The sequence below is a fragment of the Streptomyces sp. B6B3 genome (genome assembly GCF_039871525.1).
In the GTDB taxonomy this organism is placed as follows: domain Bacteria; phylum Actinomycetota; class Actinomycetes; order Streptomycetales; family Streptomycetaceae; genus Streptomyces.
In genome coordinates, this window is record NZ_JBDPLU010000004.1 from 339,208 (window position 1) to 395,749 (window position 56,542).

The window sequence follows — 56,542 nt, forward strand, 5'->3', positions numbered from 1 at the left end:
CGCCGACGTTCACGGCCAGCCCGTCGGGCAGTCCCTCGGCGACCCGCTCGCGGACGTCGGCGACCGCGGCCAGGCGCTCCTCCTGGTCGGCCAGTCCGCCGATCACGACCGGGTACATCAGGGTGCCGCCGTCCGCGGACGGTATGCCCTCGGGCGTGCCGTCGCCGGTCAGCGAGTAGCGCTCGGCGATGTCGGCGACCTGCTCGTCGGCGGCGGCCCGGTCGGCCGCGGTGAGGTCGGCGTCGCGCTGGTAGACCAGGATCAGCTCGGTGGCCTCGCCCCCCGGCAGCCGCTCCTCCAGCTCCACCACCTGCGTGGAGTCGGCGCTCGCCGGCAGGTAGTCGACGGTCTCGTCCTCCTGGACGCTCTCCAGCTTGCCGGCCAGCGGGCCGGCCAGCGCCAGCACCGCCACCCACAGCGCGATGACCGCCCACGGGACGAGGCGACGCCGGCCGGACGGGCGCGGCGGTTCGCCGGGCGGCGAATGCTCGCCGGCGTGTGTGTCTACGACTGCGGCCCCCATCGGCGGGCCCCCTTCGTTCTGCGATCGTTCCTGCTGCGATCGGTACGGAAGTGCTCTCGGTGCCTCCAGCCTTCCGGCCGCCGGCCGCCGTTTCCTCGGCCGGCGGAGCGAGGTCGGCGCTACTGCCCGCGGCGACCCGGCGGGCGCGGTACTCCCGGGGGAGTACACCCAGGGGTGCGCGCGAAGGGGCGCGTGAGCGGGCGCGACGGGGCACGTCAGCGGGGCAGCCGTGTCTCGCATGCTGATATGGGGAGCCCGGGTCGCGCCGGGCCCGGGGTACGCTGTGCGGGCGATGCGTTTCGTGAGCCTCCTCCTTAGCCGCCGCGGCGAGGGTCTGTAACCACCAGCAGGCCGACCCCCTCCCCGCGGTGTTCGGCGCTGCCGTCGGCCCTTCGCAGACGATCGCCCCCCAGGAGAATCCGGCATCATGAGTTCCGTCACTCCCCCGCGCACGACCTCCCCCACGCCGCTGACCGCCGCCAGCGTCCGGCAGCGCCCCTCGGGCATGCCGACGCACCGCTACCGGCCGTACGAGGCGGTCGACGTCCCGGACCGCGGCTGGCCGAACAACCGCATCACCGCGGCCCCCCGCTGGCTCTCCACCGACCTGCGGGACGGCAACCAGGCGCTGATCGACCCGATGTCGCCGACCCGCAAACGCGCCATGTTCGACCTGCTGGTACGCATGGGCTACAAGGAGATCGAGGTCGGCTTCCCCGCCTCCGGACAGACCGACTTCGACTTCGTGCGCTCCATCATCGAGGAGGGCGCGATCCCCGAGGACGTCACCATCTCGGTGCTGACCCAGGCCCGCGAGGAGCTGATCGAGCGGACCGTGGAGGCGCTGGTCGGCGCGCCCCGGGCGACGCTGCACCTGTACAACGCGACCGCCCCGACGTTCCGCCGGGTGGTGTTCCGCGGCGGCCGGGACGAGGTCAGGCAGATCGCGGTGGACGGCACCCGGCACGTGCTGAAGTGCGCCGAGAAGCTGCTGGACGACCGGACCGTCTTCGGCTACCAGTACAGCCCGGAGATCTTCACCGACACGGAGCTGGACTTCGCGCTGGAGGTCTGCGAGGGCGTGATGGACGTCTGGCAGCCGGCCGCGGACCGCGAGATCATCCTCAACCTGCCGGCCACGGTCGAGCGGTCCACGCCCTCGACGTACGCCGACCGGTTCGAGTGGATGGGCCGCCAGCTGAGCCGCCGCGAGTTCGTCTGCCTGTCGGTGCACCCGCACAACGACCGGGGCACCGCGGTCGCCGCGGCCGAGCTGGCGCTGATGGCCGGCGCCGACCGGGTGGAGGGCTGCCTGTTCGGCCAGGGCGAGCGCACCGGCAACGTGGACCTGGTGACGCTGGGCATGAACCTCTTCTCGCAGGGCGTCGACCCGCAGATCGACTTCTCCGACATCGACGGGATCCGCCGCACCTGGGAGTACTGCAACCAGATGGAGGTGCACCCGCGCCACCCGTACGTGGGTGACCTGGTCTACACGTCCTTCTCCGGCTCCCACCAGGACGCCATCAAGAAGGGCTTCGACGCGATGGCGGACGAGGCCACCGAGCGCGGCGTGCCGGTCGAGCGGCTGCCGTGGGACGTGCCGTACCTGCCGATCGACCCGAAGGACGTGGGCCGCAGCTACGAGGCGGTGATCCGGGTCAACTCGCAGTCCGGCAAGGGCGGCGTCGCGTACGTGCTGAAGACCGACCACCAGCTGGACCTGCCGCGCCGGATGCAGGTGGAGTTCTCCCGGATCATCCAGGAGAAGACGGACGCGGAGGGCGGCGAGGTCACGCCCGCGCAGATCTGGGAGGTCTTCGCCGACGAGTACCTGCCGACGGCCGCGCCCGGCGACGGCTGGGGCCGGATCGCGCTGCGCGAGGCGCAGACCTCGACCCGGGTGGACGGCCGCGACGAGCTCACGATCGACGCCGTCGTGGACGGCGCCGACACCGTGCTGACCGGCTCCGGGAACGGGCCGCTGGCCGCGTTCTTCGACGCGCTGGAGTCGGCCGGGGTGGTCGGCGAGGAGGTCCGGCTGCTGGACTACGTCGAGCACACGATGAGTGAGGGCGCCACCTCGCAGGCGGCCGCCTACATCGAGTGCGCGATCGGCGAACGCGTGTGGTGGGGCGTCGGCATCGACGCGAACATCGTCCGCGCCTCGCTCAAGGCCGTCGTCTCCGCCGTCAACCGGGCGGGGCGTGCGGGTCGCGCGGGTCGCGCCGCTCGCGGCTGACCGCGCGGGGCTGACCGTACGGGGCGTCCCGGCTCCTGGGGACTCCTGGGGAAGTGCCCGATTCGTGCTTCCGCACTACTGACGCCATCGGTGGAGTGTGGTTAACATCACGCCCACGGCAGTGTGGCCAGTGGATGACGGAGGTACGGCGTGGTGCGCTCCAGGGGTCGGGGCGGCTTCAGGCCGAGGATTCTTTACCGGATGGCGGGCGTGCGCACGGCATGGCGTGCCATCGACGACGGCGAGTTCTTCTGCACCGGGTGCGGAGGCGACCGCAGCTACCAACTGCTGGCCGGCCGCCGCCGGCTGACGGTGCTGGGCGTGCCGGTGCTGCCCAGGGGTCCGGCGGATCCCGTGGTGGCGTGCGCCTCGTGCCACGGCCACTTCCCGGTCGTGGACCTGGAACAGCCCACCACGACGCGGCTGTCCGCGCTGTTGCGGGACGCGGTGCACACGATCGCCCTCGCGCTGCTGGCGGGCGGCGGCGGCGACCGCATCGTGGCGCGCCGGGCGGCCGTGGCGTCGGTGCGGGAGACCGGCTTCGCCGACTGCACGGAGGAGCGGCTGCTGACGCTTCAGGCGGCGCTGTGGGCCGGCGGGCGGCCTGCGTTGGACCGCGAGGCCCGGGAGGTGCTCGTCGCCCTCGCACCGCATCTCGCCCTGCCGGGCCGGCACAGCCTGCTGCTGCACGGCGCGCGGATCGCCCTGGCGGACGGCGCGTACCGCCCGTCGGAGCGCGAGATCCTCGGCGCGATCGGCGTCTCGCTCCGCCTCCAACCCGCGGAGACCGACCGCCTCCTCACCGAGGCGGCGGCGGCCAGCGGCGCATAGCCCTTCCCGGGCGGCACCCCGACGACGCCGCGTAGCCCTTCCCGGGCGGCACCCGGACGAGGGCGCTAGCCCTTCCCGGGGCAACACCCGCTTCGGCGCGGCACGCGTCCGCCAGCGGGCGCGCGGCACCGCCGGGCCAGCGGCCCGGCGGCCACCGGGTGTCGGCGCTCGTGGCGCCCCCGCCGCGCCGGAGGCGCGGAACGACGCTGGGCGGCGGAGCCGCCGGCAGGCGCGCCGGTCAAAAACCGAGGCGGCGGAGCTGTTTGGGGTCGCGTTGCCAGTCCTTGGCGACCTTGACGTGCAGGTCGAGGAAGACGGGCGTGCCCAGCAGGGCCTCGATCTGGTGCCGGGCCTTGGTACCGACGTCCTTGAGGCGCTGGCCCTTGGGCCCGATCACGATGCCCTTCTGGCTGGTGCGCTCGATGAAGAGGTTGGCGTGGATGTCGAGCAGCGGCCGGTCCGCGGGGCGGTCCTCGCGGGGCAGCATCTCCTCGACCACCACGGCGATGGAGTGCGGGAGTTCGTCCCGCACGCCCTCCAGCGCGGCCTCCCGGATCAGCTCCGCGATCATGACCTGCTCGGGCTCGTCGGTCAGCTCGCCCTCGGGGTACAGCGGCGGCCCCTCGGGCATCTGCGGCACCAGGAGGTCGGCGAGCAGCTCCACCTGACGGCCCGTCACGGCGGAGACCGGCACGATCTCCGCCCACTCCAGGCCGACCTCCTTGCCCAGCCGGTCCACGTCGATCAGCCGCTCGGCCAGCAGCTGGCTGTCCACCACGTCCGTCTTGGTGACCACCGCGATCTTCGGGGTGCGGCTGATGCGGGCCAACTCCTTGGCGATGAACCGGTCGCCGGGCCCGATCTTCTCGTTCGCCGGCAGGCAGAAGCCGATCACGTCGACCTCGGCCCAGGTCGCCCTGACCACGTCGTTGAGCCGCTGCCCGAGCAGCGTGCGCGGCTTGTGCAGCCCGGGGGTGTCCACCAACACCAGCTGGGCGTCGGGACGGTGCACGATGCCGCGCACCGAGTGCCGGGTGGTCTGCGGCCGGTTCGAGGTGATCGCGACCTTGGTACCGACGAGCGCGTTGGTGAGGGTCGACTTGCCCGCGTTGGGGCGGCCGACGAAACAGGCGAAGCCCGAGCGGTGCTCGGCAGAGGTGCTCATGACCCCGCGATCGTCGCACGAAGCTGGCCGTCCGGGCCAGCCAGCAGTACGGGGACGCCGAGGCCGCCCAGCTCCCGCACGGCGGCGAGGTCGTGGTCCGGCACCACCTCGGCCTCGGAGACCAGGGCCGCCGCCTCCAGCGTGACGGCACCGCTGGCCACGGCCATCGACACCGCGGCCTGGAGCGCGGTCAGCTGGATCGAGTCCAACTGCACGGTGGTCGCGACGTAGGTGCGCCCCGTCTCGTCCCGCACCGCCGCGCCTTCGGCGGCGCCCTCGCGCCGGGCGCGGGCCGCGCGCGCGAGCGTGATGATCTTGCGGTCCTCGGGGTCGAGGTCGCCGTTGGCGCCGTTGCCGCCGCCCGTCGTGTCGGTCATGGGAGGAGCCTATGCGGTCCGTTGGACCGCTCACAGCTCGGTGGTGCCGGGCTGGTCCGGGTCGGGCGTCGGCGTCTGGCCCGCGCAGACCTCCTGGAGCTTGTCCACCGCGCGGGCCGCTATCTCCGCCACGCTGCCGGTGCCGGCGTCGTCGCGCCCGGCCTGGGTGACCCGGACGGTGTGCGTGCCGACCCGGACGATCATCACGTCGGCGATGACGGCCGTGCCGCCGACCTCCGCCGCGCCCTCCGGCGCCTTCCGGTGGTAGCGGAGCGCGGCGCTGTCCGCGTCGGCCTCGCCGAGCCGCTCCAGCTCGGTCTCCAGCGCGTCGGGCTCGCCCAGCCGGTAGGCCACGGTGAGCGGATCCGCGGCCGGGCCCTCGCTGTCGTGGAAGGTGTCGCAGTCCTCGGCCACCGTCTCGCGGAACGCGGCCACCGCCCGGGCGGCGTCCGCCGGGCTCTCGTGCACGGCGGCGACCGTGGTGACGAAGGGGCCGCTCTGGGTGCGCGCGAAGCCGGCCCGCGCCGTGATCTCCTCGCCGCTCTCGAAGAGCTCGCCGCAGGCCGCCTCCTGCGGCCGCGGCACCCCGATGCCGCGCTGTTCCGCGGCCTTCCGGCTGTCGCTGGCCCAGCCGGCGGGGAAGTCCATCGGGTCGAGCAGCGCGCCGCGCAGCCCCTGCTCGTCCAGGGCGTGGGTGCCGACCGGGTCGGCCGCCTCGGCCGGGTCGGTGCCACCGGAGCTGACGACGAGGGGTGCCAGCAGGCCGAGGGCGACGAGGCCGCCCAGCAGGGCCAGCCACAGGGCCCGGCGCCGGGAGAGCCGCGCACGCCGGGGACGGAGCGTACGGCGGTCGAGGCGACGCACGAGCCGGTCGGGGCGGGGAGAGCGCCTGAGGTACATGCGTTCCATGGCGCCACCGGGGCCGGCGGACGGCCACCGACCGCCGGCCGTTCGGGTGAACGGGCCGGCCCGCCACGGCCCGGCAGGGCAGCGGCACCGCGCGCCGTCCACCGGCGCGGGCACCGGCCCTCGCGGCCCCGGCCACACCGGCCAGGCAGGACCGGCAAGGTCTACGCGTCGTCCGCCGCCTCGTGCACGGGCTCCACCCGGACCCACTCGATGCGGTTGCGCCGCCCACTGGGCGCCTCCGCGGTCAGGCGCAGCCCGGTCAACGGCAGGCCGTGCTGCTCCCTGGGCAGGTCGAGAACGGCCTCGGCGCCCGCGATCGGCACCCGGCCCAGTGCCTTGGTGAGCAGCCCGCCGACCGTCTCCACGTCCTCGTCGTCCAGCTTCAGCCCGTACAACTCGCCGAGGTGGCCGAGGTCGAGACGGGCGGTCACCCGGTACGCGCCCACGCCGTCCAGCGACTCGACCGGCGGCGCCTCCGTGTCGTACTCGTCGGTGATCTCGCCGACGATCTCCTCCAGGATGTCCTCGATGGTGACGATGCCGGCCGTGCCGCCGTACTCGTCGATGACCACCGCGACGTGGATCCGGTCCCGCTGCATCTCGCGTAGCAGGTCGCCGGCGTTCTTCGTGTCCGGCACGAACGTGGCGGGCCGCATCAGCGACTCGGCCGACTCGGCCTCGGCCTCCCGGTTGATGTGCACGGCCCGGGCCACGTCCTTGAGGTAGACGATGCCGACGATGTCGTCGTCGCTCTCGCCGGTGACAGGGATCCGGGAAAAGCCGGAGCGCAGCGCCAGGCTCAGCGCCTGCCGGAGGTTCTTGTGCCGGTCGATGGAGACGATGTCGGTGCGCGGCACCATCACCTCGCGGACCAGGGTGTCGCCCAGCTCGAAGACGGAGTGCACCATGCGGCGCTCGGCGTCCTCGATCAGCGACTCGCGCTCGGCCAGGTCGACCATGGCGCGCAACTCGGCCTCGGAGGCGAACGGGCCCCGGCGGAAGCCCTTGCCGGGGGTCACCGCGTTGCCCAGCAGGATCAGCGCGGCCGGCAGCGGGCCGAGCACACGGGCCAGCGGCACCAGCACGTAGGCGGCCGCGATGGTGGTGATCACCGGATGCTGCCGGCCGATGGTGCGCGGCGAGACGCCGACCGCGACGAAGGACAGCAGCACCATCACGCCGAACGCGGCGGTCAGCGCCTGCCACACCTCGGGGAACTCCCGCAGGCAGGCGTGCGTGACCAGCACCGCGGCGCCCATCTCGCTGGCGATCCGCAGCAGCAGCGCCAGATTCAGGTACCGGGTGGGGTCGGACACCACCCGGGCCAGCCGACGGGCGCCGCGCCGGCCCTCGCGGACCGCCTCCTCGGCGCCCGTGCTGGTGACGACGGCCAGCCCGGCCTCGGCGCAGGACGCCAGCCAGGCGGCGGAGAGCAGCGCAAGCACCGAGACGAGGAGCGCGCCAGTCATGTCATGCCTCCCCAGGCCCGGGGCGGGGGCCCAGCGCAGGCCCCGGGCCCTGGGCCTCGGATGGTCGGTCGGTCGTGTCGGTCACGTGATCGTCGGGGCCGGGGAAGGTCCTGGCAGGCCCTGCTCCGCCCGCCAGCCGTCGACGATGGCCTTCTGCAGGCCGAACATCTCGGCCCGGGCGGCCGGCTCCTCGTGGTCGTACCCGAGGAGATGCAGCACGCCGTGCACGGTGAGCAGTTGCAGCTCGTCGTCCATGGAGTGCCGGGTCGGGGCCTGCTCGCCCTGCCTCCTGGCCACCTCGGGGCAGAGCACCACGTCGCCGAGCAGGCCCTGGGCCGGCTCCTCGTCGTCCCTGGCGGGCGGGCGCAGCTCGTCCATCGGAAACGACATCACGTCGGTGGGCCCGGGCAGCTCCATCCACTGGAGGTGCAGCTGCTCCATGGCCGCGGTGTCGACCGCGATCACGGAGAGCTCGGACAGCGGGTGGATCCGCATCCTGGCCAGCGCGTACCGGGAGATGTCGAGCAGGGCTCGCTCGTCGATCTCCACGCCCGACTCGTTGTTGACCTCGATCGCCATGGTCCGCGGTGGCTACTTTCCGTGCTTCCCTGACTGGTCGTCCTGGCGGCGCCGGTCGTTCAGGTCGTCGAAGCGCTCGTACGCGTCGACGATGCGGCCGACCAGCTTGTGCCGGACCACGTCCTGGCTGGTGAGCCGCGAGAAGTGGACGTCGTCGACGCCGTGCAGGATGTCCTGGACCTGGCGCAGGCCGCTCTTGGTGCCGCCCGGCAGGTCCACCTGGGTGACGTCGCCGGTGATCACGATCTTCGAGTCGAAGCCGAGCCGGGTGAGGAACATCTTCATCTGCTCGGGGTTCGTGTTCTGCGCCTCGTCCAGGATGATGAACGCGTCGTTCAGCGTCCGGCCGCGCATGTACGCCAGCGGCGCGACCTCGATCGTGCCCGCGCTGAGCAGCCGCGGGATGGAGTCGGGGTCGAGCATGTCGTGCAGCGCGTCGTAGAGCGGGCGCAGGTACGGGTCGATCTTCTCGTAGAGCGTGCCGGGCAGGAAGCCGAGCCGCTCGCCCGCCTCGACCGCCGGCCGGGTCAGGATGATGCGGGTGACCTGCTTGGACTGGAGGGCCTGCACCGCCTTGGCCATGGCCAGGTACGTCTTGCCGGTGCCCGCCGGGCCGATGCCGAAGACGATCGTGTGGTGGTCGATGGCGTCGACGTACCGCTTCTGGTTCAGCGTCTTGGGCCGGATGGTCTTGCCGCGGTTGGACAGGATGTTCTGCGTCAGGACCTGGGCGGGGCTGGTGGCGGAGCCGCCGGTGCCGTCGCGCAGCATCGCGATGGACCGCTCCACCGCGTCCTCCGTGAGCGGCTGGCCGGTGCGCAGCACGAGCATCATCTCGTCGAAGAGCCGCTGCACGAGGGCGACCTCGTCCGGCTCCCCGGTGGCTCTGATCTCGTTCCCCCGGACGTGGATGTCGGTCTCGGGGAAGCCCTTCTCGATGACGCGCAGCAGCGCGTCTCCGGAGCCCAGCACCGTGACCATGGGGTGCTTCGCCGGCACGGTGAACCTGGCGGTCGCCGCGTCGGCCGGGGTGGTGGCCTGGGGTGCCTGGTGTGTCGGTGTTTGCGTCATGGGCGGCCGTCGCGGGCCTGCTCATCCCTCTCTGTGCTGGACTGCCGTCACGCCATGGCGGTGGCGTGCCGATCGCTTCCAGGGTACGACGGGGATCCGACACTCCCGTAGGCAATTACCGCCTGGACTAGCCGCGGAAGCCGAGTGTCGGCACGGCGCGGCGCTGTGGCCAGGGCCGGGTCACCCCGGCCAGGGGCTCGTCCAGGAAGGCGTACCGCTCCAGGGTGGCCGCGAGCGCGCTCTCGGACACCAGTGCGGGGCGCGCGCCGGCGCGGCCGGAGGCGCGGATCCGCTGCCACCAGGCCGCGATGTCGCCCCATCCCGGCGCGGCCAGCGAACCGCCGAACTCCTGGACCGACAGCGCGGCGGTCAGCCCAGCCAGGGCCAGCCGGTCCGCCAGCGGCCAGCCCGCCAACGTGCCGGTCAGGAAGCCGGCCATGAAGACGTCGCCCGCGCCCGTGGTGTCCAGCGGCTCCACCACGATGGCCGGCACCTCCGCGGCCTCCCCGGTGCGCCCGTCCACCGCGCAGGCGCCCTCGGCGCCCATCGTGACCACGGACAGCGGCACCGTCTCGGCCAGCGCCCTGGCGGCGGCCTGGGGGGAGTCGGCGCGGGTGTACCTGACGGCCTCGACGGCGTTCAGCAGGAAGCCCTCGCAGTGGGCGAGGTCGGGCAGCTCGGCCAGCTCCCAGGCGCCGGTCTCGTCCCAGCCGGTGCTGGCGAAGATCACGCTGCCGGCGTGCGCGGCCTTGGCGATCCACTCCTGCGGCTGGCCCGGACGCAGGGACGCCACGCAGGACCGGGCGGGCGGCGGCCCCGGCGTCCCCGCGATGCCGGGCGGCCTCCCGGACGTGGGCGCGTCGTGCCCGTGCGAGATCATCGTGCGCTCGCCGTCGTACGCCATGGAGACGGTGACCGGCGAGTGCCAACCGGGGACGGTGCGGGACAGCGACAGGTCGATGCCCTCGCCGCGCTCCAGGGTCTCCCAGCAGTACTCGCCGTACTTGTCGTCGCCGAACGCGGCGGCCAGGCAGGTGCGCAGGCCGAGCCGGGCCAGCGCGGTGGCCATGTTCGCCACCCCGCCCGGGCTCGACCCCATGCCCCGGGCCCACGTCTCGGTGCCGCGGACGGGCGCCGAGTCCAGCCCGGTGAAGATGATGTCCAGGAAGACCGTCCCGGTCAGGTACACGTCGCACGCCGGGTCCGCGGCCGTGCGGACCCCGGCGAGCGGGTCGATCAGGCACGCCCGACTCATTCACACCTCCGCCCACCGGCCATTTAGGACGCACTCTACAAAAGGTGACTGACATCGATCGGCGCGCGCGGGCCAGGGCCTCGGCGCAGCGGGTACCTTCCTCGCCATGAGGCTCACCATCATCGGCGGCGGCGGTTTCCGGGTGCCGCTCGTGTACCGGGCGCTGCACGCCGCGGGCGGCGTGTGGTCGACGGCGACCGTGACGCTGCACGACGCGGACCCGGCGCGGGCCCGGGTGATCGGCTCCGTGCTGGCCGGACTGGCCGCCGCCGGGGACGCCGGGGACGGGCCGTGGCCCGAGGTGCGGCAGGCCGACGACCTCGACGAGGCGCTGCGCGGCGCGGACTTCGTGTTCTGCGCCATCCGGGTGGGCGGGGTGGCCGGCCGGGTGCGGGACGAGCGGGTGCCGCTGGCGGCCGGCGTGCTGGGCCAGGAGACCACGGGTGCCGGCGGCGTGCTGTACGGGCTGCGGACGGTGCCGGTGGCGCTGCGGATCGCGGAGCGGGTGCGGGCGGTCGCGCCCGGCGCCTGGGTGGTGAACTTCAGCAATCCCGCGGGCATGGTCACCGAGGCGATGTCCTCGGTGCTCGGCCACCGGGTGATCGGCATCTGCGACTCGCCGCTCGGCCTGGTCCGGCGCGCGTCCCGGGCCGCCGGGGTGGACCCGGCCCGGGTGCGGTTCAGCTATCTCGGCCTCAACCATCTGGGCTGGCTCACCTCGCTGACCCACGAGGGCCGGGACCTGCTGCCCGAGTTGCTGGCGGACGACGCGGCGTTGGCGTCGTTCGAGGAGGGCCGGCTGTTCGGCGGCGAGTGGCTGCGGGTGCTGGGCGCGCTGCCCAACGAGTACCTGCATCACTACTACTTCCGCCGGGAGTCGCTGCGCGCGGCCACGGAGGCCACCCAGACGCGCGGGGAGCTGCTCGCGGCGCAGCAGTCCGCGTTCTACGAGGCGGCCGCCGCCGCGCCGGAGCGCGCGCCGGCGCTGTGGGAGAACGCCCGCCTGGCGCGCGAGGAGAGTTACCTGGCCGAGGGCCGGGCGGCCAGCGGCGGTTGGCAGCGGGACGCCGCCGACCTGGAGGGCGGCGGCTACGAGGGCGTCGCGCTCGCCGTGATGCGGGCGATCGCCGAGGACACCCACACCCGGCTGATCCTCAACGTGCGCAACGGCGGGGCCGTCCCGGAACTGCCGCCGTCGGCGGTGATCGAGACGGTGTGCGAGACGAGCGCCGAGGGCGCGCACCCGGTCCCTTGCACCACCCCGGGGCTGGCCGAGCTGGGCCTGATGCTCCAGGTCAAGGCGTCGGAGCGGGCCACCATCGAGGCGGCCGCCACCGGCTCCGCCACGGCGGCGCTGCGCGCCCTGGCGCTGCACCCCCTGGTGGACTCCCCCAGCACCGCCGCCCAGATCCTCCACGCCGCCCACCAGCCGGCCTGAGCCACGGCCCAGGCCGGGCCCGTGCCGCCCGGGGGACGGCGTACGCCCGCGGTGGGCGCCGGACGCGCCCCGACCGCCGGCACGTGGGGCGTCGGCGCACCGAGCGATGGCGACCTCAGCACGGTGAGCTCGCCGCCCGAGAGGACGCGGCGCGCGTGCGCACGATGGCGGGCGAGACCGCCCGCGCCCACGGGCGGGCCGGGTCCGTCACCGGCCGCCGGCCGCCAGCGTCGAGGATTCCGGCCGCGGCTAGCGGCCCGTTCGGCGGGAGCGGCTGAGGAGCAGGCGGCTGATCAGGAAGGCCAGCAGCAGCGCCAGGGTGGGGCCGGCGACGAGCGCGCCGAGGAAACCCGGATTCGTCCACGGGACGGCCAGCAGGCAGACCGCGCCGAGCAGCACGAGCAGCACCCCGGCCGCCATCACCTGGACCGGGCGGCTGCGCCGGGCGTGCCGCAGCAGCGGCCGGCGCAGCCGGGGTGGGATCCCCCGCACCTCGCGCCAGCCCCACAGGCCGCAGACCGCGCCGAGCACGGCCAGCGCGACCAGCCGGGGCCCCAGCTCCCCGGGGCGTGGCGGCTCACCCGTGCCGGCGCCCGCGACGGCGGCGCCGACCATGCCGATCAGCAGGCACAGGACGCCCAGCCAGCGGGCCCGGACGGCCAGCACCCAGAGCAGGACGCCGAGGTTGGCGTGCGCCGCCCGGTGCCCCGGGTCGAGCGTCATGGCGTCCGCGTACCCGGTGAGGGCCTCGCCGAGCCGCCGGCCGCGCCGCTCCCCCGGTCGGCCGCCCAGGGGGCGCCGCCAGCCCCGACGCCGGGTGAAGAGCACGGTGGTGAGGTTGACCCGGGCGTCGCTGTGCTCCGGGTCGAGACGCAGCACGGTGCGGAACGACTCCTCGGCCAGCTCGGCGTGCCCGCCACGGCTGGCCATCCGGCCCAACACGAAGTGCGCCTCCGGCTGTTCGGGCCCCAGCCGGACCGCGTGCCGGGCCGCCGCGAGGGCGCCCGGCTGGTCGCCGGCGTGCTCCAGGGCGAGGGCCCGCATCTGGTGGCCGCGCCAGGACTCGGGCGCCCCGCGCACCGCCTCGTCGGCCGCCTGGACGGCCTCGGCCGACCGCTCCAGGCGCACCAGCACGGCGCACCGCACCAGCCAGGCGTAACCGGAGCGGGGGTCGACGGCGAGCGCATGGTCCGTGGCGTCCAGCGCGCCCTCGGGATCGCCCAGCGTCAGCCGGCAACTGCCGAGCCGGGCCCAGCCGTTCACCAGGTCGGGCTGGCGCGCCAGACACCGGGCGAGCTCGCCGGCGGCCTCCCGGTGACGGCCCACCGCCATGAGGGCCCTGGCCCGCTCCAGCTCCGCCGGCCGCGACCGCGACCGCGACGGCTGCTTCGGTCGCGGCGGCTGGAGGCTCATCCGGGCCTCACAGCCGCTTGGTGCGCTTGAGGTAGTCGAGCAGCTCCCGGTAGGCGCCGCCGCTCTCCCGGAACGTCGCCACGGTGCGGGCGGTGGTGAACCACTCCTCGGTCGAGGGCCGCACCTCGGCCGCGGCGTCCAGCAGGTCCCGCATGAGGATCATCCGGGGCTCGCCGCTGCGCACCGAGTCGAGCAGCGCCCGCTCGGCGGCCGTCTCGCACAGGTGCGCCAGATCGGCGCCCGAGTACCCGTCGGTGCGGCGGACCAGCGGGCCCAGCTCGATCCCGGCCACCGGACGGTCCCGCAGGTGGTACCGGAGGATCGCCTCGCGGGCCGGCGCGTCGGGCAGCGCCACCAGCACCATGCGGTCCAGTCGTCCCGGGCGGAGCAGCGCGTTGTCCACGTCCCAGGGATGATTGGTCGCGGCGAGCACGAACACGCCCTCGTTGGCCGCCGCGCCGGCCACCCCGTCGAGCTCGGTGAGCAGCTGGTTCACCGTGTTGCGCATGCCGGAGTGCCGCATGTGGCTGCGCTTGCCGCCGAGCGCGTCGAGCTCGTCGAAGAACAGCACGCACGGCGCGTGCCGGCGTGCGCTGGTGAAGATCTCGCTGATGTTCCGCTCGGAGGCGCCGATCCACATGTCGAGCACGTCGCTGATGCTGACGGACAGGAACCGCGCCCCCAGCTCGCCGGCCACGGCCCGGGCCAGGAACGTCTTCCCGCATCCGGGCGGCCCGTAGAGCAGCAGCCCGCCGCGCAGGCTCTTGGCGAACAGCCGGCGCAGCTTCGGGTTGCGCAGCGGGGCGAGGAAGGCCGCCTCCAGGCGCTCCTTGACCTCCCGCATCCCGCCGACGTCGGCCAGCCGCAGGCCGCCGACGGACTCGACGTCCCAGGCGTCCTCCGGCGGACCGTCGGCCGGGGCCTCGGCCTCGGCCTCGGGCTCCGCCGCCACGAACCGCGGCGGCACCGCGCCCGCGATGTCGCGCTCCGCGCTGTGCCAGTCGAACTCCGGCGGGCCCGCCGGCTCTTGGGCGGTCCGGGCCCGCTCGGCCGGCTCCCCGGGCGACGCCGGCCCGGCCTCCCTGCCGCCCACCGCACCGCCGCCCACCGCACCGCCGTCCGCCGCGGCCGGCGGCGCCGCGGGAGCCACCGCCTCGGCCATCAGCGTCCGCGCCTCGGCGCTTCCCGGGTCCCGGTGCAGGGCCACCCCCAGATGCGCGATCGCCTCGCTGGTCCGCCCGCCGTCGAGCAGCAGCCGCGCGAGGTGCAGGCGCAGGGGTATGTCCTCGGGGGCCGCCTCGACGGCCGCGCCCAGGCTGCGCAGCAGCGGACTCTCCTCACCCATACCGACCATCCTAGGCAGCGGCACTGACAGCCGGGGCCCGCCGCGGACCGGCCGTGCCACCCTCAGGACGTGTCTGTGGCACGGGTGTTGCAGACGCTCCCGGCCGACGCCCGGTCAGGCGCGCGGGGGCACCGGGACCCGCACCAGGTCCTCCGCGACGGTCAGGCTGCCGGCGAAGCCCGCCGCGCGCGCCTCGGTGGCGAAGGCCGCCGAATCGCCGTAACGCTGGGAGAAGTGCGTGAGCACCAGATGGCGGACGCCCGCCTCGGCGGCCACCCGGCCCGCCTGTCCCGCGGTGAGGTGGCCGTACTCGTGGGCCAGCGCGACGTCCGCGTCGAGGAAGGTGGACTCGATGACGAGCAGGTCGCACTCCTCGGCGAGGGCGAACGCGGCGTCGCACAGCCGGGTGTCCATCACGAACGCGAAGCGCTGCCCGGGCCGCGGCTCACTCACCTCGTCGAGCCGGACGCCGCGCAGCGACCCGCGGCGCTGCAGCAGGCTCACGTCGGGCCCGTGGATGCCGCGCGCGGCGAGGCGCTCCGGCAGCATCCGCCGGCCGTCGGGCTCGACGAGGCGGTAGCCGAAGGCGTCCACCGGATGGGACAGCCGGCGGGCGCTGAGCGTGAACGACCGGGTCTCCGCGACCGGTCCGTCCTCGGCCACCGGCGCGGGCACGATGGCCGCCGTCTCATGGTGGGCCGTGGCGTACCTGAGTCGCTCGAAGTACTCCTGCCCCGACGCCGGGTAGTGCGCGGTGACGGGGTGCGGGACCCGGTCCAGGTGCACCCGCTGCAGCACGCCTGGCAGGCCCAGGGCGTGGTCGCCGTGGAAGTGGGTGACGCAGACGCGGGTCAGGGCGTGCGCGCTCACGCCGGCCAGCAGCATCTGCCGCTGGGTGCCCTCACCGGGGTCGAAGAGCAGGCCCTCGCCGTCCCAGCGCAGCAGGTAGCCGTTGTGGCTGCGGCGCCGGGTGGGCACCTGGCTGGCGGTGCCGAGGACGATCAGCTCGCGGGCCGTGGACACCGTCAGCCGGGGGGCCACTCGAGGCCGCGCCCGCCGAGCACGTGGGCGTGCGCGTGGAAGACGGTCTGGCCGGCGCCGACGCCGGTGTTGAAGACCACCCGGTACCCGGTGCCGTCCACCCGGTCGCCGGCGGCGACCGCGGCGGCCTCCCGCAGCACGTCGGCGGCGATGCCCGGCTCGGCGGCGGCCAGGGTGCCGGCGTCCGCGTAGTGGACGCGCGGGATGACCAGCACATGGGTGGGAGCCTGCGGGTTGATGTCGCGGAACGCGACGGTGGTGTCGGACTCCCGGACGATGGTGGCCGGGATCTCCCGGGACACGATCTTGCAGAACAGGCAGTCGGCCTGCGGTTCTCCCGCCATCGGCTCTGGACTCTCCCCTGGGCTCGGACTGGGACAGGACTGGGCTCGGTACGGCTCGGTGCTACGCCGGGGATGCTACCGCCGGGCCCCGCGCCGTGCCGTTCCCGCGCCCCCCGCTCCCCGGCTTGCGATGCGCGCTGAGCCTGGTAACGTCCGCCGGGTTGTATACGGAAGGTGATCCCCACAACGGAAGCCTTGGGACATAAGGGACTCCGAATATGTCCAGTTCGCACACACAGGAACCAACCAGGGAGCAGTGGGGAACCCGCCTCGGCTTCCTGATGGCGGCCATCGGCTCGGCCATCGGCCTCGGCAACATCTGGCGCTTCCCCGCCGTCGCGTACGAGAACGGCGGCGGCGCGTTCATCCTGCCGTACCTGGCGGCGCTGCTCACGGCGGGCATCCCGCTGCTGATCCTCGAGTACACCATCGGCCGCCGGTACCGCTCCTCGCCGCCCGGCGCCCTGCGGCTGCTGTCCCGCCCGACCGAGGTGATCGGCTGGTGGCAGGTGACGATCTGCGTCGTCATCGCCGTCTACTACGCCGCCGTGTTGGCCTGGGCGGTGCGGTACATGGGCTTCTCGCTCGACCAGGCGTGGGAGGACCACGCCGGCGGCCCGGAGGGCTTCTTCTTCGAGGACTTCCTGCAGGCCGCCGAGACGCCCGGCGACGTCTCCACCTTCGTGCCGGGCGTCGCCTGGCCGTTGCTCGGCATCTGGGTGGTCGTGTTGCTGATCCTCATCGCCGGGGTTCGCCGCGGCATCGAGCGAGCCAACAAGTTCTTCATCCCGCTGCTGGTGGCGTTCTTCGTGGTGCTCGCGGTCCGGGCGCTCACCCTGAACGGCGCGGCCGAGGGCCTGGACGCGCTCTTCCGGCCCGACTGGGGCGCGCTGGGCGAGGGCAGCGTGTGGGTGGCCGCCTACGGTCAGATCTTCTTCTCGCTGTCGGTCGGCTTCGGCATCATGATCACCTACGCCTCCTATCTGCACCGGCGTTCCGACCTCAGCGGTTCCGCGATGGTCGCGGGCTTCGCCAACAGCTCCTTCGAGATCCTCGCGGGCATCGCGGTCTTCGCCACGCTGGGCTTCATGGCGGGCCAGGCCGGGGTCGAGGTGGGCGAGGTCACCGACAGCGGCGTCGGGCTGGCGTTCGTGGCGTTCCCGCAGATCATCTCGGAGATGCCGGCCGGCGCGCTGTTCGGCGTGCTGTTCTTCGCCTCGCTGGTGATCGCCGGGCTGACCTCGCTGATCAGCATCGTGCAGGTGGTGGTCTCGGCGGTGGAGGACCGCACCGGGCTGAGCCGGAACGCGGCGGTGCTCGGCGTCGGCGGCGCGATCGCCGTGGTCTCCACCCTGCTGTACTCGACCGACAGCGGCGTGTACTTCCTGGACGTCTCCGACCACTTCATCAACCAGTACGGCATCGTGCTCGCCGCCCTGGTCCTGGTGATCACCGTGAGCTGGGTGCTGAGGAGGCTTCCGATGCTCCAGCGCGAGGCGGACTCCACCTCCGCGATCGGCCTGGGCGTGTGGTGGCGGATCTGCCTCGGCATCGTCACCCCGTTGGTGCTGGGCTGGATGATGGTGGACAGCCTGATCGACGAGTTCGACCAGAACTACGAGGGCTACGACACGTCCTTCCTGCTCTGGTCCGGCTGGGCCGTGGCCGGCGCCGCGCTGGCCGGCGGCGTGCTGCTGAGCCTGGTCCGGTGGCGCAGGACCCCCACGGCCACCAACCACGAGGAACCCGAGGGCGCGCCGGAGAGGAGCCTGTGATGTCCGCATCGGCCATCGTGATGATGATCATCGCCATCGGCATCGTCTGGGGCGGCCTGATGGTGGCGATCCTGCGGCTCACCCGGCACACGGAGGAGCCGCCGCCGGGCCCGGGCAGCCCGCCGGCCGGCTGACTCCGGCGGCCGGTGCGGCGGGGCCCCGTCGCACCGGCCCGAAGTCGGCCAGGCGCGGCCCGGTACCAGAAGGGCACGGGCGGGGCGGGTCTGCCGGTCGGGGGGCTAGTTCCAGCGGCCGGTGCGGGAAAGGATCACCGCGGCGGCGGCCGTGCCGGCGGTGGAGGTGCGGAGCACGGTGGGGCCGAGCCGGAACGGGCGGGCCCCGGCCTCGGTGAACGCCGCCAGCTCCTCGTCGGTGACGCCGCCCTCCGGGCCGACGATCAGGGTGATCCCGCCCTCCGCCGGCAGCGGCGCGGTGGCCAGCGGCTCCGTGGCCGCCTCGTGCAGCACGAAGGCCTTGCCGGCCGGACCGGGGGAGGCGACCGCCGTCTCGGCGCGGCTGGACGCGGCGTCCCCGGTTCCGGGGCGGGCGGATGCGGCATCCGCCGTCCCGGGGCGGCCGGGCGTGGCATCCGCTGACGCGGCCGGGCGCTCCGGCGAGGTGTGCGGTGCGAACGCCGGGGCGTCCGTGACGGTGGGGCCGCGGTCGGGCCACGCGGCGCCGAAGGGCGGTGTCGGTGCCGTCAGGGCCCGGACCAGCTGTGCGGTGGTGTGGGCGTCCGTGACGCGCGGGAAGCGCACGCGGCGCGCCTGTTTGCCCGCCTCGCGGGCGGTCGCGCGCCACCGGCCGAGCGCCCTGGCGCCGCGCTCGCCGCGCCACTGGGTGACGCAGCGGGCCGCCGACCAGGGCACGATCGCGTCCACCCCGGTCTCGGTCATCGTCTCCACGGCCAGCTCGCCGCGGTCGCCCTTGGGCAGCGCCTGCACCACGGTGAGCCACGGCCGGGGCGGCGGCTCGTGCCAGACCCGGTCCACCGCGACCGACAGCCGGTCCCGGTCCTCGATCGCCGCCACCGTGCCGGCGACGCCGGTGCCCGCGCCGTCCGTGAGCACGATCCCCTCGCCGGCCCGCAGCCGCCGCACGGCGACCGCGTGCCGGCCCTCAGGTCCGTCCAGGCCGAACGCGCCGCCGGCGCGCGCGCCGTTCAGCGAGTCGACAACGAAGACAGGCGCCGTCGCCACGGATGTGTCTCTCCCGCTTCCCCGACGGCCTAGCGGCCGTTGAAGGCGTCCTTGAGCCGGGAGAACAGCCCCTGCTGCCCGGGCTGGAACTGGCCGGTGGGCCGCTCCTCGCCGCGCAGCTTCGCCAGCCGGCGCAGCAGCTCCTCCTGCTCCGGGTCGAGCTTGCCCGGCGTCTGCACCTCCACGTGCACCACCAGGTCGCCCCGCCCGTTGCTCCTGAGGTGCGTGACGCCGCGGCCGTGCAGCGGGATGGACTGGCCCGACTGGGTGCCCGGCCTGATGTCCACCTCCTCCATGCCGTCCAGCGTCTCCAGCGGCACCTTGGTGCCCAGCGAGGCGGCCGTCATGGGGATGGTGACCGTGCAGTGCAGGTCGTCGCCGCGGCGCTGGAAGACCGGATGCGGGGTCTCCCTGATCTCCACGTAGAGATCGCCCGCGGGTCCGCCGCCCGGGCCGACCTCGCCCTCGCCGGCGAGCTGGATGCGCGTGCCGTTGTCCACACCGGCCGGGATCTTCACCGTCAGCGTGCGCCGGGTCCGCACCCGGCCGTCGCCCGCGCACTCCGGGCACGGGTTGGGCACCACGGTGCCGAAGCCCTGGCACTGGGGGCACGGCCGGGAGGTCATGACCTGGCCCAGGAACGAGCGGGTCACCTGGGAGACCTCGCCGCGACCGCGGCACATGTCGCAGGTCTGCGCCGAGGTGCCGGGCGCCGCGCCCTCACCGTTGCACGTGTTGCACACGGTGGCGGTGTCGACCTGGATCTCCTTGGTGCTGCCGAACGTCGCCTCGTTGAGGTCGATCTCCAGCCGGATCATGGCGTCCTGGCCACGCCGGGTGCGCGACTTGGGTCCGCGCTGCGCCGCCGTGCCGAAGAAGGCGTCCATGATGTCCGAGAAGTTCCCGAAGCCGGCGCCGAATCCGGGGCCGGGTCCGCCGGCCGCGCCCATGGGGTCGCCGCCGAGGTCGTACATCTGCTTCTTCTGGGGATCGGACAGCACCTCGTAGGCGGTGTTGATCTCCTTGAAGCGCTCCTGCGTCTTCGGGTCCGGGTTGACGTCCGGGTGCAGCTCGCGCGCGAGCCTCCGGAATGCCTTCTTGATCTCGTCCTGTGAGGCGTCGCGCTGCACACCCAGGACCGCGTAGTAGTCCGTCGCCACCTAGTTCTCCGCGAGGATCTGTCCGACGTACCGTGCCACTGCGCGCACCGCTCCCATCGTTCCCGGGTAGTCCATGCGGGTCGGTCCGACCACGCCCAGCTTCGCGACCGCCTCTTCTCCCGAACCGTAGCCGACGGAGACGACCGACGTGGAAGTCAGTCCCTCGTGCGGGTTCTCGTGCCCGATGCGGACCGTCATGCCCCTGTCCGTCGCCTCCCCCAGCAGCTTCAGGAGCACCACGTGCTCCTCCAGTGCCTCCAGCACCGGTCGGATGGTGAGCGGGAAGTCCTGCCCGAATCGCGTCAGGTTGGCCGTGCCGCCAATCATCAGCCGCTCCTCGGTCTCCTCCACCAGAGTCTCCAGCAAGGTGGACAACACCGTCGAGACCGTCGCCCGCTCCTCGGGCTCGAACGAGTCCGGCAGGTCCTGCACCAGGCGCGGCACGTCGGTGAACCGCTCACCGGCGATCCGGCTGTTCAGCCGGGCCCGGAGCTCGGCCACCGAGATCTCGCCGATCGGCGCCGGGCAGTCGATGACGCGCTGCTCCACCCGGCCCGTGTCGGTGATCAGCACCAGCATCAGCCGGGCCGGGGCGAGCGACAGCAGCTCGGCGTGCCGCACCGTGGAACGGGTCAGCGACGGGTACTGCACGACGGCGACCTGCCGGGTCAGCTGCGCGAGCAGCCGGACCGTGCGGCCCACCACGTCGTCGAGGTCCAGGGCGCCGGCCAGGAAGTTCTGGATGGCGCGGCGCTCGGCGGTGGACAGCGGCTTGACGTCCGCCAGCTTGTCCACGAAGAGCCGGTACCCCTTGTCGGTCGGCACCCGCCCGGCGCTCGTGTGCGGCTGGGCGATGTACCCCTCCTCCTCCAGGGCGGCCATGTCGTTGCGCACCGTGGCCGGGGAGACGCGCAGGTTGTGCCGCTCGGTCAACGCCTTGGAGCCGACCGGCTCCTCCGTGCCGACGTAGTCCTGGACGATGGCCCGCAGAACCTCGAGCCTGCGTTCACTGAGCATGCGCGCACCTCCCGTCCGGCCGTGAGCTCTTCCGCCTGCCGTCCTGGCACTCATTCGCGCGGAGTGCCAATCCCTGCCCCAGTGTACGGCTGGGTAGCACGGCCAGGGAAAGTGTGACGCAATGACGGTACCGCGACCGGGCCGGACACAGCAGGGCGCGAGCGCACCTGACGTAACCTCGTGTCATGCGAGGCGACATGCGCGACGAGGGGCCCGAGGAGGCGTCCGCCGACGGGGTCGCCGGCGCCGGCTCGGAAACCCGGGCGGAGACCCCGGAGCAGACCTGGGAAGAGGTCGCTCCCGCGGTGTGGCGCTGTCGGCTGCCGGGCTGGGACGAGACGGTGGGCGCGGTGGCCGGCGCCCGGGAGGCGCTGCTGGTCGACGCGGGTCCGTCCCGCCGGGCCGGGGCCGCGGTCGCCGCCCGGCTGCGCGATCTGCTGGGCCCGCCGGTGCGCCGGGTGGTGCTCACCCACCCGCATTTCGACCACGTGCTGGGCGTCGCGGCGTTCCCCGGCGCCGAGGTGTACGGGTCGGCCGGGCTCGGTCGGTACCTGGCGGACGCGCCGGTCGTGGACGAGGCGCTGGCGCACGGCCTGGATCCGCGGGACGCGAAGCCGGACGCGCTCGCCGGGCTCCGGGTCACCGACGTGACCGGCGAGACGGCGCTCGACCTGGGCGGCGGGCGCCGGGCGGTGCTGGTCCCGCTCGGTGCCGCGCACTCGCCGCACGATCTGGCGGTGCTGGTGCCGGGCACGCCGCCCGTGGTGTTCTGCGGCGACCTGGTCGAGGAGTCGGGCGAGCCGCAGGCCGGACCCGACGCCAGGCCCGAGGCCTGGCCGGCGGCCCTGGACCGGCTGCTGGCGCTCGGCGGCCCGGCGGCGCGCTACGTGCCGGGGCACGGCGCCGTGGTGGACGCGGCCTTCGTGCGCGCGCAGCGGCGGGAGCTCGCCGAGCGGTTCGGCGTGGGTTGACCGATCAGGACCGTCAGCTGATCGAATAGGCCCATGCGGAGCAGACAGTACGACCCCGACCTGACGCCGCCGTGGAAGCGGTCTCGGCCCGTTCCCGAGGTCGCGGCGGATCCGGGGCTGGTGGTCGAGGAGGTCACCAGCGGCTACTGCGGGGCGGTGATCCGCTGCGAGAAGACGGCGGAGGGCCCGACCGTGACCCTGGAGGACCGCTTCGGCCGGCACCGGGTGTTCCCGCTGGTGCCGCGCGGCTTCCTGCTGGAGGGCAGGCCGGTCACCCTGGTCCGGCCGCGGCCCCAGGGCGGCGACGGGGGGCGGACGCGGACCGCCTCGGGGTCGCTGGCGGTGCCGGGCGCCCGCGCCCGCGTGGCGCGCGCCGGGCGCATCTACGTCGAGGGCCGCCACGACGCCGAGTTGGTCGAACGGGTGTGGGGCGACGACCTGCGGGTCGAGGGCGTGGTCGTGGAGTACCTGGAGGGCGTCGACGATCTCCCGGCGATCGTGCGGGAGTTCGGCCCCAGCCCGGAGGCGCGACTGGGCGTGCTGGTGGACCATCTGGTGACCGGCTCCAAGGAGTCGCGGATCGCCGCGCAGGTCACGGACGAGAACGTGCTGGTGGTGGGGCACCCGTTCGTCGACATCTGGGCGGCGGTCAAACCGGCCTCGGTGGGCATCCCCGCCTGGCCCACCGTGCCACGCGGCCAGGACTGGAAGACCGGCGTCTGCCGGGCCCTGGGCTGGCCGGAGAACACGGCGGCCGCCTGGCGACGCATCCTGGGCCGGGTCCGCGACTACCGGGACCTGGAGCCCGCGCTGCTCGGCCCCGTGGAGCACCTCATCGACCACGTGACGGTCGGCGGCCCCGCGGGCCCGGCCTAGGCCCTGTTCGGCGGGACGAGGCTCTGCTCACACAAGGCTCTGCTCACACAAGGAAAAGATCCTCGTCGAAGACCGTGACCACGGCCACCACCATCAGGCCGTGCCCGATCAGGTACTCGATGAGGATGCCGGGCGCGACCTGCGCCTTTCGGTTGTCCTCGTGCGTCCCGACCGGCGCGCTGGCCTTGTGGTACGGGTCCCTGGCCAGGTTCGCCAGGCCGCGGTCGAGCAGCTCGCGGCGGTGCGGGGCCATCCGGTCCGCCGACTCGGCCGCCTCCACCGTGAAGGAGACGCGGAAGTCGGGGAAGTCGGGGCTCGCGGAATGGTCGGGCACTGCTCCTCCCCCGGCCTGTCGGTGGTGTGCGGGCCGCGGCCGTCATGAGGCCTCGGCGGCGTGTCGGACAATGAGGAGTATGCCCAGCGTTCAGCCCGATGGCGAGCCCGTGCCCGAGGACGGCGCGCTGCCGGCGCATGCGCTGGCCGGTGCGGCGGACCGCCCGCTCGCCTTCTACCTGCACGTCCCGTACTGCGCCGCCCGCTGCGGGTACTGCGACTTCAACACCTACACGACGAGCGAGCTGCGCGGCTCCGGCGGCGTGCTGGCCTCCCGGGAGAACTACGCGGAGGTGCTGGCCGAGGAGATCAGGCTGGCCCGCAAGGTGCTCGGGGACGACCCGCGCCCGGCCGCCACCGTCTTCGTCGGCGGCGGCACCCCGACGCTGCTGCCGCCGGCCGATCTGGGGCGGATGCTGGCGGCGATCCGCGCGGAGTTCGGGCTGGCGGCGGACGCCGAGGTCACCGTCGAGGCCAACCCCGACTCCGTCACCCCGGCCGCGCTGGCCGCGCTGCGGGAGACCGGGTTCAACCGGATCTCGTTCGGCATGCAGAGCGCCCGCCAGCACGTGCTGAACGTGCTGGAACGCACCCACACCCCGGGCCGGCCCGAGGCATGCGTGGCCGAGGCGCGGGCCGCCGGCTTCGCCCACGTGAACCTGGACCTGATCTACGGCACCCCGGGCGAGACCGACGCGGACTGGCACGCCTCGCTGGACGCGGCGCTCGGCGCCGGCCCCGACCACGTCTCGGCGTACTCGCTGATCGTCGAGGACGGCACCCGGCTCGCCCAGCGGGTGCGGCGCGGCGAGGTGCCGGCGACCGACGACGACGTGCACGCCGACCGCTACCTGATCGCCGAGCGGCGGCTGTCCGAGGCGGGCCTGACCTGGTACGAGATCTCCAACTGGGCCGCCTCCCCGGCCGCCCGCTGCCGGCACAACGAGCTGTACTGGACCGGCGCGGACTGGTGGGGCGCGGGTCCCGGCGCGCACAGTCACGTCGGCGGCGTCCGCTGGTGGAACGCGAAGCACCCGGGCCGTTACGCGGCGGCGCTGGCCGCCGGCCGCTCCCCCGGCGCCGGCCGCGAGGTGCTGTCGGCGGACGACCGGCGGGTGGAGCGGGTGCTGCTGGAGCTGCGGCTGGCCGAGGGCTGCCCGCTGACGCTGCTGCGCCCGGCCGGACGGGCGGCGGCCGAGCGGGCGCTGTCCGACGGCCTGCTCCGCCCCGACGCGTACGCCGACGGCCGCGCGGCCCTCACCCTCCGCGGCCGCCTCCTCGCCGACGCCCTCACCCGCGACCTGGTCGACTGACCGCGCTTCTTCCCGCCACCCGCCCGTCCCTTTCCCGGTGGGCTCCGCCCCCGCCCCCCTCGAACCCTCCGCCCGCCCGCGGAGCGACCCGGGGGAAGCCCCGGACACACGCCGAACGGCCGCCGGTCCGGGCCGCGCACCAGGCACCCGGGCGCCGGCGCGGGGCGCGGCCCTGCGCGCGACGGCGCGAGACCCGGCGCAGCCGCAGCAGGCCCGGGGCCGAGCCCCGGGAGACGCACGACGCACGGGCCGGGGCCCTCAGCCGGCCGGCCGGGCCAGGGGTGCCGGGCGGCGCTGCCCGGCACGGGCCCCGCGGCAGCGCGACTGCCGCAGGTGGCGGCCGGACCCGGAGCCGGGGCCCGGGGCGCAGCCCCGGCCGTGGGCGCCACGGGCTCCGGAGAACCCGCGGCAAGCGGTCACGCGGGCTCGTACATCTCGTCGATCAGCGTGCTGTACTCCGCCTCCACCACCGGGCGCTTGAGCTTGAGGCTCGGGGTCAGCTCGCCGTGTTCGACGTCCAGGTCGCGCGGCAGCAGCCGGTACTTCTTGATCGTCTGCCAGCGCTGCAGCCCGGCGTTGAGCTCCGCCACGTACCCGTCGATCAGCTGGCGGGTGCGCTCGTGGGCCATCAGCTCGGCGTAGTCCAGGCCGCCCAGGCCGTTCTCGTCCGCCCAGCCCGTGATCGCCTGCTCGTCGAGCGCGATCAGCGCGGAGCAGAAGTGCCGGCCGGCGCCGATCACCACCATGGTCGAGACGTACGGGCAGACCGCCTTGAACTGGCCCTCCACCTCGCTGGGCGCCACGTACTTGCCGCCCGAGGTCTTGAAAAGGTCCTTCTTCCGGTCGGTGATGCGCAGGTAGCCGTCGTCGGACAGCTCGCCGATGTCGCCGGTGTGGAACCAGCCGTCCGACTCCAGCACATCCGCCGTCTGCTCGGGCAGGCCGTGGTAGCCGTCCATGATCCCCGGGCCGCGCAGCATGATCTCGCCGTCGTCCGCGATCCGCACCTCGCAGCCGGGCAGCGCCTTGCCGACCGTGCCGGTGCGGTAGGACTCCTTGCGGTTGACGAAGCTCGCGGCGGCCGACTCGGTCAGGCCGTAGCCCTCCAGGATGGGAATGCCGGCGCCGGAGAAGAAGTAGCCGATGTCCGGGGTGAGCGCGGCCGAGCCGGAGACGCAGCCCTCCATCCGGCCGCCGAACGCCGCCCGCAGCTTGGCGTACACCAGCCGGTCGGCGACCGCGTGCTTCGCGCGGAGGCCGAACGGCACCGAGGGGGTGCCGGTGCGCCGGTGGTTCTCCTGGGCGGTCCTGGCGTACTCCTGGGCCACCCCGGCGGCCCAGGTGAAGATCCGGAACTTGGCCGCGCCGCCGGCCTTCGCCTTCATGGCGACGCCGTTGTAGACCTTCTCGAAGATCCGCGGCACACCGCACATCCGGGTGGGCCTCACCACCGGCAGGTTCTCGATGATCCGGTCGATCCGGCCGTCCACGGCCATCACGTGTCCGACCTTGATGTGCGAGGAGAGCAGCACCTTGCCGAAGACGTGCGCCAGCGGCAGCCACAGGTACTGCACGTCGTCGGTGTGCACCAGGTCGATCTGCTCGATCGCGTACCCCATGTACGACCAGGTGTCCTGCCGCAGCCGGACGCCCTTGGGGCGTCCCGTGGTGCCCGAGGTGTAGATCAACGTGGCCAGCTGCTCGGGGCGCAGCGCGGCCACGGTGTCCGTGACGCAGTCCGGGTTCTTCTCCAGGTAGGCGGTGCCGCGCTCCGCGAGGTCGCCCAGCGAGAGCACCCAGCCCTCGGGGTCGTCCGCGGTCGCCGCGGCGTCGCCGGCGTCGATCACCACGACGTGCCGCAGGCCGGGCAGCTCGGCCCGGTGGGAGCGGACCTTGGCGAGCTGGGCGGCGTTCTCCGCGATCAGCACCTTGCTCTCGGAGTCGGCGAGGATGAACGCCGTCTCCTCGCCGTTGGTCGTCGGGTAGACGGTGGTGACGGCGGCGCCGGCGCACATCACGCCGAGGTCGGCGAGGATCCAGTCGACGCGGGTGCTGGACGCGATGGCGACCCGCTCCTCGGGAAGCACGCCGAGGTCCATCAGCCCGGCGGCGATCGCGGACACCCGCTGGGCCGCCTCGGCCCAGGTGTAGCTGTGCCAGTCGTCGGGACCGTCACCCGCCGTGCTCACCGGGTAGCGGAACGCCTCCCGGTCAGGCGTGGCCGCGACCCGCTCCTGGAACAGGTGCGCCACGGACGGCGGTCGGGATTCGATCGACTGATGTGTCACGCTCACGACTTCCTCCGGGTGCCGCGCTGCAACGGAGCGACTGACGAGTAACTCTTGGGTGGCGATCAGGGTAAGGGTGATGGCCCTCGCATGTAAGAGGCTATTTCTGGTTCTTACCCGCGTCCTTGCCGGAGGACTTCCCCGATCCCTGGTCCGAGTCGGAGGAGAGCGCGGCGATGAACGCCTCCTGCGGCACCTCGACCCGCCCCACCATCTTCATCCGCTTCTTGCCCTCCTTCTGCTTCTCCAGCAGCTTCCGCTTCCGCGAGATGTCGCCGCCGTAGCACTTGGACAGCACGTCCTTGCGCATCGCGCGCACCGTCTCCCTGGCGATCACCCGGGAGCCGATCGCCGCCTGGATGGGCACCTCGAACTGCTGCCGCGGGATGAGCTCGCGCAGCTTGGCGGCCATCTTGACGCCGTAGGCGTACGCCTTGTCCTTGTGCACGATCGCGGAGAACGCGTCCACCTTGTCGCCGTGCAGCAGGATGTCCACCTTGACCAGGGCGGCGGACTGGTCGCCGATCGGCTCGTAGTCGAGCGAGGCGTAGCCGCGGGTCTTGGACTTCAGCGCGTCGAAGAAGTCGAAGACGATCTCGGCCAGCGGCAGCGTGTAGCGCAGCTCGACCCGGTCCTCCGAGAGGTAGTCCATGCCCTGCATCGCGCCGCGGCGGCTCTGGCACAGCTCCATGATCGCGCCGACGTACTCGCTGGGGGCGATGAGCGTGGCCCGCACCACCGGCTCCCGGACCTCGGCGATCTTGCCGGTGGGGTACTCGCTGGGGTTGGTGACCGTGTGCTCGGTGCGGTCCTCCATCTGCACCTGGTACACCACGTTCGGCGCGGTGGCGATCAGGTCGAGGCCGAACTCGCGCTCCAGCCGCTCGCGGATCACCTCCAGGTGCAGCAGGCCGAGGAAGCCGACGCGGAAGCCGAAGCCGAGGGCGGCGGAGGTCTCCGGCTCGTAGACCAGGGCCGCGTCGTTGAGCTGGAGCTTCTCCAGGGCGTCGCGGAGTCCCGGATAGTCGGAGCCGTCGATCGGATAGATGCCGGAGAAGACCATCGGCTTGGGGTCCTTGTAGCCCCCGAGCGGCTCCGTGGCGCCGCCCCGCTGGATGGTGACGGTGTCACCGACCCGGGACTGGCGCACGTCCTTCACGCCGGTGATCAGGTAGCCGACCTCGCCGACGGACAGCCCGTCCGCCGGGGTCATCTCGGGCGAGTTGACGCCGATCTCCAGCAGCTCGTGGGTGGCGCCGGTGGACATCATCTGGATGCGCTCGCGCCGGCCGAGCCGGCCGTCCACCATCTTCACGTAGGTGACCACGCCGCGGTAGGCGTCGTAGACCGAGTCGAAGATCATGGCGCGGGCCGGGGCGTCAGCCGCGCCGACCGGCGCCGGCACCTGGCGGACCACCTCGTCGAGCAGCGCTTCCACGCCCTCGCCGGTCTTGGCGGAGACCCGCAGCACGTCGCCGGGGTCGCAGCCGATGAGGTGGGCCAGTTCGGCGGCGAACTTCTCCGGCTGGGCGGCCGGCAGGTCGATCTTGTTCAGCACGGGGATGATCGTGAGGTCGTTCTCCATCGCCAGGTAGAGGTTGGCGAGGGTCTGCGCCTCGATGCCCTGGGCGGCGTCCACCAGCAGCAGGCAGCCCTCGCAGGCGGCCAGCGAGCGGGAGACCTCGTAGGTGAAGTCGACGTGGCCCGGCGTGTCGATCATGTTCAACACGTGCGCGGCGTCGCCGGTCGCCCAGGGCATGCGCACGGCCTGGGACTTGATCGTGATGCCCCGCTCGCGCTCGATGTCCATGCGGTCGAGGTACTGGGCGCGCATCTGGCGTTGCTCGACGACCCCGGTCAGCTGGAGCATCCGGTCGGCGAGCGTCGACTTGCCGTGGTCGATGTGCGCGATGATGCAGAAGTTGCGGATCAGGGCCGGGTCGGTGCGGCTCGGCTCCGGCGCGTTCGAGGGGGTCGCGGGCACGCGGCGTCCTGTCGGGTCATGGTCGGTGAGTCACTCCCCATCGTCCCACGGGGCGGGGCCGGCGCCGGATTGGGAGGCCGCCGGGTGCCGCTGGTAAGCTGGCCGACTGCGTCTGGTGCTGGGCGCACCAGAACCCGATCTTCTTGTCTCTCTACACCTACGTAAGGCTCATTCGTGGCGAACATCAAGTCCCAGATCAAGCGGATCCAGACCAACGAGAAGGCCCGGCTGCGCAACCAGTCGGTCAGGTCCGAGGTCAAGACCGCCGTCCGGCGGGCCCGCGAGGCCGTGGCCACGGGCGACTACGAGCAGGCCGAGGCCGCGCGCCGGGTGGCGGCCCGCAAGCTCGACAAGGCCGTGAGCAAGGGCGTGCTGCACCGGAACAACGCGGCCAACAAGAAGTCCGCCCTGGCCGCACAGGTCAACGCGCTGCAGAGCTGACGCCGCGGGCGGCCCCGCCGCTCCTCGGCACCCCCCGACCGTAGCGTTCGCCACTACGCCACGTACCGGTACCGGCAGACCCCGGGCCTCCCCGTCCCCACGGGTGGTCTGGGGTCTTCGGCGATGAGGCGGTAGGTTACGCGGCATGTCGATACCGGGGGGCAATCCCAACCCCTACATGCAGCCATCGGGCTCGCCTCAGCCCGCCCCCAACAATCCCTACGCGCAACCGGCGCAGCCGGCGCAACCCGCCTCCTCGGGGCCGCCGCCGCCAGGACCGCCGCCCGGCGCGAACCACGGATACCCCCAGCAGCAGGCCGCCGCGCCCTCGGCGAGCGGCTACGGCCCGATGGTCACGCCCAATCCGCCCGTCTCGTCCCGTTCCGGACGGGGGCTGCCGAGCTGGCTGTGGGCGGTCGGCGGCGTGGTCGTCGCCTCGGCGGTGTGGGGCGGCGTACTGGTCGCCACCGGCGGGCCCTCGGAGGCGGAGCCCCAGGAGCCCAGCCAGCCCCAGCCCAACCTGGCGGGGTACGAGTACAACGGCCAGATGTGCGACACGGCCGACACGACGTCCTTCGACAGGGACTACCAGGCCGACGGGTACAACGAGCCGAGCTCGCTGGCCGCCGAGCACGACCGGGTGGACCAGAGCGCCTGCACCTTCTATCTGGCGCCGGTCCAGGGCGACGGCTACAGCAGCCTCTACCTCACCTACCAGGCGGTCTGGCACAAGGGGACGGACCCGAAGCAGGAGTTCGAGGCGAGCTACCGCTCGCAGGAGCAGTACGAGGACGTCAACTACGACTACCAGGTCGAGCCCGTGGACGGGCTGGGCGACGAGGCGTACATCATCTACCAGACCAACTCCGTGGACGCCCGGCTGTCCCGGGTGACGCTCGGCGTCAGGGACGGATGGTTCGAGTACACGCTGATCTGGGACGCCTACATCGACACGACGTCCGACGCCTCGCTCGACTATCTGATGGAGCAGGACTACGTCACCGAGGCGATGCGGGAGTCCAGCATGGCCACCCTGGCGGCGTTGCAGGGCTCGGAGCAGGGCGGCGGCTCGGGGGGCACGGGCGACACCGGCGAGCTGGAAGGCGACGTCCCCCCGGACGCCTGACGCGGGACGCGCCCAACGCGGAGCTCGGCGGGCGCGGCTGCCCGGGCGGCCACAGGATCCGGCGGCGCGGGACCCGGCGGGTGCGCGCCCTCGGGCGGCGACGGAACCCCGGCAGGTACGCGACCCGGCGGGCACGGAACCCCGGCGGACGCGAGACCCGGTTGGCTCCCTGGTTCGGCGGGCGGGCCGGGCGGCGCCCGGGGTGCTCAGCGGCGCGGCGAACGCGCGGCGCCGGCGACGGTGATCACGGCGCGCTCCAGCGCGTACTCGGGATCGGAGCCCGCACCCTTGACCGCGGCGTCCGCCTCGGCGACGGCGCGCAACGCGGCCGCCACGCCGTCCGCGGACCAGCCACGCATCTGCTGGCGCACCCGGTCCACCTTCCACGGCGGCATGCCCAACTCCCTGGCCAGATCGGCGGGGCGCAGCCCCGAGGGCGCGGAGGCCAGCTTGCCGATGGCCCGCACGCCCTGCGCCAGCGCGCTGGTGACCAGCACCGGCGCCACGCCCGTGGCCAGCGCCCAGCGCAGCGTCTCCAGCGCCTCGGCGGTCCTGCCCTCGACGGCGCGGTCGGCGACGGTGAAGCTGGAGGCCTCGGCTCGACCCGTGTAGTACCGGGCGACGACGGCCTCGTCGATCGCGCCCTCGACGTCGGCGGCCAGCTGGGAGCAGGCCGCGGCCAGCTCGCGCAGGTCGCTGCCGATGGCGTCCACCAGCGCCTGGCAGGCGGCGGGCGTGGCGGAGCGCCCGGCCGCGCGGAACTCGCCGCGCACGAACGCCAGCCGGTCCGCCGGCTTCGTCATCTTCGGGCAGGCCACCTCCCGGCCGCCGGCCTTCCGCGCCGCGTCGAGCAGCCCCTTGCCCTTCGTGCCGCTGCCGGTGAACAGCAGCACCAGCGTGATCTCCTCGGCGGGCGCCGCCAGGTACGCCTTGACGTCCTTGACCGCGTCGGCCGACAGGTCCTGGGCCGCCCGGACCACCACCACCTTGCGCTCGGCGAAGAGCGAAGGGCTGGTCAGCTCGGCCAGCGTGCCCGTCGTCAGCTCGCCGGGGTCCAGCTCGCGGACGTCGGTGTCGGGGTCGGCCGCGCGGGCCGCGGCGACCACCTGCCGCACCGCACGGTCGATGAGCAGCTCCTCCTGCCCCACGGCGAGGGTCAGCGGCGCCAGCGGATCATCGGAGCTCGTCGTTCTGGCCATCGCGCCTCAGCATCTCACGCCGCTCTGACACCCGGGTTGTCTCCCGGTTCGGTGCCGTCCCGCCCGGCCGCCGCCCGGAGCCGGAAGACCCGGCGGTAGGTCTGCGGCGACACCGTGGTCAACCGCCCGAAATGGTGGCGCAGGTTGGCCGCGGTGCCGAAGCCGGTGTGCCGGGCGACGCTCTCCACCGGATCGTCCGTGGTCTCCAGCAGCTCCTGGGCCAGCCGCACCCGCTGCCGCACCAGCCACTGCAACGGCGTCAGGCCCAGGGCATCCCGGAACCGGCGGGCGAAGGTCCGCTCGCTCATGTGCGCCCGGCGGGCCAGCTCCGGCACGGACAGCTGCTCGTCCAGCCGGTCCTGGGCCCACAGCAGCACCGGCGCCAGGTCCCGCTCCCAGCCCTGCGGCTCCCGGCCGTCCGGCCACCTGGTCGCCCGCCCCGGCGGGCGGACGGGCTTGGCGTACTGGCTCTGCCCGCCCTCCCGGTGGGGCGGCACGACCATCCGGCGGGCCACCTCGTTGGCGACCGCCGCGCCGTGGTCGCGGCGCACCAGGTGCAGGCAGGTGTCTATGGCCGCGCCGGTGCCGGCCGAGGTGAGCAGGGTGCCGTCCTCGACGTAGAGGGCGGTGGGGTCCAGGCGGACCTCCGGGTACCGCCGGGCGAAGTCGTCGGCGTACATCCAGTGCATCGTGGCCCGGCGGCCGGCCAGCAGTCCGGCCGCGGCGAGCACGTGGATCCCGGAGCAGATGGAGACGATCCGCCGGCCCCGCTCGTACGCCTCGCGCACCGCCGCGACCAGCGGCTCCGGCGGCGCGAGCTGCACCTCCCGGGGGCAGGCCGCCACCACGACGGTGTCCGCCTCCGGCAGCTCCGCGAACCCGTGCGGGGTTTCGAGCCGGAACCCGGCCGCCGTGCGGGGCGGCGGCCCGTCCGCGCACAGCCGCAGCTCGTACCACGGATCGACGAGGTCCCGGCGGACGACGCCGAACACCTCGCAGGGCACGGCCAGTTCGAAGACCGGGGCGCCGTCGGTCACGGCGACGGCGACCAGATGGCCGCGGGGCTCGGCGGCGTTCATGGCAGGATTTTAGCGGCACCTGGCTTTTCTGCCGATGGCCGGTCGCGGAGCCGATCGGGAGGCTGACCGGCATGAACGACACGGCCAGTCAGCCCCGCGACGTCCCGACCGCCCGCGCTGCCGCTCCCCGAGCGACCGCGCCCGGCACGGTCGCCACCGGCCGGCACACCACCGGCCGTTACACCACCGCGCAGGCCACCGCGCTGTACGTGGGCGCGGTGCTGGGCACCGGCGTCATCACGCTGCCCGCGATGGCCGCCGAGACCGCGGGCCCGGCGTCGCTGGTCTCCTGGGCGGCGCTGGTGGCGCTTTCCGTGCCGCTCGCCGCGGCCTTCGCCGCGCTCGGCGCCCGTTATCCCGACGCCGGCGGGGTGTCCAGCTACGCCCGCATCGCGTTCGGCGACCGGCTCGCGTCGGTGGTCGGCTGGTGCTTCTTCCTCGCGGTGCCGCCCGGCGCCGCGGCGGCGGCGTTCTTCGGCGGCTCCTACGTCGCCGAGGCGTTCGGCGGCGGGAGCACCACCGCCACCCTCACGGCGGCGGCCCTCATGCTCGCCGTCACCTGCGCGAACGCCGTCGGGCTGCGCACCACCGGGCGGCTGCAACTGGCCCTCGCCGCGCTGCTGGTGACCCTGCTGGTGGCGGCCGTGGTGCTCTCGCTGCCGCATGCCAGGATGGCCAACCTGCAGCCGTTCGCCCCGCACGGCTGGGCGGCGATCGGCCCGGCGGCGACGCTGCTGGTCTGGAGCTTCGCCGGCTGGGAGGCCATCACGCACCTGGCCGCCGAGTTGCGCCGCCCGGCCCGCGACCTGCCCCGCGCGACCGGGGCCGCGGTGGCCGTCGTGGGGCTGCTCTACCTCTCCGTGGCGTTCGCCGTCATCGCGGTGCTCGGCAGCGCGGCGGCCGAGACCGACGCCCCGCTGGGCGAGCTGATGGCCGTCGGCGTCGGCGGCGACGCGCGGAAACTCGCCGCGGTGGCGGCGCTGCTGCTCACCCTGGGCACGATGAACGCCTACTACGCCGCCGCCGCCAAGCTCGGCGCCGCGCTCGGCCGGGACGGTTCGGCGCCGGCCTGGCTGGCCCGCGGCAGCGGGGTCGGCGAGGTGCCGCGCCGCGGCCTGGCCGTGGTCTCGGGTCTGGCGCTGGTCTCGCTCGCCACGGTGACGGCGGCCGACGTCGAGGTGCGCCCGCTGGTGCTGATGACCACGGCCTCGTTCGTGACGGTCTACGCGATCGGCGTGGCCGCGGCCCTCCGCCTCCTGCCCCGCGGCAGCGGGGGCCGGGCGGCGGCCGGGGCGGCGCTGCTCGCCGTCGTGGCCCTGCTGCTGATGTCGGGCGCCTACCTGCTGTGGCCGCTCGCGGTGTCCGGCGCCGCCCTGCTGTACCTGCGGTTGCGGCGGGCACGGACAATGGTCGGGTGACGGTCAACCGACTCATCCTGGTGCTGCCCGACCGCGAGGCCGCCGACGAGGTCGCGGCGGAGCTCGCCGTGCGCTACGCGCTGCCCGAGAACCCGCGGCCGGTCCGCGAGGCCCTGGCCGGCGAGGACGATGCCGAGGACGCCCAGTGGCTGCTGGTGGTGGAGCGGCCGGCCGACGAGGTGGAGGCGCTCACCGCGCTGGTGGAGGCCCACGACGGCTGGCTGGAGCGGGACTGAGGTCCCGACACCTCGCACGAGGGCACCCGGCCGGGTTCCGGGGTTTCGGGGTCCTGGGGTCCTAGGTCCGACGGCGCAGGTCGGAGGGCCGATCCGGGGCGTGGCGGCCGGCGTTAGCGTGACCGGACATGACGACCCACAGGCCGCCGGCGCGCGGCGGAGAACAGCGCAAGGCTGACGTGCTCCGGCGGTTGATCGAGGACGAGGACGCCTGGGTGTCCACCGCCAGCCGGAACGGGGAGACCTGCCTGGTGCCGCTCTCCTTCCTCTGGCACGACGGCGCGCTGGTGATGACCACCCGCGCCGCCAACCCGACCGCCGTCAACGTCGCGGAGACCGGCCGGGCCACCCTCGCGCTCGGCCACACCAGGGACGTCGTGCTCATCGAGGCGCGGGCCGAGGCGCTGGCGAACGACGCGCTGCCGGCGGCGACGGGAGACGCGTTCGCCGCGAAGCTCAACTGGGACACCCGGGGCCGGCCACAGTGGTGCTTCCTGCTCTGCCGCCCCCGCACGATCCGCGCCTGGCGCGAGGCGAACGAGCTCGCGGGCCGCCTGCTGATGGAGGACGGCGCCTGGCTCGTCTGACCGTGCCCGGCCGGGCACGGTCAGACGAGCCGCGACGGATCACCGTTCCCGGATCACCGCCCACGGATCACCGCCCACGGCTTCGGGGCCGTCAGCCCGTCCGCCGGCACGTCACGCGGGCTCCAGCCCCGGGCTGCCCGCCTCGGTCACGAAGCTGGCGTTCGTCGAGACCGACGCGTCGCCGTCCGCCTCGATGTGCGACACGGCCCGGTAGTCCGCCGTCAGCGACTCCGGCGTGAGCACGCAACGCGTGTAGCCCCGGCGCCCGTTGTAGTGCGCCACCCAGGGGTGCTGCATCCAGTCGTCGGTCCACTCGTCGGTCTCCGAACCGTCCCCGTCCGAGGCGATGGAGGTGCAGACCAGCTCGCTGCCGATGACCGGCGCCTCGGGGTCGGAGAAGTCCGCGAGCAGGTTGCCGGCGATGGCCCGGTGCGTGTCGCCGGTCAGCACGACGGGGTTGCTCACCGCGTCCTCGGCGAGCACGTCCAACAGCCGCTGCCGGGCGGCCGGGTAGCCGTCCCACTGGTCGGTTCGGCTGGTGGTCACCCGCATCACCGCGACCTGCTGGGCCAGCAGGTTCCAGGTGGCGCCCGAGGTCCGCAACCCGTCGTACAGCCAGCTCTCCTGCTCCGTGCCGAGGATGCTGCGCGCGGGATCGTTCTGCTCGTCGGCGTCGGCGGGCAGGTCGTGGCGGTACTGGCGGGTGTCCAGCACACTGATCGAGGCCAGGTCGCCGAAGCCCAGGCGGCGGTAGGTGAGGGCGTCGGGCCCCTCGGGCAGGGCGGGCAGCGGCAGCGGGGTGTTCTCGTACATCGCCTGGTAGGCGGCGGCCCGGCGCAGCGCGAACTCCTCCGGCGGGATGCCGTACTGCGAGTTGAGGTCGGCGTAGTTGTTCTGCACCTCGTGGTCGTCGTGGGTCACGACGAACGCCGTCGAGGCGTGGGCGGCCTGCAGGTCCGGGTCGGTCTTGAACAGCGCGTACCGCAGCCGGTAGTCCGCGAGGGTGGACGTCTCGTGGTCGTGCCCCTCGCCGAGCGAGACGCCCTGCCGCCACAGGTTGCTGGCGGTGATGGCGTACTCGTAGATGTAGTCGCCGAGGAAGAACACCATGTCCAGGTCCTCGGCGGCCAGGTGCCGGTAGGCGGCGAACCAGCCGTGGTACCACGCCTGGCAGGAGGCCGTGGCGAACCGGAAGGCGTCCGGCATGGTGCCCGGCGCCGGGGTGGTGCGCACCCGGCCGACCGGGCTGACGTAGCCCTGCGCGCGGAAGCGGTAGAAGTACGGGCGGCCCGCCCGCAACCCCTGCACCAGCGGGTGCACCGCGTGCCCCAGTTCCGGCGTCGCCCGCGCGCTGCCGGTCTGCACCACGCTCGCGAACAGCTCGTCCTCCGCGACCTCCCATTCCACGTCGAACTCCGTGGGCGGCATGCCGCCGCTGCCGTCCGGCGCCACCGGGTCGAGCGCGAGTCGCGTCCACAGCACGAACCCGTCCGCGGTGGGCTCCCCTGAGGCCACGCCGAGGCGGAACGGGTCGTCGGCTATTCGCTCCCCGACGCTGGCCGCCTCGGCGGTACCGGGCAGGCCGATGCCGGCGAGCAGGGCGGCGGAGGTGACCCCGGTGAGGCCGAGGAACGTGCGGCGGCGGGGGTGTCGGGGGGAGGAAGGGTGTGGGGGGATGGAACGAGCTTCCATGGGCAGCCGTTTCGTCCGGGCGCCGAGTGGCGCCGACCAAGCTGCACAGTGAACGACGCCGACGACCCGGCACAAGGGCGCCAACATACGTGCGGCATACGCGAGATGAACGTTCGGCGGGGCATTCCGGGCACGGCGGGCGGGAAACCGGTTGAGGGCCGACCGCGCCCGCTGACACGATCGCCGGCATGGTGCTGATCGTCACCGGGATGCCGGCGGCCGGAAAGTCGACGGTGACCCGACTGGTGGCCGCGCGGCTGCCCCGCGCGGCCCGCCTCGACGGGGACATGGTCAGCAGGCTGGTGGTCTCCGGCCGCGTCGGGGCGTTGGGCGAGCCCGCCGACGAGGCCGCGCGGCAGGTGGAGCTCTGCAACCGCAACCTGTGCACCCTGGCCAACAACTTCGCCGACGCCGGCTTCACCCCGGTGATCGACTGGGTGATCCCCACCCGCCGCCAGCTGGACTTCTTCGTCGCCACCCTCGCCCCGCGGCCGGCCCGGCTCGTCGTCCTGGCACCGGGCACCGACGTCTGCCGGTACCGCAACACCCTCCGCGCCGCCGAAGAGCGCTTCGACTTCGACGGCTACGAGGCCCTCGACGCCGAGATGAAGCGCGAACTCGGCGACGCCGGCTGGTGGTTCGACACCGCCGCCCTCACCCCGGAGGACACGGCCGACCGCATCATCGCCGAGGGGAAGCGTTGCCGCGGCGGCTGACGCTCGGCCGCCACCCGCCACCCGCCACCCGCCACCCGCCACCCGCCACCCGGCGGGCGGCGTCACGTCGGGTACGCGCGGACTGGCACGCGTCAGCCGTGCCGGACACCTACCTGCGGCTGTCCTCCGCGAGGGTGTGTGCGACGAGGGCGTTGGCGTGGCCGTGGCCCAGCCCGTGCTCGGCCTTGAGCCAGTTCACCAGCTCCATGTGCTTGGCCAGGGGCGAGGCGCGGATGAGATCCTTCCAATCCGCTATCGGGCGACCGTACTTCTTCTCGATGAAGGGGAAGTAGCTGGCAGGGCCCTTGACGCTGTCGGTCATGTCGGCGGTGTCCCGTCTGTCAGTGTTCGATGCTCCTCGACGGCTGGGACGGCTGACCGTTTCGCCGGACGCCCATCCGCCGCGGGGCGGTGTTGTCGCTGGTAGGACCGGCGGGCGCCACTCATGTCATCGGCCGACGAGGGTGTTCCGCCTCACAGCTCTCGGTCTCGGGCGGCCCCGCCGCGGCGGCCGACCTCGCTACGCGTCGATGTGGGCGGGCAGGTCGAACAGCGGGAACAGGCGCTGGGTGTCACGAAAGACACCAATGTCCGTGATCCGATCACCGGAAATGTCGATGACCTGGAGCGCCCAGGGCTCGAACCCCGCGCCGTCGGTGCTGGGCCGGTACTGGCCGAACGCGGGTGAGCCGTTCGCGAAGGTGGGGACCAGCCGTGACCCCCGGCAACCAACGGCCGGTCCGGTCAGCCACGCCCGGATGTCGCGGACACCTCGCATCCACAGGGCGTACGGCGGCAGGGACATGGTGGCGTCCACATGGAGCAGCATGCTCAGCTCCTCCATGTCGAAGCTTGAGAAGGCTGCCGCGTACCGCTTCGCCAGCGCCTGCTGGACGGCGCTGGGCGGCCGTGTCGCCGTGTCGTTGGTCGCCGCGCGCCGGGCGGCGAGCGTGGCACGGGCGCGCTGGAGTGCGCTGTTGACCGCGCCGACAGTGCAACCGTGCAGGTCCGCGACCTCGCGCGCCGAGAAGCCCATGACCTCCCGTAGCAGGAGCGTCGCGCGCTGCTTGGACGGTAGGTGCTGCAACGCGGCGATGAACGCCAGGCGCACCGACTCGCCGACCTCGGCCGCCTCCGCGGGGTTGTCCGTCGTACGGGTCAGGGCGGCCGGACACGGTTCGATCCAGAGGCTGGCCTCCAACGGAGTGCCCGGTGAGGTGGCCCCGCTGGTCGGGCCGGAGAGATCCATCGGGCGGGCCCGGCGCTTGCGTGCGGCAAGCGCGTCAAGGCAGACGTTGGTGGCGATGCGGTAGACCCACGAGCGGAGCGACGACCGTTCCTCGAACCGGTCGAGGCTGCGCCAGGCCCGGACCATGGTCTCCTGCACGGCGTCTTCCGCTTCGAAGACCGATCCCAGCATCCGGTAGCAGTAGCCGATGAGCTCGGCCCGGTGCCGCTCCAGCCGGGCCGCCCCCGTCTCGTGTTCGGACAGGACAGCCCCGGCGTCCAGACCGTTCATTCCCACTTCCTCACGCGCTCACGACCCGCCCGACGCGCGCCGTCGCGCGGACACGTGTCCCGGCGCCCGCACCTGCCGGCATCTCCGCCGCTTCGTCCACCGGGAGCACACGCCGCTCGGGCAGGATAGCTTCCGAGCGGTCAGAGACACCGACTACCTGCATGATCAGCTGGTTGACAGCCGACTTCGTGACAACGCGTGGCGGGCGCGACTCGCCGCGCGACCGTCTCCCGTTGGTTGGAGGCCCCCGCCCGTACCACCGGGGCCGGCCTCCCGGCCGGCCCTCGGCGAGGTGGCGACCTAACGCCCCGGCAGGGCCAGTTCCTCTCCCGAGACCGCGTCCACCACGCGCCGGTCACCCAGCTCCGCGTCCAGCCGCACCCGCACCGGGTCGACGATCATCTGGGCGGTGCAGCTCGCGTTCGGATGGGCCACACCCCAGCCCGAGACCAGGACCATCTCCTCCGTCTCGTGCACCAGCGCGCCGAAGTCGTCCATCACACACGCCGAGTGCCCCAGGTCCATGGTGATGCTCCGCTCCCCGGCACCGGCCTGCCGCACCCCCTCCAACGGCAGCAGGTCGGAGACCTCCCCGACCGCGGGCACCGCCCCCGGCCACTCCCCCGCCACCCGCTCGGCCCGGTCCTGGAACTCCGCCTCGGGCACCTCCACCTCCCACCCCTGCGGCTCCCCCTCGCCACACCCCGCCACCAGCAGCACCACCGCCGCGGCGGCCAGCGCCGCTCTCGCACACCCACGCATGCCCGTCCCCTCTCGTCTCCGCTCGTCCCGCCGCTCCGCAGGCCAAGGTCCCCGATGAGACGGAACGACGGCCCCATGCGTTCCGTCGGTAGCGGGAGACGGTGCCAGCCTCGGGTGAGCAGTCGAGCTCAGCCATGCCGGTAGGCGGTCACGCACTCACCTCGCTACCTTCAGCGCGTCTTCCCGATCTTCAGGGCCCGCGCCCGCTCTCCGGGGTTCTCTGGGCGGATTCGCTCGGCCAGACAGTGCCGATGGGAGACGATGGTGTGGCTTCCTGGGCCGTCGTGGCTCCGCGAGTCCAGGACGAGGGCGTCCCCTCCCGGGCTCAACGTGATCCGTTCTCCGCAGAAATCGCAACACCAGGCCAGTGACTCCAGGTCGGCAGCCCGGATGCTGAGCCGCACCCTCACCGGTGGATGCCAGCGATGGATCTGCTCGATCACCGCATCGATCCGGGAACCGACGGGGGGAAAGAGCGCGAGTAGTTCGTCATGGCTGCTCGTGGTCCGGGAGAACTGCTGGATCATGTCGATCGAAGCCGACAGACCCGCGTTCTCGTAACCGACGATCTCAACGACCACGCCCCATCGGTGATGACTCAGGACCTTGGCCTGCACCTTCTGGCCAGGCATGAGCGCCAGGCTCTCCGTCTCGAACCTCTCCATTTCCATGAACCGCCTCCCCGTCCTTCAGCTCGGCAGGCCGCGCCCGTCAGCGCTCAGGGCCTCCCGACGACGGGCGAGCGTCGGACCGTTTCCGGTGTGCCGAGGCAGCGGGGCGGTCGCGTCCTATCCGGACGTCCCGATCACGATGTCGATCGCGGTGGCGGTGTCCTCGGCAACATGAGTGGGCCGGAAGGAGCTCAGGGGCCAGGGTTGCCCGTTCGACACCCACACACTTCGGAGCCCTAGGGTGTCGGCGCCCGCGATGTCCGCCTGGGGTGAGTCGCCGACGACCCATGCGCCGGTGAGGGGCACTCCGGCGGCGTCCGCGGCGGCGTGGAAGATCTCCGGTCGCGGCTTCTTGTGGCCGACCCCCTCGGAGATCACCCAGCCCTGGACGAGTCGATGAAGTCCGGTGTGACGGATCTTGGCCTCCTGCTGGACGGTGCTGCCGTTGGTGACGATCACGCACGACCAGCCGTCGGCTCGGGCCTTCACAAGGGCCTCGCGGGAGGAGGCCGCCAACACGACCCGATCGGCGGCGCCGTGCTCAAGCAGGGCGCGGATGGCCGTGGCGGGAACCCGGTCCCCGTATCGGTCCGCCATGGCCGCGGCGACATCGTGGCGGGCGGCGTAACCGCTGGCGTCGACGGCCATCACCCAGCTGAGGTCCGTGGTGGGCAGACGATGCTCGACAAGGAACGCGGCGACGGCGCCACGGAAGGCCGCGTCACGGTCGACCAGGGTGTTGTCGAGGTCCAGCAGCAGCAACGGCACGATCGGCAGTAGACCACGAGCGACGTTCTCGAGGCAGGCGGGTTTCCCCGTCCCGGATCGACGTCTGCTCGGGCAGCGTCCACGAGGATGGCCCCCATGACGCTCGTGATCGAAGCCCCCCACACCGACGACGCCGCGTCTCTGGGGCCTCCGCGCCCGGGGGGAATCCCTGCCCGTCCGTGACCGGTGGCGTCTGAGCACGGCGGTGGGGCCCGCGGGGGTGTGGGTGATGGCGAGGGTGCCGTGGAGGTCGGTGCGGACGGTGGTGGCGCCGGCCTGGTCGAGGGCGGCGAGGGTGGTGGGGGCCGGGTGGCCGTAGTCGTTATCGGCGCCGGCGGAGACCACGGCCAGGCGGGGGCTGAGCTGGTCGAGGAGCGGCGGGTGTTGGGCGGCGGAGCCGTGGTGCGCGACCTTCAGGACGTCCACCTCCGGCAGCGTCGGATACGCGGCGAGGAGGCGTCGTTGGGCCTCCGGCTCCAGGTCGCCGGGGAGGAAGACGGTGATCTCGCCGGCCGTGAGGAGCAGCGTGACGCTGGCGTCGTTGGCCTCGAAGCCCAGGGCTTCCGCGTTCGTTGGTGGCCAGAGGACCTGCCAGGACAGGGTGTCGCCCAGGCTGTGCCGTACGCCGGGCGTGGCGGGCAGCACGGGTACCTCGGCCTCGGACGCGATGCGCTCCACGAACGCCGCCTGCTCCGGTGAGTCACGGACCGTGGAGGTCTGGATGGCCTCCACCCGCCGGCCGTTCAGCGCTCCTGGGAGGCCCGAAACGTGGTCCGCGTGGAAGTGGGTGAGGATCAGTAGCGGGATGTGGGTGACGGCGAGGTCGCGGAGGCAGATGTCGATGGCCGCCGGGTCCGGGCCCGTGTCGATCACCAGGGCGGAGTGCCCGCCGGCGGACAGCACCAGCGCGTCGCCCTGGCCCACGTCGCACGCGACCAGCAGCCAGTCCGGTGGCGGCCAGCCGGTGAGCAGGCGGGGCAGGGGCGCGGGCCGGACCACGGCGAGAAGCAGGACCAGGACGCAGAGGGCCGCCGGCCAGCGGTGGTGGAGGGCGTGACGGGCCAGCGGGAGTGTGGCCACGGTGACGGCCGTGAGCAGGGCCGCGCCCCACCAGCCGCCGGGCCAGCCCAGCTCCGCGCCCGGCAGGTCCGCCCCGGCGTGCGCCACGGCGACGACCCAGCGGGTCGGCCAACTGGCCAGCCACGCACACGCGGCGGCGAGCGGCGGCGCGAACGGTGCGCAGGCGAGGGCCAGCCAGCCCAGGACCACGGCCGGCGGGACGGCGGGGCCGGCCAGCAGGTTGCACGGGATCGCCACCAGGCTGGTGGCGGCGGTGAAGACGGCGACGACCGGTGCACACACGACGTGGGCGGCGGCCGCCACCGCGAGGCATTCGGCGAGCCAGCCCGGCACGCGGCGGCGCCGCAGCGCCCGGCTCCAGCGCGGCGCCAGGACGAGCAGCGCACCGGTCGCCAGGACGGACAGGAGGAACCCGAAGGAACGCGCCAGGGCCGGCTGCCACAGCACGAGGAGCAGCGCGGCGGTGGCCAGGGCGGGCAGCAGCGCGCGGCGGCGCCCGGTGCCGATCGCCAGCAGCACGACGCCGCCGCAGACGGCGGCGCGCAGCACGCTGGGCTCCGGGCGGGCGACGAGGACGAAGCCCAGGAGCAACGCGCCGCCCAGCGCGGCGGTGACGCGCAGCGGCACGCCGAGGCGCGCGGCGAGGCCGCGGCGTTCGACGCGGGACGCGACCGCCGCGGGTCCGATCAGCACGGCCAGGATCAGCGTCACCTGGGCACCGGACACCACGATCAGATGGGTCATGCCGCTGGCCTCCACGGCCTCGGCGAGGCCGGGCGGGACGGCGGAGTCGTCGCCGACCACGAGCGCGGGCAGCAGGCCGCGCGGCTCCTCCGGCAGACCGGCCACGGCCGCACGTAACCCGTCCCTGAGCTGCCCCGCCACCCGCTGCGCGGTGCCGGGATCCGCGACGACGGGCGGCGGGCCGGCGTCGATGACCCGGAGCACGGCGGCCACCTCCACGGCCAGCCGCCCCGGCATCGGCTCCGCGACCCGGGCCCGGACGCGCAGCTCGGTGCGGGGCAGCAGCCGCTGCCAGTCGTCCGTTTGGTCGGCCTCCACCACCAGGAGCACCGGGGTGCGGACGGATTCGGCGCCGCGGTCGGTGCCGACCTCGGTCGCCTCGGCGGTGAGCAGCACGGGCCGCGGGGCGTCGGGCCGTCCCGCCCGAGGGGGCGCGAGGCGGGGGTCCGCGGTGAGCGTCACCTCGGCGGTGACGGTCGTGCCCGCCGCCTCCGGCAGCGGTCCGGCGTGGGCCGCCGCCGCGTGCAGCCCCGCGCCGGCGATCCCCGCGCCGGCCCCCGCCAGCACGGCGGCGAGCGCCACGGCGAGAGAGGCGCGCCGATGGCGCGCGCGGGCCAGACTGGCGGCCCCGTGAGCCGGCAGTGCGGGCGGGCGGCTCGGCGGAGGGTCGGCGGCCGGCGCCCTGGGGTGGCCAGCGGAGACGAACTCCTCGGGCTTGTCGGGCAGGTCGAGCGGGTCGGGCGAGACGGTCGACGCGGGAAGCGATCTGTGGCGGGACCAGAGGGCGAGGGCCACCGCGGCCAGGGCGCAGGCCGTGGCGGCGGCCACCGCCTGGCCCGTCGGGGCGGCCACGGCCCAGGCGGTGGCCGCCCAGGTGGCCGCTGCCGGTGGCAGGAGTCGCAGATCGGACGGCCCGTGGGCGCGTGGGTTGGCGGCGCCCAGCCGGTGCCCGGACGCGGCGTGTACCGGGTGGCGCTCGCCCTCATGGCGTGACATGGTCCCGCAGCTCCGCCAGCCGGCTCTCGCCGATGCCCGAGACGTCGAGCAGTTCCTCGACGGTGGTGAAGCCGCCGCTCTGCTCGCGGTAGTCGATGATGTTCGCCGCCAGCACGGGCCCGATGCCTGGCAGTTGCTCCAGCTGCTCGGCGGTGGCGGCGTTGAGGCTGACGGGGCTGGTGGCCTCGGTGGTGCCCGGTGGGGCGGGGACGGGTCCGGCGGCCGGGGCGCCGACGACGATCTGCTCGCCGTCGACCAGCAGCCGGGCCCGGTTCAGCGTCTCCGTGTCGGCGCCCGGCTCCGCACCGCCCGCCGCGGCCAGGGCGTCGGCCACGCGGGAGCCCGCCGGGAGGGTGTAGACGCCGGGATCGCGCACGTCGCCCGACACGTCGACGACCACGGAGCCGTCGCCGGTCGGGGACGCCGAGGGCAGGGCGAGGACCTCGTCGGAGGTGAAGGCGGAGGTGGAGGTGGAGGTGGAGGTCGGGGAGGCGGTGGCCGTGGCGGGCTCCGCGAGCGACACGGGCTGCGGGCGGCCGGTCCAGAAGTGGTGCACGCCGAAGCCCACCGCGACGAGCAGCAGGAGGGCGAGCGCGGCCAGCGTCCGGGGCTCCATCCCGCACCGCGGCCCGGCCCAGTCCGGCAGCCGGTCCACGAGCGCCAGGCGCAGGCGCCTGGCGGGCGACAGTGGCGACAGCGGGGGCGCGGGATCGTCGCCGGCCGGATCCGCGGGCTCGCCGGCCTTCGGCGGCGCTGGGCGCACCACGCGGACCGGCGGGTCGCCACGGCCGGTCCCGGGTGTGGCCCGAGCCTGCGGCGGTCCGGGGAGGTGAGCGTCGGCGGCCGGAGGCAGGTCAGCCGATTCCGGATCGGCCGCCCTGACCCAGGAGGGCGGCCGGTGGGGGGCGGCGCGGGGCGGGGCGGCCTCGGGTGGGGTGAGCGGGGCGGTCCCGACCGGCGGGGCAGCCGCCCAGGACGGCGGCACGGCGGTGTCGCGGAGGCCGTCCGGGGAGCGCGCCGGATGCGCGGTGGCGGGGGCGGCCGCCGGGGGCGCCTCGGCCCAGGAGGGGCGCGAGGGTGGTGGGGCCGAGGGGGCGCGCGGGAGGATGCGCCAGCCGGTGAGCGGGGTGGGGGCGCGGCGGGCCCGGGTGGGGTGCCGGCCGGGGCCTGTGCCGCCTCGGGACCCGGGCCCTCGACCCGCCCCCGACCTGCGCGTTCGCGTCTGCATGACACACGACGCTAGGTCCGCGGGCCTCGCCGTGACGGCCCTCGACGGGATCTGTGGACGGCCACGGCCCTGTGGACAACTCGGCTCCCCGAACGGGTGGCTGCCGCCGGAAGCATCGCGGCGGGGCGGCGGGAACGCCCCGCCCGCTCCAGGAGGCACCCGCTCGGTCACGCGACCGCGCGGCCTCCGTCCCGTTGCACGGGCCCCTCCGGGCCCGAGGCCCGGCCGCCCCACCCGTCCGGACACCACCCGGACCGGCGACCCGGCGGCCCCGCCGACCCACCAACGACACCGTGCGCGCGCCGTCCCACCAGACGGGACTCAACGCGCACGAAGTCGCCCGCCGCCGGGCGCGACAGCGACCGCCCCGGCGGGACGCGCAGCCCGTGCAGTGGCCCGCCACCCACGACATCGTGCGGGTACCGTCCCACCAAGTGGGACGCAGCGCGCACGAAGTCGGTCAGGCGCCGCCACGTCAGCGCACGGGGCGGGCGTGCCGGGTTCCGGACGCCACGGGCGGGCGGCCCGCGGGAGTGCTCGCCGCCGGCGGCAGCGGGGGCGGGGCGTACCGCGCGCGGACTCCGCGGCTTCCAGCCCGGTAAGGGCCTAGCGGGGGGAGACGACCGCGCCCAGGAGGCCGGGGCCCGTGTGGGCGCCGAGGACGGCGCCGACCTCGCTGACATGGAGTTCGGCCAGGCCCGGGAGGCGGCTGCTGAGGCGTTCGGCGAGTTGGCGGGCGCGTTCCTCCGCGGCCAGGTGGTGGACGGCCACGTCCACCGGGCCCGAGCCGGCCTGGTTGGCGGCCAGCTCCTCCAGGCGGGCGATGGCGCGGGACGCGGTGCGCACCTTCTCGCGGAGCTCGATCCGCCCGTCCGCGAGCTCCAGCAGCGGTTTCACCGCGAGCGCCGAGCCCAGCAGCGCCCGGGCGGTGCCGATCCGGCCGCCGCGGCGCAGGTGCTCCAGCGTGTCGACGTAGAAGTAGGCGCGGGTGGACTCGGCCCGTTTGACCGCCTCCGCCACGGCGTCGTCCAGCGAGCCGTCCGCCGCGGCCGCCTGCGCCGCGGCCAGCACGCAGAAGCCGAGCGCCATCGCGACCATGCCGCTGTCCACCACCCGGACCGGCACCGGCGCGTCGCGGGCGGCCAGCACGGCCGCGTCGTGGGTGCCGGAGATCTCGGACGACAGGTGCAGGGAGACGACGCCGCCGGCGCCGGCCTCGGCCGCCCGGCGGTAGGCCGCGGCGAAGACCGCGGGGCTGGGCCGCGAGGTGGTGACGGGCAGCCGGCGCTGCAGGGCCTCGGTCAGCCGCCGCGTCGCGTCCTCGGAGCCGTCCTCGAACGGCTGGCCGTCGAGGACCACGGTGAGCGGGACGACCGTGATTCGGTGCCGCGCCACGGTCGCCGGGGGAAGGTAGGACGTGGAGTCGGTGACGATGGCGATGGTGCGGCGCATGGAATCGCAGGGTAGCGGGCCGGCGGGCGGGTCACCCCTCGGCGCCCTCCGAGCGCGGCCCCGGACGGGTCTGCGGGTGGGGTTGTGGACGGGGCTGCGGGCGGGGCTGGGGCGGTCGGGACGGGTCCAGCCGGTGCCGCTCGGGCTCGGCGACGGCGGGCCGGTCGGCGGTGCCCCGCGCCCCGCCCTCCACCGCCTCCCAGTGCCGCAACGCGGCGGCCTCGGTGTCGATCTGTTCGTGCAGCGCGTCCAGCGCGGCCGTGTCCTCCTGGTGGTGCCGGGCACGGTCCTGGGCGGCGAAGCGGAGCGAGTCGGCGGAGCGGGTGATGCGCTCGGCGCGCTCCCGCAGCTCCGGCAGCCGGGTGGTGACGCGCAGCCGGTCGGGTTCGCGGCTCATCAGCGCCGCCAGCTCACCGTCCAGCTGTCCCGCGTGGTCCTGGAGCCGGTCGAGCAGGGACAGCGCCTCGCGGAGCGCGGGATCGTCGGCGGAGCCGGCGACCAGCGTGCCGCGGGTGCTGTCCAACGAGGCGCGCAGCGCGCGGCGCAGCCGGGCCACCTCGCCGACGGGCCCGAGCTGGGCGGACCGGGCGGCGAGGGTGGCCTCGTTGACGGCGCGGCCGACGTGGTGCTTGGCGCGGCGCACGCCACGACGTACCGCCCGCACCACGCGCACCACCAGTATCACGAAGACCAGCGCGGTCAAGGCGAGGACCAGCAGAGCGATTTCCACGCCCCCAGCCTAGGCCCGTCGCCCGGTTCGTACGAAGTCCCGACGGAGCGACGGACCGGACGGACGGCAGGAGCGGGCCCGCCCGGGCCCGGGCGGGCCCGGCCAGGACGGGCCCAGGCGGGAGGCCTCACGCGGGGACGATGTTCACCAGCTTCGGCTCCCGCACGATCACCTTGCGGATGTCCGCGCCGCCCAGCGCGGCCGTGACCGCCGGGTCGGCCAGGGCCAGCTTCTCCAGTTCGGCTCCGGCGATGTCCGCCGGCACCTCCAGGCGGGCCTTGACCTTGCCCCGCACCTGGACGACGCAGGTGACGGTCTCGTCGATCGCGTAGGCCGGGTCGGCGACGGGGAACGGCTGATGGGTGACGCTGTCCTCGTGGCCCAGCCGGTGCCACAGCTCCTCGGCGGCGTGCGGCGCCAGCGGGGAGATCAGCAGCACCAGCGTCTCGGCGACCAGCCGCGGCACCCGGCCGCTGCCCAGCCGGACCGCGTGGTTGTTCAGCTCGGTGATCTTGGCGATGGCCGTGTTGAAGCGCAGCCCGTCCAGGTCCTGGGTGACCCCGTGGATCGCCTTGTGCATGGCGCGCAGCGTGGCCTCGTCCGGCTCGGCGCCGGGGCCCGGGTCGACCACGGTGACCTCGCCCGTGGCCTCGTCCACCACGTTGCGCCACAGCCGCTGCAGCAGCCGGTACTGGCCGACCACGGCGCGGGTCTCCCAGGGGCGGGAGACGTCCAGCGGGCCCATGGCCATCTCGTACAGGCGCAGGGTGTCCGCGCCGTACTCCTCGCAGATCTGGTCGGGCGAGACGACGTTCTTCAGGGACTTGCCGATCTTGCCCAGCTCGCGGGTGACCCGCTCGCCCTGGTACGCGTAGCCGCCGTCGTCCGGCAGTTCCTCGACGTCGGCGGCGGGCACCGGGAAGCCGCGGCTGTCCCGGTAGACGTACGCCTGGATCATGCCCTGGTTGAACAGCTTGTGGTACGGCTCGGGCGCGCTGACGTGGCCCAGGTCGAACAGCACCTTCTGCCAGAAACGGGCGTACAGCAGGTGCAGCACGGCGTGCTCCTGGCCGCCGATGTACAGGTCGACGCCGCCCGTGGTCATGCCCTCGCGCGGCGCCATCCAGTACCGCTCGATCTCCGGGTCGACCAGCCGCTCGGCGTTGTGCGGGTCCAGGTACCGCAGGTGGTACCAGCAGGAGCCGGCCCAGTTGGGCATGGTGTTGGTCTCCCGGCGGTACCGCCGGGGTCCGGCGCCGTCGCCCAGGTCCAGGGTGACGTTGACCCAGTCGTGGTTCCGCGACAGCGGCGTCTCGGGCTGGGTGTCGGCGTCCTCCGGGTCGAAGGTGCGCGGGGTGTAGTCGTCGACCTCGGGCAGCTCCAGCGGCAGCATCGACTCGGGCAGCGGGTGGGCCACGCCGTCCTCGTCGTAGACGATCGGGAAGGGCTCGCCCCAGTACCGCTGGCGGCTGAACAGCCAGTCGCGCAGCCGGTAGTTGACGGTGCCCCTGCCCACGCCGTGGGACTCCAGCCAGGCGTTCATCCGGGCCTTGGCCTCGGGGACCGGCAGCCCGTCCAGGGACAGCGAGTCGTTGGCGGAGTTGATGATGGTCGCGTCGCCGGCGTTGAACGCGTCGTCCCAGCTGGCCGGGTCGGTGCCCCTGTCATCGACGGGCTGGACCACGCAGCGCATCGGCAGGTCGAAGGCGCGGGCGAAGGCGAAGTCGCGGCTGTCGTGGGCCGGCACGGCCATGATGGCGCCGGTGCCGTATCCCAGCAGCACGTAGTCGGCGACGAAGACGGGGATCCGCTCGCCGTTGACCGGGTTGGTGGCGTGCGCGCCGGTGAAGACGCCGGTCTTCTGCCGGGCGTCGGCCTGCCGCTCCAGGTCCGACTTGGCGGCGGCCTGCTTGCGGTAGGCGGCGACCGCCTCGGCCGGGGTGGCGTGCCCGCCGGTCCACGCGTCCCTGGTGTCCGCGGGCCAGGCGGCCGGCACGATGGTGTCGACCAGCGGGTGCTCGGGCGCCAGCACCATGTAGGTGGCGCCGAACAGGGTGTCCTGGCGGGTGGTGAAGACCTCCACCTCGCCGCCGCCGCGCTGGCCCGGCTGGCCCTCGTCGCCCACCGGGAAGCGCACCCGGGCGCCCTCGGAGCGGCCGATCCAGTTCCGCTGGGCCAGCTTGATGGCCTCGGGCCAGTCCACGGTGTCCAGATCGGCCGCCAGCCGGTCGGCGTAGGCGGTGATCCGCATGTTCCACTGCCGCAGCTTGGCGCGGAAGACCGGGAAGTTCCCGCGCTCGGAGCGGCCGTCCGCGGTGACCTCCTCGTTGGCCAGCACGGTGCCCAGGCCCGGGCACCAGTTGACCGGGGCGTCGGAGGCGTACGCCAGCCGGTACGCGCCCAGCGCGTCGGCGCGCTCGACGGCGCTCAGCTCCTGCCAGGGGCGCCCGTCGGGGGTGGCGCGGTCACCCGAGGCGAACTGCTCGACCAGCTCCGCGACGGGCCGCGCCCGCCCGGCCTCGGTGTCGTACCAGGAGTTGAAGATCTGCAGGAAGATCCACTGGGTCCACCTGTAGTAGTCCGGGTCGATGGTGGCGAACGAGCGGCGGTCGTCGTAGCCCATGCCCAGCCGGCGCAGCTGCGCGCGGTACGTGGTGATGTTGCGCTCGGTGGTGGTCCGGGGGTGCGTGCCGGTCTGCACCGCGTACTGCTCGGCGGGCAGGCCGAAGGCGTCGAAGCCCATGGTGTGCAGCACGTTGTGCCCGGTCATCCGCTGGAAGCGGGCGTACGCGTCGGTGGCGATGAAGCCCAGCGGGTGCCCGACGTGCAGGCCCGCGCCCGACGGGTACGGGAACATGTCCATGACGTACTTCTTGGGCCGGGCGGCCTGCTCGGGGTCGCCCGTCAGGTCGCCGTCCCCGGGGTTCGGCGTCTCGTACGTGCCGTGCCGCTCCCAGTAGTCCTGCCAGCGCCCCTCGATCTCCGCGGCCAGGCTCGCGTCGTACCTGTGGGGTGTCTCGCTCATCGTTATCGCAGCTCCATCGGTCGTCTCCGCCCACGAATCCGCCCACGAAAAAACCCCTCGCACAGGAGGGGTCGGCCGCGCTGAACGGGGCTGGTTCAGCGCGGCCGCGTAAGCAGAAGGCGTACGGCGCGCATGGCGTCAGGGTACCGCACCCCCCGTGGGCGCCGCGGCGCGTTTCGCGGCGCCCGGGGGGCGTCAGATGTGCCTCGGGCCCGTCAGTCCTTCGAGCTGAAGGCGGCGTCGAAGGCGGCCTCCGGCGGGTCGAAGAAGTTCGCGCGGACGTACTGCACCGCCTCGGCGGCGCCGCGCAGCCGGTCCATGCCCGCGTCCTCCCACTCGACGGAGATCGGGCCCTGGTAGCCGATGGCGCCGAGCACCCGGAAGCACTTCTCCCAGGGCACGTCGCCGCGCCCGGTGGAGACGAAGTCCCAGCCGCGCCTGGCGTCCGCCCACGGCAGGTGGGAGCCCATCCGGCCGTCCCTGCCGTTGCCGGTGCGGAGCTTCGTGTCCTTGCAGTCCACGTGGTAGATGCGGTCGCGGAAGTCCCACAGGAAGCCGGCCGGGTCGATGTCCTGCCACACCATGTGGCTGGGGTCCCAGTTCAGGCCGAACGCCTCCCGGTGACCGATCGCCTCCAGGGTCCGGACGGTGGTCCAGTAGTCGTAGGCGATCTCGGAGGGGTGCACCTCGTGGGCGAACCGGACGCCGACCTCGTCGAAGACGTCGAGGATCGGGTTCCAGCGGTCGGCGAAGTCCTGGTAGCCCGCCTCGATGTAGTCGGCCCCGACCGGCGGGAACATCGCCACGTACTTCCAGATGGCCGAGCCGGTGAAGCCGACCACGGTGTCCACCCCGAGCCGGGCGGCGGCCCTGGCGGTCGTCTTCATCTCCTCGGCGGCGCGCTGCCGCACGCCCTCGGGCTCGCCGTCGCCCCAGATCCGGTCGGACAGGATCGCCCGGTGCCGGTGGTCGATGGGGTCGTCGCAGACGGCCTGCCCGGTGAGGTGGTTGGAGATGGCCCACACCTTCAGGCCGTTCTTCTCCAGGATGTCGCGCCGGGACTGCAGGTAGTCGTCGTCCTCGGCGGCGCGCACCACGTCGAGGTGGTCGCCCCAGCAGGCGATCTCCAGGCCGTCGTAGCCCCATTCGCCGGCGAGCCGGGCCACCTCCTCGAAGGGCAGGTCGGCCCACTGCCCCGTGAACAACGTGATCGGTCGGCTCATCGCGTCTCCTTGGCGTCGTGGCCGGTCTGGTCGGCCTCGTGGCTCCTTCTGCCCGGCGTACGCCGGCTCATCCCGGGGGTCCCGGTCATCCGGGGACCTCCGTCCAGGCGCTGCCGCCGGCCGCGCTGGCCTCGACGGCGGCGAGCACCCGCTGCACCCGCAGGCCGTCGGCGAAGGACGGTTCGGGCCCCGTGCCGTTCGCGATCGCCGTGAGCAGGTCGACGGCCTGGTGGGTGAAGGAGTGTTCGTAGCCGAGCAGGTGGCCGGGCGGCCACCACGCCGCAAGGTACGGGTGTGTGGCCTCGGTGACCAGCACCCGCTTGAACCCGGCGAGGGCCGGGTCCTCGGTGTGGTCGTAGACCTGGAGCACGTTCATGTCCTCCAGGTCGAAGGCGAGGCCGCCGTCCGTGCCGTTGATCTCGATGCGCAGCGCGTTCTTCCGGCCGGCGGCGAACCGGCTGGCCTCGAAGGTGGCCACCGCCCCGCCCGCGAACCTGGCCAGGAAGAGCGCCGCGTCGTCCACCGTGACCGGGCCGCGGTCGCCGTCACTCGACGCGGTACCGGCCAGACCGCTGAACGACGCGGGCTGCGGGCGTTCCTTGACGAACGTCTCCAGCATCGCGCTGACCCCGGTGATCTTCTCGCCGGTGACGTACTGGGTGAGGTCGACGATGTGCGCGCCGATGTCGCCCAGCGCTCCTGAGCCGGCCTTCTGCTTGTCCAGCCGCCAGGACAGCGGGGTCTCCGGGTCGGAGAGCCAGTCCTGGAGGTACTGGGCCCGCACGTGGCGCAGCTGCCCGAGCCGGCCCTCGGCGACCAGCTTCCGGGCCAGGACGATGGCCGGGACGCGGCGGTAGGTGAAGCCGACCATGGCGCGGACGCCGGAGCGGGCGGCCTTCTCGGCCGCCTCCGCCATCGCCTCCGCCTCCTCGACGCTGTTGGCCAGCGGCTTCTCGCACAGCACGTGCTTGCCGGCCTGGAGCGCCGCGATGGCGATCTCGGCGTGGGTGTCGCCCGGCGTGCAGACGTCGACCAGGTCGACGTCGTCGCGCGCGACGAGCCGCCGCCAGTCGGTCTCGACGTCGCCCCAGCCGAACTTCTCCGCCACCGCGCCCGCCGCCTCGCGGTTCCGCCCGGCGAGCGCCGCGAGCCGCGGCACCAGCGGGAGGTCCTCGAAGAAGCTGGGCGCGTTCCGCCACCCGTGGGAGTGTGCCGCGCCCATGAACGCGTACCCCACCATGCCGACCCCCAGCGTCGGCTTGCCGTCAACGGTCATGTGTCCGCCTTTCGTGGGTCGTGGCCTTCGTGGCCACGACCAAGCGTGGGTCAGCCCCCGAGCCGTGGATCAGGACTCGAATGCCTGGTCGATGTACTGGTCGACGTTGTCCGCCGTCACCACGGGCGCGTCGAGCACGATGCGCCGCGGCACCTCGACCTGGACCAGGTCCGACAGGCCCTTGCCCTGCGCGAGCAGCCGGGCCAGCTTGATGCCGTCCGCGGCCTGCGTCGGCGGGTAGAGCACCGTCGCCTCCATCTCGCCGTCCTGGATCCAGCGCATGGCGTTGGCCGAGCCGGCGCCGCCGATGAAGAAGAACTCGTCGCGGCCCGCGTTGTCGAACGCCTGCTTGACGCCGACGCCCTGGTCGTCGTCGTGGTTCCAGATGATGTCGATGTGGTCGGCGGCCTGGAGCAGGTTCGACGCCTGCGCCTCGCCGGACTCGACGGTGAACTGGGCGGCGACCCGGTTGTCCACGGTCTGGTTGCATTCCTCCAGGGCGTCGTTGAAGCCGTCGGTGCGCTCCTGGGTCAGCGGCAGCGAGTCGATGCCGGCGATCTCGGCGATCACCGGGTCCTCGAGGTTGTTCTCCTCGATCAGCTGGCAGGCGTAGTTGCCGGCGGACAGGCCCATGCCGTAGTTGTCGCCCAGGATGGTGACGCGGGAGGCGGCCGGGTCGGAGAACTCGCGGTCCACGTTGACCACCGGAATGCCGGCCTCCATGGCGCGCAGCGCCACGTCGGTGAGTTGGGCGCCGTCGGTCGGCAGCAGCACGATGGCGTCCACGCCGTCGTTGATGAAGGTCTCGATCTGGCTGATCTGGAGGTTGGGGTCGTTGGTGCCCTCGGCCACCTGCAGGTTGATGTCGGTGTACTCGTCGGCGACCTCGCGGGCGGATTCGGTGACCGCGGCGAGCCAGCCGTGGTCGGCCTCGGGTCCCGAGAAGCCGATGGTCACCTCCTCGCCTGGCTCGTCGTTGTTGCTGACGGCCGCCGGCTCCTGGTTCTCGTCGTCGTCCGAGTCCTCGGAGTTGCTGGTGCAGCCGGCCATCAGCGCGCCGGCGAGGCCGAGGGCCACCAGCGCGGTGAGGCGCCGGTGCATTCTGCGACGGGCGCGGGGAAGGGTCACGCGAACGGACATGGTCACTCCTTTGTGATGAAGCTAGACGTTCAGCGGGTGTCGCTCCGCCTCGCGACTCGCTGTTGCAGCAGCACGGCGGCGATGATGATCAGGCCCTTGGCGAAGGTCTGGGTCGAGGTGTCGACGTTGTTCAGGGTGAAGACGTTGGTCAGCGTGTTGAAGATCAGCACGCCGAAGACGGTGCCGACGATGGTGCCGCGCCCGCCGGTGAGCAGCGTGCCGCCGATCACCACGGCCGCGATGGAGTCGAGCTCGTAGAGCCCGCCGTGGGTGGCGGTGCCGGTGGTGGTGCGCGCCGTCAGCATGACCGCGGCGATGCCGCAGGCCAGGCCGGTCAGCGCGTAGAGCATCACGGTGTGCCGCTTGACGGCGATGCCGGCCAGCCGGGCGGCCGTGGCGTTGCCGCCGACGGCGATGGTGCGGCGGCCGAAGGTGGTGCGGTTCAGCAGCACCCAGCCGGCCACGGAGACCGCCACGAAGATCCACACCAGGGTCGGTATGCCGAGGATCTCGCCGTTGATGGTGTCCTCGAAGCCGTCCACCTCGACGATCTGGTTGCGCTTGTCGGAGAGCATCTCGGCCAGGCCGCGGGCGCCGGCCATCATGGCCAGCGTCATGATGAACGGCGCCATCCCGCCGTAGGCGATCAGCACGCCGTTGATGACGCCGCACACGGTCGCCACCAGCAGCGCGGTGAACACGATGAGGCCCCAGTGGTAGTCCTCGGCCATCTCCTGGGTGGCCACCGTGGTGGACCAGACGGAGGCGAGGGCGACCAGGGAGCCGACCGACAGGTCGATGCCGCCGCCGATGATCACGAAGGTCATGCCGATGCTGATCACGCCGATCACCGCGGACAGGCGGAGGATGGTCAGCATGTTGTCGGTGTCGACGAACCGGTCCCCGGCGGTCCACGCGCCCACCCCGCACAGCAGGGCCAGGGCGATGACCAGGCCCAGGTTGCGGCCGGCGGGGCTGCTCATGAAGCGGGCGAACCCGGACCGCGGCGGTGCCGCGGCCGCGGCGGCCGCCTTCTCGACGCGGCCGTGCTCGTCGGCCGGTGGCGCGGCCGGGACGGGCCCGGCAGTCGTCTGCTCGCTCACCCTGTCACTCACGGACGCACCTCGCTTCCTTCCATCACCAGGTCCAGCACCCGGTGTTCGTCGATGTCCTCGGCGGGCCCGGTGTGCACGACCTGTCCCTCCCGCAGCACCAGCACCCGGTCGGCCAGGCCGAGGACCTCGGGGACCTCGCTGCTGACCAGCACCACGGCGACGCCCTCGTCCGCCAGCCGGCGGATCAGCGCGTAGATTTCGCTGCGCGCCCCGACGTCCACGCCCCGGGTGGGCTCGTCGAGCAGCAGCACCCGGCACTCCCGCAGCAGCCAGCGGGCCAGCACGATCTTCTGCTGGTTGCCGCCGGAGAGGGTGCGCACGGCGCGTTCCACGCCGGCGGGCCGCACGTCGAGCGCCTTCGTGTGCTCCTCGGCGGCCCGGCGCTCGCCCGCGCCGTTGAGGAAGCCGCCCCGGGCGAACCGCCCGAACGTGGCCAGGCTGACGTTGCGGTAGACCGACTCGTCGAGCAGCAGGCCCTGGCTCTTGCGTTCCTCGGGGCATAGCCCGACGCCCGCCGCGACGGCGGAGCCCACCGAACCGCGCCGCAGGCGCCGCTCGCCGACCATGACGGTGCCGGCGGCGGCCCTGCGGGCGCCGTAGACGGTCTCCAGGATCTCGGAGCGGCCCGAGCCGACCAGCCCGGCGAGGCCGACGATCTCGCCGGCCCGCACCTGGAAGCCGATGTCGGCGAACACCCCGGGAAGGGTGAGGCCGGCGACGTCGAGCACGACGGGCGCGCCGTCCAGCGGGCGCCGCTCGGGGAAGAGGTACTCGATGTCCCGGCCGGTCATCAGGTGGATCAGCTGGCTGGTGGGGGTCTCCTCGGCGGGCAGGCCCGAGGCCACCGTGCGCCCGTCCTTCAGCACCGTGACCCGGTCGCCGATCTCCCGGATCTCCTCCAGCCGGTGGGAGATGTAGATGACGGCCACGCCCTCGGCGGTGAGGTCGCGGATGACGGCGAAGAGCCGCCCGACCTCCTCCTGGTCGAGCACCGCGGAGGGCTCGTCCATGATGATCAGCCGCACGTCGTGGGAGAGCGCCCGGGCCATGCTGACGATCTGTTGGCCGGCGGCCGAGAGATTGCCGACGAGGGTGCGCGGGGATATCTCGGGGTGGCCGAGGCGGGCCAGCAGTTCGGCCGCGTTCCGGCGTATCTCGCCCCGGCGGGAGAAGCCCGCGGTGGCCGGCTCGTGGCCGAGGTAGATGTTCTCGGCGACGCTGAGCCCGTCCACCAGGTCGAGCTCCTGGTAGATGGTGGCGATGCCCTGGCGCATGGCGGCCATCGGGTGGCTGAGCCGCACCCGCTGGCCGCGCCAGACGATCTCGCCCTCGTCGGGATGGTGGGCACCGGAGAGCACCTTGATCAGGGTGGACTTGCCCGCGCCGTTCTGGCCGAGCAGG

Annotated in this window: 49 protein-coding genes (2 of these 49 running past the window's edge); 14 read left to right on the top strand and 35 right to left on the bottom strand. The window is 73.7% G+C overall.

The window, feature by feature from the left end:
* A protein-coding gene (locus tag ABGB06_RS11720; RefSeq protein ID WP_347588106.1) for an MMPL family transporter crosses the window boundary here: on the bottom strand, nt 1–523 show its 5' portion. Its footprint begins 1,682 nt before the window's first position; the window shows 523 of its 2,205 coding nt (coding positions 1–523); the start codon lies at nt 521–523; its stop codon lies off the left edge, out of view.
* A gap of 427 nt (nt 524–950) precedes the next feature.
* Here ABGB06_RS11720 and leuA point away from each other — a divergent pair, with 427 nt between their 5' ends.
* A complete protein-coding gene (gene leuA / locus ABGB06_RS11725; protein WP_347588107.1) occupies nt 951–2,765 on the top strand; it encodes a 2-isopropylmalate synthase in 1,815 nt (604 codons plus the stop codon).
* A gap of 201 nt (nt 2,766–2,966) precedes the next feature.
* Entirely contained in the window at nt 2,967–3,596 is a 630-nt protein-coding gene (locus ABGB06_RS11730) for a TerB family tellurite resistance protein (RefSeq protein ID WP_347588108.1), read from the top strand.
* Between the two features lie 238 nt (nt 3,597–3,834).
* On the opposite strand, the gene era is transcribed toward ABGB06_RS11730, so the two are convergent.
* From era to ABGB06_RS11765, 7 genes are all read right to left on the bottom strand, one after another.
* The gene (era, locus tag ABGB06_RS11735) at nt 3,835–4,761 is read right to left on the bottom strand and encodes a GTPase Era (RefSeq protein WP_347588109.1); all 927 of its coding nucleotides are present in this window, start codon (nt 4,759–4,761) and stop codon (nt 3,835–3,837) included.
* Complete coding sequence (locus tag ABGB06_RS11740) at nt 4,758–5,138, bottom strand: cytidine deaminase (RefSeq protein WP_347588111.1); 381 nt, start codon at nt 5,136–5,138, stop codon at nt 4,758–4,760. The genes era and ABGB06_RS11740 overlap by 4 nt, the downstream gene beginning before the upstream one ends.
* Nucleotides 5,139–5,168: 30 nt before the next feature.
* On the bottom strand, nt 5,169–6,047 hold the full coding sequence (locus ABGB06_RS11745; protein ID WP_347588113.1) for a hypothetical protein: 879 nt from the start codon (nt 6,045–6,047) through the stop codon (nt 5,169–5,171).
* A gap of 161 nt (nt 6,048–6,208) precedes the next feature.
* Entirely contained in the window at nt 6,209–7,516 is a 1,308-nt protein-coding gene (locus ABGB06_RS11750; protein ID WP_347588114.1) for a hemolysin family protein, read from the bottom strand.
* A gap of 81 nt (nt 7,517–7,597) precedes the next feature.
* Complete coding sequence (gene ybeY / locus ABGB06_RS11755) at nt 7,598–8,095, bottom strand: rRNA maturation RNase YbeY (RefSeq protein WP_347588116.1); 498 nt, start codon at nt 8,093–8,095, stop codon at nt 7,598–7,600.
* 12 nt (nt 8,096–8,107) lie between these two features.
* The gene (locus ABGB06_RS11760; RefSeq protein WP_347588118.1) at nt 8,108–9,166 is read right to left on the bottom strand and encodes a PhoH family protein; all 1,059 of its coding nucleotides are present in this window, start codon (nt 9,164–9,166) and stop codon (nt 8,108–8,110) included.
* A gap of 127 nt (nt 9,167–9,293) precedes the next feature.
* Nucleotides 9,294–10,421 carry a PfkB family carbohydrate kinase gene (locus ABGB06_RS11765; RefSeq protein ID WP_347588120.1) on the bottom strand — a complete coding sequence of 376 codons (1,128 nt, stop codon included), beginning with the start codon at nt 10,419–10,421 and terminating at the stop codon, nt 9,294–9,296.
* Nucleotides 10,422–10,527: 106 nt separating this feature from the next.
* On the opposite strand from ABGB06_RS11765, the gene ABGB06_RS11770 reads away from it, so the two are divergent.
* Nucleotides 10,528–11,859 carry a 6-phospho-beta-glucosidase gene (locus tag ABGB06_RS11770; protein WP_347588122.1) on the top strand — a complete coding sequence of 444 codons (1,332 nt, stop codon included), beginning with the start codon at nt 10,528–10,530 and terminating at the stop codon, nt 11,857–11,859.
* 249 nt (nt 11,860–12,108) lie between these two features.
* On the opposite strand, the gene ABGB06_RS11775 is transcribed toward ABGB06_RS11770, so the two are convergent.
* The 4 genes from ABGB06_RS11775 to ABGB06_RS11790 all read right to left on the bottom strand — a co-directional run bounded on the left by ABGB06_RS11775 (nt 12,109) and on the right by ABGB06_RS11790 (nt 16,002).
* Entirely contained in the window at nt 12,109–13,272 is a 1,164-nt protein-coding gene (locus ABGB06_RS11775) for a tetratricopeptide repeat protein (RefSeq protein ID WP_347588124.1), read from the bottom strand.
* Nucleotides 13,273–13,279: 7 nt separating this feature from the next.
* Nucleotides 13,280–14,617 carry an ATP-binding protein gene (locus tag ABGB06_RS11780; protein WP_347588126.1) on the bottom strand — a complete coding sequence of 446 codons (1,338 nt, stop codon included), beginning with the start codon at nt 14,615–14,617 and terminating at the stop codon, nt 13,280–13,282.
* A gap of 114 nt (nt 14,618–14,731) precedes the next feature.
* Nucleotides 14,732–15,640, bottom strand: coding sequence for a ribonuclease Z (locus ABGB06_RS11785; RefSeq protein WP_347588128.1), 909 nt, complete (start codon nt 15,638–15,640; stop codon nt 14,732–14,734).
* 2 nt (nt 15,641–15,642) lie between these two features.
* Nucleotides 15,643–16,002: a histidine triad nucleotide-binding protein gene (locus tag ABGB06_RS11790; protein WP_347588129.1), complete on the bottom strand. Its 360-nt coding sequence runs from the start codon at nt 16,000–16,002 to the stop codon at nt 15,643–15,645.
* A gap of 218 nt (nt 16,003–16,220) precedes the next feature.
* On the opposite strand from ABGB06_RS11790, the gene ABGB06_RS11795 reads away from it, so the two are divergent.
* On the top strand, nt 16,221–17,777 hold the full coding sequence (locus tag ABGB06_RS11795; protein ID WP_347588131.1) for a sodium-dependent transporter: 1,557 nt from the start codon (nt 16,221–16,223) through the stop codon (nt 17,775–17,777).
* Nucleotides 17,777–17,911 carry a methionine/alanine import family NSS transporter small subunit gene (locus ABGB06_RS11800; RefSeq protein WP_347588133.1) on the top strand — a complete coding sequence of 45 codons (135 nt, stop codon included), beginning with the start codon at nt 17,777–17,779 and terminating at the stop codon, nt 17,909–17,911. The genes ABGB06_RS11795 and ABGB06_RS11800 overlap by 1 nt, the downstream gene beginning before the upstream one ends.
* Nucleotides 17,912–18,016: 105 nt before the next feature.
* On the opposite strand, the gene ABGB06_RS11805 is transcribed toward ABGB06_RS11800, so the two are convergent.
* From ABGB06_RS11805 to hrcA, 3 genes are read right to left on the bottom strand one after another with little or no spacing between them, the layout of a single operon-like run.
* Nucleotides 18,017–18,976 carry an RsmE family RNA methyltransferase gene (locus ABGB06_RS11805; RefSeq protein WP_347588135.1) on the bottom strand — a complete coding sequence of 320 codons (960 nt, stop codon included), beginning with the start codon at nt 18,974–18,976 and terminating at the stop codon, nt 18,017–18,019.
* Between the two features lie 29 nt (nt 18,977–19,005).
* Nucleotides 19,006–20,136 carry a molecular chaperone DnaJ gene (gene dnaJ / locus ABGB06_RS11810; RefSeq protein ID WP_347588137.1) on the bottom strand — a complete coding sequence of 377 codons (1,131 nt, stop codon included), beginning with the start codon at nt 20,134–20,136 and terminating at the stop codon, nt 19,006–19,008.
* The gene (hrcA, locus tag ABGB06_RS11815) at nt 20,137–21,153 is read right to left on the bottom strand and encodes a heat-inducible transcriptional repressor HrcA (protein WP_347588139.1); all 1,017 of its coding nucleotides are present in this window, start codon (nt 21,151–21,153) and stop codon (nt 20,137–20,139) included.
* A gap of 185 nt (nt 21,154–21,338) precedes the next feature.
* Here hrcA and ABGB06_RS11820 point away from each other — a divergent pair, with 185 nt between their 5' ends.
* Both ABGB06_RS11820 and ABGB06_RS11825 read left to right on the top strand, forming a co-directional pair.
* Nucleotides 21,339–22,124, top strand: coding sequence for an MBL fold metallo-hydrolase (locus ABGB06_RS11820; protein WP_347588140.1), 786 nt, complete (start codon nt 21,339–21,341; stop codon nt 22,122–22,124).
* 33 nt (nt 22,125–22,157) lie between these two features.
* Entirely contained in the window at nt 22,158–23,000 is an 843-nt protein-coding gene (locus ABGB06_RS11825) for a DUF3097 domain-containing protein (RefSeq protein WP_347588142.1), read from the top strand.
* Nucleotides 23,001–23,043: 43 nt separating this feature from the next.
* Here the strand turns inward: ABGB06_RS11825 and ABGB06_RS11830 are convergent, their stop codons facing one another.
* Entirely contained in the window at nt 23,044–23,334 is a 291-nt protein-coding gene (locus ABGB06_RS11830) for a hypothetical protein (RefSeq protein ID WP_347588144.1), read from the bottom strand.
* A gap of 79 nt (nt 23,335–23,413) precedes the next feature.
* Here ABGB06_RS11830 and hemW point away from each other — a divergent pair, with 79 nt between their 5' ends.
* Nucleotides 23,414–24,646 (top strand): radical SAM family heme chaperone HemW, encoded by a 1,233-nt coding sequence (gene hemW / locus ABGB06_RS11835; RefSeq protein ID WP_347588146.1) that lies wholly within the window; start codon nt 23,414–23,416, stop codon nt 24,644–24,646.
* A gap of 416 nt (nt 24,647–25,062) precedes the next feature.
* Here the strand turns inward: hemW and ABGB06_RS11840 are convergent, their stop codons facing one another.
* Together ABGB06_RS11840 and lepA are read right to left on the bottom strand one after the other, a co-directional pair.
* Nucleotides 25,063–26,940: an AMP-binding protein gene (locus tag ABGB06_RS11840; protein WP_347588148.1), complete on the bottom strand. Its 1,878-nt coding sequence runs from the start codon at nt 26,938–26,940 to the stop codon at nt 25,063–25,065.
* Between the two features lie 94 nt (nt 26,941–27,034).
* Nucleotides 27,035–28,918, bottom strand: coding sequence for a translation elongation factor 4 (gene lepA, locus ABGB06_RS11845; protein WP_347588150.1), 1,884 nt, complete (start codon nt 28,916–28,918; stop codon nt 27,035–27,037).
* A 174-nt stretch (nt 28,919–29,092) separates the two neighbouring features.
* Between lepA and rpsT the strand changes: the two genes are divergently transcribed.
* Nucleotides 29,093–29,359, top strand: coding sequence for a 30S ribosomal protein S20 (gene rpsT / locus ABGB06_RS11850; RefSeq protein WP_347588152.1), 267 nt, complete (start codon nt 29,093–29,095; stop codon nt 29,357–29,359).
* A gap of 145 nt (nt 29,360–29,504) precedes the next feature.
* The gene (locus ABGB06_RS11855; RefSeq protein WP_347588154.1) at nt 29,505–30,485 is read left to right on the top strand and encodes a hypothetical protein; all 981 of its coding nucleotides are present in this window, start codon (nt 29,505–29,507) and stop codon (nt 30,483–30,485) included.
* Nucleotides 30,486–30,691: 206 nt separating this feature from the next.
* Here ABGB06_RS11855 and holA read toward each other — a convergent pair whose 3' ends face one another.
* Together holA and ABGB06_RS11865 are read right to left on the bottom strand one after the other, a co-directional pair.
* A complete protein-coding gene (gene holA, locus ABGB06_RS11860; protein WP_347588156.1) occupies nt 30,692–31,684 on the bottom strand; it encodes a DNA polymerase III subunit delta in 993 nt (330 codons plus the stop codon).
* A 14-nt stretch (nt 31,685–31,698) separates the two neighbouring features.
* Entirely contained in the window at nt 31,699–32,763 is a 1,065-nt protein-coding gene (locus ABGB06_RS11865) for a helix-turn-helix domain-containing protein (RefSeq protein WP_347588158.1), read from the bottom strand.
* 71 nt (nt 32,764–32,834) lie between these two features.
* On the opposite strand from ABGB06_RS11865, the gene ABGB06_RS11870 reads away from it, so the two are divergent.
* From ABGB06_RS11870 to ABGB06_RS11880, 3 genes are all read left to right on the top strand, one after another.
* Complete coding sequence (locus tag ABGB06_RS11870) at nt 32,835–34,181, top strand: amino acid permease (protein ID WP_347588160.1); 1,347 nt, start codon at nt 32,835–32,837, stop codon at nt 34,179–34,181.
* Nucleotides 34,178–34,417 carry a hypothetical protein gene (locus ABGB06_RS11875; RefSeq protein ID WP_347588162.1) on the top strand — a complete coding sequence of 80 codons (240 nt, stop codon included), beginning with the start codon at nt 34,178–34,180 and terminating at the stop codon, nt 34,415–34,417. Before ABGB06_RS11870 ends, ABGB06_RS11875 begins: the two co-directional genes overlap by 4 nt.
* Nucleotides 34,418–34,545: 128 nt before the next feature.
* Nucleotides 34,546–35,004: a pyridoxamine 5'-phosphate oxidase family protein gene (locus tag ABGB06_RS11880; protein ID WP_347588163.1), complete on the top strand. Its 459-nt coding sequence runs from the start codon at nt 34,546–34,548 to the stop codon at nt 35,002–35,004.
* Nucleotides 35,005–35,115: 111 nt separating this feature from the next.
* On the opposite strand, the gene ABGB06_RS11885 is transcribed toward ABGB06_RS11880, so the two are convergent.
* Nucleotides 35,116–36,696 (bottom strand): alkaline phosphatase D family protein, encoded by a 1,581-nt coding sequence (locus tag ABGB06_RS11885; RefSeq protein ID WP_347588165.1) that lies wholly within the window; start codon nt 36,694–36,696, stop codon nt 35,116–35,118.
* Nucleotides 36,697–36,884: 188 nt separating this feature from the next.
* On the opposite strand from ABGB06_RS11885, the gene ABGB06_RS11890 reads away from it, so the two are divergent.
* Nucleotides 36,885–37,412 carry an AAA family ATPase gene (locus ABGB06_RS11890; RefSeq protein WP_347588167.1) on the top strand — a complete coding sequence of 176 codons (528 nt, stop codon included), beginning with the start codon at nt 36,885–36,887 and terminating at the stop codon, nt 37,410–37,412.
* A 109-nt stretch (nt 37,413–37,521) separates the two neighbouring features.
* On the opposite strand, the gene ABGB06_RS11895 is transcribed toward ABGB06_RS11890, so the two are convergent.
* The 14 genes from ABGB06_RS11895 to ABGB06_RS11960 all read right to left on the bottom strand — a co-directional run.
* The gene (locus ABGB06_RS11895; protein WP_347588169.1) at nt 37,522–37,734 is read right to left on the bottom strand and encodes a DUF4287 domain-containing protein; all 213 of its coding nucleotides are present in this window, start codon (nt 37,732–37,734) and stop codon (nt 37,522–37,524) included.
* A gap of 198 nt (nt 37,735–37,932) precedes the next feature.
* Nucleotides 37,933–38,931 carry a sigma-70 family RNA polymerase sigma factor gene (locus tag ABGB06_RS11900; RefSeq protein ID WP_347588170.1) on the bottom strand — a complete coding sequence of 333 codons (999 nt, stop codon included), beginning with the start codon at nt 38,929–38,931 and terminating at the stop codon, nt 37,933–37,935.
* A 300-nt stretch (nt 38,932–39,231) separates the two neighbouring features.
* Complete coding sequence (locus ABGB06_RS11905; protein WP_347588172.1) at nt 39,232–39,693, bottom strand: hypothetical protein; 462 nt, start codon at nt 39,691–39,693, stop codon at nt 39,232–39,234.
* A 170-nt stretch (nt 39,694–39,863) separates the two neighbouring features.
* Nucleotides 39,864–40,364, bottom strand: coding sequence for a hypothetical protein (locus ABGB06_RS11910; RefSeq protein ID WP_347588173.1), 501 nt, complete (start codon nt 40,362–40,364; stop codon nt 39,864–39,866).
* Nucleotides 40,365–40,481: 117 nt separating this feature from the next.
* Nucleotides 40,482–43,952, bottom strand: coding sequence for a ComEC/Rec2 family competence protein (locus tag ABGB06_RS11915; protein ID WP_347588174.1), 3,471 nt, complete (start codon nt 43,950–43,952; stop codon nt 40,482–40,484).
* Nucleotides 43,939–45,180 carry a helix-hairpin-helix domain-containing protein gene (locus ABGB06_RS11920; RefSeq protein ID WP_347588176.1) on the bottom strand — a complete coding sequence of 414 codons (1,242 nt, stop codon included), beginning with the start codon at nt 45,178–45,180 and terminating at the stop codon, nt 43,939–43,941. The genes ABGB06_RS11915 and ABGB06_RS11920 overlap by 14 nt, the downstream gene beginning before the upstream one ends.
* 606 nt (nt 45,181–45,786) lie before the next feature.
* Nucleotides 45,787–46,632: a DegV family protein gene (locus ABGB06_RS11925; protein WP_347588178.1), complete on the bottom strand. Its 846-nt coding sequence runs from the start codon at nt 46,630–46,632 to the stop codon at nt 45,787–45,789.
* 31 nt (nt 46,633–46,663) lie between these two features.
* Complete coding sequence (locus ABGB06_RS11930) at nt 46,664–47,362, bottom strand: hypothetical protein (RefSeq protein ID WP_347588179.1); 699 nt, start codon at nt 47,360–47,362, stop codon at nt 46,664–46,666.
* A 127-nt stretch (nt 47,363–47,489) separates the two neighbouring features.
* Nucleotides 47,490–50,387: a leucine--tRNA ligase gene (gene leuS, locus ABGB06_RS11935; RefSeq protein WP_347588181.1), complete on the bottom strand. Its 2,898-nt coding sequence runs from the start codon at nt 50,385–50,387 to the stop codon at nt 47,490–47,492.
* 215 nt (nt 50,388–50,602) lie between these two features.
* On the bottom strand, nt 50,603–51,610 hold the full coding sequence (locus tag ABGB06_RS11940) for a sugar phosphate isomerase/epimerase family protein (protein WP_347588183.1): 1,008 nt from the start codon (nt 51,608–51,610) through the stop codon (nt 50,603–50,605).
* Nucleotides 51,611–51,695: 85 nt separating this feature from the next.
* A complete protein-coding gene (locus ABGB06_RS11945) occupies nt 51,696–52,886 on the bottom strand; it encodes a Gfo/Idh/MocA family oxidoreductase (RefSeq protein WP_347588185.1) in 1,191 nt (396 codons plus the stop codon).
* Nucleotides 52,887–52,955: 69 nt separating this feature from the next.
* Nucleotides 52,956–53,987 carry a substrate-binding domain-containing protein gene (locus ABGB06_RS11950; protein ID WP_347588402.1) on the bottom strand — a complete coding sequence of 344 codons (1,032 nt, stop codon included), beginning with the start codon at nt 53,985–53,987 and terminating at the stop codon, nt 52,956–52,958.
* A 68-nt stretch (nt 53,988–54,055) separates the two neighbouring features.
* Nucleotides 54,056–55,141, bottom strand: a complete 1,086-nt coding sequence (locus ABGB06_RS11955) for an ABC transporter permease (protein WP_347588187.1) — start codon at nt 55,139–55,141, stop codon at nt 54,056–54,058.
* Nucleotides 55,138–56,542: the 3' portion of a sugar ABC transporter ATP-binding protein gene (locus ABGB06_RS11960; protein ID WP_347588404.1), read on the bottom strand. 83 nt of this gene lie beyond the right edge of the window; 1,405 of the gene's 1,488 nt are visible here — the last part of the coding sequence; its start codon lies off the right edge, out of view — the gene reads right to left on this strand; it ends in the stop codon at nt 55,138–55,140. Before ABGB06_RS11960 ends, ABGB06_RS11955 begins: the two co-directional genes overlap by 4 nt.

Excerpts from the sequence above, each read along its gene's own strand:
- leuA (WP_347588107.1), top strand. The coding sequence starts at position 951 with ATGAGTTCCGTCACTCCCCCGCGCACGACCTCCCCCACGCCGCTGACC.
- ABGB06_RS11730 (WP_347588108.1), top strand. The coding sequence starts at position 2,967 with ATGGCGGGCGTGCGCACGGCATGGCGTGCCATCGACGACGGCGAGTTC.
- era (WP_347588109.1), bottom strand. The coding sequence starts at position 4,761 with ATGAGCACCTCTGCCGAGCACCGCTCGGGCTTCGCCTGTTTCGTCGGC.
- ABGB06_RS11740 (WP_347588111.1), bottom strand. The coding sequence starts at position 5,138 with ATGACCGACACGACGGGCGGCGGCAACGGCGCCAACGGCGACCTCGAC.
- ABGB06_RS11745 (WP_347588113.1), bottom strand. The coding sequence starts at position 6,047 with ATGGAACGCATGTACCTCAGGCGCTCTCCCCGCCCCGACCGGCTCGTG.
- ABGB06_RS11750 (WP_347588114.1), bottom strand. The coding sequence starts at position 7,516 with ATGACTGGCGCGCTCCTCGTCTCGGTGCTTGCGCTGCTCTCCGCCGCC.
- ybeY (WP_347588116.1), bottom strand. The coding sequence starts at position 8,095 with ATGGCGATCGAGGTCAACAACGAGTCGGGCGTGGAGATCGACGAGCGA.
- ABGB06_RS11760 (WP_347588118.1), bottom strand. The coding sequence starts at position 9,166 with ATGACGCAAACACCGACACACCAGGCACCCCAGGCCACCACCCCGGCC.
- ABGB06_RS11765 (WP_347588120.1), bottom strand. The coding sequence starts at position 10,421 with ATGAGTCGGGCGTGCCTGATCGACCCGCTCGCCGGGGTCCGCACGGCC.
- ABGB06_RS11770 (WP_347588122.1), top strand. The coding sequence starts at position 10,528 with ATGAGGCTCACCATCATCGGCGGCGGCGGTTTCCGGGTGCCGCTCGTG.
- ABGB06_RS11775 (WP_347588124.1), bottom strand. The coding sequence starts at position 13,272 with ATGAGCCTCCAGCCGCCGCGACCGAAGCAGCCGTCGCGGTCGCGGTCG.
- ABGB06_RS11780 (WP_347588126.1), bottom strand. The coding sequence starts at position 14,617 with ATGGGTGAGGAGAGTCCGCTGCTGCGCAGCCTGGGCGCGGCCGTCGAG.
- ABGB06_RS11790 (WP_347588129.1), bottom strand. The coding sequence starts at position 16,002 with ATGGCGGGAGAACCGCAGGCCGACTGCCTGTTCTGCAAGATCGTGTCC.
- ABGB06_RS11795 (WP_347588131.1), top strand. The coding sequence starts at position 16,221 with ATGTCCAGTTCGCACACACAGGAACCAACCAGGGAGCAGTGGGGAACC.
- ABGB06_RS11800 (WP_347588133.1), top strand. The coding sequence starts at position 17,777 with ATGTCCGCATCGGCCATCGTGATGATGATCATCGCCATCGGCATCGTC.
- hrcA (WP_347588139.1), bottom strand. The coding sequence starts at position 21,153 with ATGCTCAGTGAACGCAGGCTCGAGGTTCTGCGGGCCATCGTCCAGGAC.
- ABGB06_RS11820 (WP_347588140.1), top strand. The coding sequence starts at position 21,339 with ATGCGAGGCGACATGCGCGACGAGGGGCCCGAGGAGGCGTCCGCCGAC.
- ABGB06_RS11825 (WP_347588142.1), top strand. The coding sequence starts at position 22,158 with ATGCGGAGCAGACAGTACGACCCCGACCTGACGCCGCCGTGGAAGCGG.
- hemW (WP_347588146.1), top strand. The coding sequence starts at position 23,414 with ATGCCCAGCGTTCAGCCCGATGGCGAGCCCGTGCCCGAGGACGGCGCG.
- ABGB06_RS11855 (WP_347588154.1), top strand. The coding sequence starts at position 29,505 with ATGTCGATACCGGGGGGCAATCCCAACCCCTACATGCAGCCATCGGGC.
- holA (WP_347588156.1), bottom strand. The coding sequence starts at position 31,684 with ATGGCCAGAACGACGAGCTCCGATGATCCGCTGGCGCCGCTGACCCTC.
- ABGB06_RS11865 (WP_347588158.1), bottom strand. The coding sequence starts at position 32,763 with ATGAACGCCGCCGAGCCCCGCGGCCATCTGGTCGCCGTCGCCGTGACC.
- ABGB06_RS11870 (WP_347588160.1), top strand. The coding sequence starts at position 32,835 with ATGAACGACACGGCCAGTCAGCCCCGCGACGTCCCGACCGCCCGCGCT.
- ABGB06_RS11880 (WP_347588163.1), top strand. The coding sequence starts at position 34,546 with ATGACGACCCACAGGCCGCCGGCGCGCGGCGGAGAACAGCGCAAGGCT.
- ABGB06_RS11885 (WP_347588165.1), bottom strand. The coding sequence starts at position 36,696 with ATGGAAGCTCGTTCCATCCCCCCACACCCTTCCTCCCCCCGACACCCC.
- ABGB06_RS11890 (WP_347588167.1), top strand. The coding sequence starts at position 36,885 with ATGGTGCTGATCGTCACCGGGATGCCGGCGGCCGGAAAGTCGACGGTG.
- ABGB06_RS11895 (WP_347588169.1), bottom strand. The coding sequence starts at position 37,734 with ATGACCGACAGCGTCAAGGGCCCTGCCAGCTACTTCCCCTTCATCGAG.
- ABGB06_RS11900 (WP_347588170.1), bottom strand. The coding sequence starts at position 38,931 with ATGAACGGTCTGGACGCCGGGGCTGTCCTGTCCGAACACGAGACGGGG.
- ABGB06_RS11905 (WP_347588172.1), bottom strand. The coding sequence starts at position 39,693 with ATGCGTGGGTGTGCGAGAGCGGCGCTGGCCGCCGCGGCGGTGGTGCTG.
- ABGB06_RS11910 (WP_347588173.1), bottom strand. The coding sequence starts at position 40,364 with ATGGAAATGGAGAGGTTCGAGACGGAGAGCCTGGCGCTCATGCCTGGC.
- ABGB06_RS11915 (WP_347588174.1), bottom strand. The coding sequence starts at position 43,952 with ATGTCACGCCATGAGGGCGAGCGCCACCCGGTACACGCCGCGTCCGGG.
- ABGB06_RS11920 (WP_347588176.1), bottom strand. The coding sequence starts at position 45,180 with ATGCAGACGCGAACGCGCAGGTCGGGGGCGGGTCGAGGGCCCGGGTCC.
- ABGB06_RS11925 (WP_347588178.1), bottom strand. The coding sequence starts at position 46,632 with ATGCGCCGCACCATCGCCATCGTCACCGACTCCACGTCCTACCTTCCC.
- leuS (WP_347588181.1), bottom strand. The coding sequence starts at position 50,387 with ATGAGCGAGACACCCCACAGGTACGACGCGAGCCTGGCCGCGGAGATC.
- ABGB06_RS11940 (WP_347588183.1), bottom strand. The coding sequence starts at position 51,610 with ATGAGCCGACCGATCACGTTGTTCACGGGGCAGTGGGCCGACCTGCCC.
- ABGB06_RS11945 (WP_347588185.1), bottom strand. The coding sequence starts at position 52,886 with ATGACCGTTGACGGCAAGCCGACGCTGGGGGTCGGCATGGTGGGGTAC.
- ABGB06_RS11950 (WP_347588402.1), bottom strand. The coding sequence starts at position 53,987 with ATGCACCGGCGCCTCACCGCGCTGGTGGCCCTCGGCCTCGCCGGCGCG.